The organism is Pseudomonas sp. Pseusp88, from assembly GCF_047303955.1.
Lineage (GTDB): Bacteria > Pseudomonadota > Gammaproteobacteria > Pseudomonadales > Pseudomonadaceae > Aquipseudomonas.
In genome coordinates this window covers 1-42,182 of record NZ_JBGLYM010000041.1, presented here as the reverse complement: position 1 = coordinate 42,182, position 42,182 = coordinate 1, and the positions used below count along the sequence as shown (strand labels likewise).

At 59.7% G+C, this 42,182-nt stretch carries 36 protein-coding genes and 2 tRNA genes; 16 read left to right on the top strand and 22 right to left on the bottom strand.

The window, feature by feature from the left end; translation table 11 throughout:
• Positions 1–65: 65 nt before the first annotated feature.
• Complete coding sequence (locus tag ACCD02_RS29355) at positions 66–3,536, bottom strand: NahK/ErcS family hybrid sensor histidine kinase/response regulator (protein ID WP_413309622.1); 3,471 nt, start codon at positions 3,534–3,536, stop codon at positions 66–68.
• A gap of 365 nt (positions 3,537–3,901) precedes the next feature.
• On the opposite strand from ACCD02_RS29355, the gene ACCD02_RS29350 reads away from it, so the two are divergent.
• Positions 3,902–5,047, top strand: a complete 1,146-nt coding sequence (locus tag ACCD02_RS29350; protein WP_413309620.1) for a TDT family transporter — start codon at positions 3,902–3,904, stop codon at positions 5,045–5,047.
• Between the two features lie 65 nt (positions 5,048–5,112).
• Complete coding sequence (locus ACCD02_RS29345; protein ID WP_413309618.1) at positions 5,113–6,987, top strand: MFS transporter; 1,875 nt, start codon at positions 5,113–5,115, stop codon at positions 6,985–6,987.
• 137 nt (positions 6,988–7,124) lie between these two features.
• On the opposite strand, the gene ACCD02_RS29340 is transcribed toward ACCD02_RS29345, so the two are convergent.
• On the bottom strand, positions 7,125–8,087 hold the full coding sequence (locus ACCD02_RS29340) for a bile acid:sodium symporter family protein (protein WP_413309616.1): 963 nt from the start codon (positions 8,085–8,087) through the stop codon (positions 7,125–7,127).
• Positions 8,088–8,279: 192 nt separating this feature from the next.
• Positions 8,280–9,200 carry a recombination-associated protein RdgC gene (gene rdgC, locus ACCD02_RS29335; RefSeq protein WP_413309614.1) on the bottom strand — a complete coding sequence of 307 codons (921 nt, stop codon included), beginning with the start codon at positions 9,198–9,200 and terminating at the stop codon, positions 8,280–8,282.
• A 160-nt stretch (positions 9,201–9,360) separates the two neighbouring features.
• Between rdgC and ACCD02_RS29330 the strand changes: the two genes are divergently transcribed.
• From ACCD02_RS29330 to ACCD02_RS29320, 3 genes are all read left to right on the top strand, one after another.
• A tRNA-Val gene (locus ACCD02_RS29330) sits at positions 9,361–9,436 on the top strand.
• A gap of 22 nt (positions 9,437–9,458) precedes the next feature.
• Positions 9,459–9,535 (top strand) — tRNA-Asp (locus tag ACCD02_RS29325).
• A 295-nt stretch (positions 9,536–9,830) separates the two neighbouring features.
• Entirely contained in the window at positions 9,831–10,025 is a 195-nt protein-coding gene (locus ACCD02_RS29320; protein ID WP_413309612.1) for a hypothetical protein, read from the top strand.
• 18 nt (positions 10,026–10,043) lie between these two features.
• Here ACCD02_RS29320 and ACCD02_RS29315 read toward each other — a convergent pair whose 3' ends face one another.
• Positions 10,044–10,427, bottom strand: coding sequence for a winged helix-turn-helix transcriptional regulator (locus tag ACCD02_RS29315; protein WP_413309610.1), 384 nt, complete (start codon positions 10,425–10,427; stop codon positions 10,044–10,046).
• A gap of 100 nt (positions 10,428–10,527) precedes the next feature.
• Between ACCD02_RS29315 and ACCD02_RS29310 the strand changes: the two genes are divergently transcribed.
• From ACCD02_RS29310 to ACCD02_RS29290, 5 genes are all read left to right on the top strand, one after another.
• Entirely contained in the window at positions 10,528–11,652 is a 1,125-nt protein-coding gene (locus ACCD02_RS29310) for an NADH:flavin oxidoreductase (RefSeq protein ID WP_413309608.1), read from the top strand.
• A 246-nt stretch (positions 11,653–11,898) separates the two neighbouring features.
• On the top strand, positions 11,899–12,663 hold the full coding sequence (locus ACCD02_RS29305) for an FKBP-type peptidyl-prolyl cis-trans isomerase (RefSeq protein WP_413309606.1): 765 nt from the start codon (positions 11,899–11,901) through the stop codon (positions 12,661–12,663).
• A 482-nt stretch (positions 12,664–13,145) separates the two neighbouring features.
• On the top strand, positions 13,146–13,616 hold the full coding sequence (locus ACCD02_RS29300) for a YkvA family protein (RefSeq protein WP_413309604.1): 471 nt from the start codon (positions 13,146–13,148) through the stop codon (positions 13,614–13,616).
• 97 nt (positions 13,617–13,713) lie between these two features.
• A complete protein-coding gene (locus ACCD02_RS29295) occupies positions 13,714–14,046 on the top strand; it encodes a helix-turn-helix domain-containing protein (RefSeq protein WP_413309602.1) in 333 nt (110 codons plus the stop codon).
• Positions 14,043–14,408: a hypothetical protein gene (locus ACCD02_RS29290; RefSeq protein WP_413309600.1), complete on the top strand. Its 366-nt coding sequence runs from the start codon at positions 14,043–14,045 to the stop codon at positions 14,406–14,408. Before ACCD02_RS29295 ends, ACCD02_RS29290 begins: the two co-directional genes overlap by 4 nt.
• Before the next feature lie 56 nt (positions 14,409–14,464).
• On the opposite strand, the gene ACCD02_RS29285 is transcribed toward ACCD02_RS29290, so the two are convergent.
• On the bottom strand, positions 14,465–16,243 hold the full coding sequence (locus ACCD02_RS29285; RefSeq protein WP_413309598.1) for a bifunctional diguanylate cyclase/phosphodiesterase: 1,779 nt from the start codon (positions 16,241–16,243) through the stop codon (positions 14,465–14,467).
• A gap of 114 nt (positions 16,244–16,357) precedes the next feature.
• A complete protein-coding gene (locus ACCD02_RS29280; protein WP_413309596.1) occupies positions 16,358–18,439 on the bottom strand; it encodes a carboxy terminal-processing peptidase in 2,082 nt (693 codons plus the stop codon).
• 141 nt (positions 18,440–18,580) lie between these two features.
• On the opposite strand from ACCD02_RS29280, the gene ACCD02_RS29275 reads away from it, so the two are divergent.
• Both ACCD02_RS29275 and ACCD02_RS29270 read left to right on the top strand, forming a co-directional pair.
• The gene (locus ACCD02_RS29275) at positions 18,581–19,543 is read left to right on the top strand and encodes an NAD(P)H-quinone oxidoreductase (RefSeq protein WP_413309594.1); all 963 of its coding nucleotides are present in this window, start codon (positions 18,581–18,583) and stop codon (positions 19,541–19,543) included.
• A gap of 168 nt (positions 19,544–19,711) precedes the next feature.
• Positions 19,712–20,884 (top strand): RHS repeat-associated core domain-containing protein, encoded by a 1,173-nt coding sequence (locus ACCD02_RS29270; protein ID WP_413309592.1) that lies wholly within the window; start codon positions 19,712–19,714, stop codon positions 20,882–20,884.
• A gap of 146 nt (positions 20,885–21,030) precedes the next feature.
• Here ACCD02_RS29270 and ACCD02_RS29265 read toward each other — a convergent pair whose 3' ends face one another.
• From ACCD02_RS29265 to ACCD02_RS29240, 6 genes are all read right to left on the bottom strand, one after another.
• Positions 21,031–21,684, bottom strand: a complete 654-nt coding sequence (locus ACCD02_RS29265; protein WP_413309590.1) for an HAD family hydrolase — start codon at positions 21,682–21,684, stop codon at positions 21,031–21,033.
• A 107-nt stretch (positions 21,685–21,791) separates the two neighbouring features.
• The gene (locus ACCD02_RS29260) at positions 21,792–22,781 is read right to left on the bottom strand and encodes an ABC transporter ATP-binding protein (protein WP_413309588.1); all 990 of its coding nucleotides are present in this window, start codon (positions 22,779–22,781) and stop codon (positions 21,792–21,794) included.
• A gap of 1 nt (position 22,782) precedes the next feature.
• The gene (locus ACCD02_RS29255; protein ID WP_413309586.1) at positions 22,783–23,580 is read right to left on the bottom strand and encodes an ABC transporter permease; all 798 of its coding nucleotides are present in this window, start codon (positions 23,578–23,580) and stop codon (positions 22,783–22,785) included.
• Positions 23,567–24,412, bottom strand: coding sequence for an ABC transporter permease (locus tag ACCD02_RS29250; RefSeq protein WP_413309584.1), 846 nt, complete (start codon positions 24,410–24,412; stop codon positions 23,567–23,569). The genes ACCD02_RS29255 and ACCD02_RS29250 overlap by 14 nt, the downstream gene beginning before the upstream one ends.
• Entirely contained in the window at positions 24,409–25,215 is an 807-nt protein-coding gene (locus ACCD02_RS29245; protein ID WP_413309582.1) for an alkaline phosphatase family protein, read from the bottom strand. The genes ACCD02_RS29250 and ACCD02_RS29245 overlap by 4 nt, the downstream gene beginning before the upstream one ends.
• A 292-nt stretch (positions 25,216–25,507) precedes the next feature.
• Positions 25,508–26,575: an ABC transporter substrate-binding protein gene (locus tag ACCD02_RS29240; RefSeq protein WP_413309580.1), complete on the bottom strand. Its 1,068-nt coding sequence runs from the start codon at positions 26,573–26,575 to the stop codon at positions 25,508–25,510.
• Between the two features lie 361 nt (positions 26,576–26,936).
• Between ACCD02_RS29240 and ACCD02_RS29235 the strand changes: the two genes are divergently transcribed.
• Positions 26,937–27,668, top strand: a complete 732-nt coding sequence (locus tag ACCD02_RS29235) for a UTRA domain-containing protein (protein ID WP_413309578.1) — start codon at positions 26,937–26,939, stop codon at positions 27,666–27,668.
• Here the strand turns inward: ACCD02_RS29235 and ACCD02_RS29230 are convergent.
• The 7 genes from ACCD02_RS29230 to minC form a co-directional block, all read right to left on the bottom strand.
• On the bottom strand, positions 27,665–29,836 hold the full coding sequence (locus ACCD02_RS29230) for a mechanosensitive ion channel family protein (protein WP_413309624.1): 2,172 nt from the start codon (positions 29,834–29,836) through the stop codon (positions 27,665–27,667). The two genes, ACCD02_RS29235 and ACCD02_RS29230, sit on opposite strands and share 4 nt — an antisense overlap.
• 65 nt (positions 29,837–29,901) lie before the next feature.
• Positions 29,902–30,066 (bottom strand): hypothetical protein, encoded by a 165-nt coding sequence (locus ACCD02_RS29225; protein WP_413309576.1) that lies wholly within the window; start codon positions 30,064–30,066, stop codon positions 29,902–29,904.
• 202 nt (positions 30,067–30,268) lie between these two features.
• On the bottom strand, positions 30,269–31,555 hold the full coding sequence (locus ACCD02_RS29220) for a M18 family aminopeptidase (protein WP_413309574.1): 1,287 nt from the start codon (positions 31,553–31,555) through the stop codon (positions 30,269–30,271).
• A gap of 148 nt (positions 31,556–31,703) precedes the next feature.
• Entirely contained in the window at positions 31,704–32,339 is a 636-nt protein-coding gene (locus tag ACCD02_RS29215; protein WP_413309572.1) for an RluA family pseudouridine synthase, read from the bottom strand.
• Positions 32,340–32,426: 87 nt separating this feature from the next.
• A complete protein-coding gene (gene minE, locus ACCD02_RS29210) occupies positions 32,427–32,681 on the bottom strand; it encodes a cell division topological specificity factor MinE (protein WP_413309570.1) in 255 nt (84 codons plus the stop codon).
• Entirely contained in the window at positions 32,681–33,493 is an 813-nt protein-coding gene (gene minD / locus ACCD02_RS29205) for a septum site-determining protein MinD (protein ID WP_259102575.1), read from the bottom strand. Before minD ends, minE begins: the two co-directional genes overlap by 1 nt.
• Positions 33,494–33,673: 180 nt before the next feature.
• Positions 33,674–34,414 carry a septum site-determining protein MinC gene (gene minC, locus ACCD02_RS29200; RefSeq protein WP_413309568.1) on the bottom strand — a complete coding sequence of 247 codons (741 nt, stop codon included), beginning with the start codon at positions 34,412–34,414 and terminating at the stop codon, positions 33,674–33,676.
• Positions 34,415–34,533: 119 nt separating this feature from the next.
• Between minC and ACCD02_RS29195 the strand changes: the two genes are divergently transcribed.
• Together ACCD02_RS29195 and ACCD02_RS29190 are read left to right on the top strand one after the other, a co-directional pair.
• Complete coding sequence (locus ACCD02_RS29195; protein ID WP_413309566.1) at positions 34,534–35,466, top strand: lipid A biosynthesis lauroyl acyltransferase; 933 nt, start codon at positions 34,534–34,536, stop codon at positions 35,464–35,466.
• 20 nt (positions 35,467–35,486) lie between these two features.
• Entirely contained in the window at positions 35,487–36,671 is a 1,185-nt protein-coding gene (locus tag ACCD02_RS29190; RefSeq protein WP_413309564.1) for a patatin-like phospholipase family protein, read from the top strand.
• 167 nt (positions 36,672–36,838) lie between these two features.
• On the opposite strand, the gene ACCD02_RS29185 is transcribed toward ACCD02_RS29190, so the two are convergent.
• From ACCD02_RS29185 to ACCD02_RS29175, 3 genes are all read right to left on the bottom strand, one after another.
• A complete protein-coding gene (locus tag ACCD02_RS29185; RefSeq protein ID WP_413309562.1) occupies positions 36,839–37,693 on the bottom strand; it encodes a pirin family protein in 855 nt (284 codons plus the stop codon).
• Between the two features lie 170 nt (positions 37,694–37,863).
• Positions 37,864–38,673 (bottom strand): VacJ family lipoprotein, encoded by an 810-nt coding sequence (locus tag ACCD02_RS29180; protein ID WP_413309560.1) that lies wholly within the window; start codon positions 38,671–38,673, stop codon positions 37,864–37,866.
• Positions 38,666–39,964: a serine/threonine protein kinase gene (locus tag ACCD02_RS29175; RefSeq protein WP_413309558.1), complete on the bottom strand. Its 1,299-nt coding sequence runs from the start codon at positions 39,962–39,964 to the stop codon at positions 38,666–38,668. Before ACCD02_RS29175 ends, ACCD02_RS29180 begins: the two co-directional genes overlap by 8 nt.
• A 1,241-nt stretch (positions 39,965–41,205) precedes the next feature.
• Between ACCD02_RS29175 and ACCD02_RS29170 the strand changes: the two genes are divergently transcribed.
• Positions 41,206–42,054 (top strand): glycine betaine ABC transporter substrate-binding protein, encoded by an 849-nt coding sequence (locus ACCD02_RS29170; protein ID WP_413309556.1) that lies wholly within the window; start codon positions 41,206–41,208, stop codon positions 42,052–42,054.
• Positions 42,055–42,182 lie beyond the last annotated feature (128 nt).

Genomic DNA, 42,182 nt, shown 5'->3' with positions numbered 1-42,182 from the left:
GGCTTTAGCCGGGAAGGCGCCTTCCCGGCTAAAGCCGGTCCCACGGGAAATCGAAAGCGTCGGCCCTACAACGCAATATGCCGACTCAATAACGCCCGCAGCGCCGCTGGCTTGACCGGCTTGGCCAGGTAACCCAACCCTGCGGCGTTGATCTGGCTGATCAGTTCCGGGCGGCCGTCGGCGCTGATGACTACGCCCGGCAAGGGTTCGCCAAGACGGGTGCGCAGCCAGGCCATGAGTTCGGTGCCGGTGTCGCCTTCGTCCAGGTGGTAGTCCACCAACGCCAGTTGCGGGCGTACGCCGTCGTCGAGCAGGGCCTGGCATTCTTCGCGGCTGCGGGCGGTCCAGACCTTGCAACCCCATCGCGTCAGCAGGCTGTTCATGCCGATCAGGATGCTGTCTTCGTTATCCACACAGAGCACCGACGTGCCGCTCAGGGCCGTACCGTTGGTTTCCCTGGGCGCGGCAGCCTGGGTCAGCTGGCGCTGGGCCAGTGGCACGCTGACGCTGAACACGCTGCCCTTGCCCGGCCAGGAGCGCACTTGCAGGCGGTGGCCGAGCACCTGGCACAGGCCGTCAGCGATCGCCAGGCCCAGACCCAGGCCTTTTTCGGCGCGGGTCTGGTGGCTGTCCAGGCGTTTGAATTCCTCGAAAATCACCTGACGCTTGTCTTCAGGAATACCGGGGCCACGGTCCCAGACTTCCAGGTTCAAGTGATTACCCTGCCGGCGCACACCCAGCAGCACCGGGCCCTTGCCGTAGCGAAAGGCATTGGTCAGGAAGTTTTGCAGGATGCGTCGCAGCAATTTGCTATCGCTGTCGACCCGTAATGCCGTGCCGCGCACGTGGAATTGCAGACCCTGTTCCTGAGCCAATGCCTTGAACTCGGCGCCTAATGTGTCGAACAGGGTGTTGAGGGCAAAGGGTTGGCGATCCGGGGTGATCTTGCCGTTTTCCAGACGGGAAATATCCAGCAGATCGCTGATGAGGTCTTCGGCTGAACGCAGGGAGCTGTCCAGATGTTGAATCAGCTGTTGAGCCTCGTCCGGCAGGTTATCGCTGGTATGGGACAGGGCGGCAGAAAACAGCCGGGCGGCGTTCAGCGGCTGCATCAGGTCGTGGCTGACCGCCGCGAGGAAACGAGTCTTGGACTGGTTGGCACTTTCTGCCACGCCCTTGGCTTCAGTCAGCGCCACGTTGAGTTGTGACAGCTCGCGGGTACGCTCGGCCACACGTTGTTCCAGTCCTTCGTTGGCGCCTTTGAGCATGTGCTCGGCCTCGCGGAAGGCGGTGATGTCGGTGAAGCTCATGACGAAACCGCCGCCGGGCATGGGGTTGCCGATCAGTTCGATGACCCGGCCATTGGGGAACATGCGCTCGGAGGTGTGAGCGCGGCCCTGGCGCATCCAGTGCAGGCGCCTGGCCACATGCACCTCGGCCTCGCCCGGCCCGCAAAGGCCGCGCTCGGCGTTGTAGCGGATGATATCGGCGATGGGCCTGCCGACGCTGATCAACCCTTCGGGGTAGTTGAACAGCTCCAGATACCGGTGATTCCAGGCCACCAGACACAGGGACTGGTCGACCACGCTGATGCCTTGGGTGATGTTCTCGATGGCGCCTTGCAGCAGGGCGCGGTTGAATTGCAGCACCTCCGAGGCTTCGTCGGCGATGCGCACCACATCTTCAAGCTGCATGTCGCGGCCTTCGATGGCAGCCTTGACCACGGCACGGGTCGAAGAGGCGCCGAGAACCCCGGCCAGCAGGCGTTCGGTGTGGGCAATCCAGTCGCCATTGGCGTTCTGATTGGGGTTGAAGCCTTTGCCTTGGCGATAGGCGAAACGCATGAAGCTCTGCCGCGCCCGTTCCTCACCGACAAAACGCGCCGACAGGCTCAGCAGGTCTTCGATCTGCACCGCCAGCAGCGGGCGGTTATTGCTGCGAGCGTTGGTTTCCTGGCCGATAAAGCGCCCGGCCTGCCAGTGCTCCGACACTCTTGTACGCGACAGCAGCGAAATCCAGGCAAACAGAATGAAGTTGCCTGCCAGGGATAGCACCACGCCCTGGGTCAGCGGGGTGATCGGCAAGTGAAGCGGGTTGTTGTGCAGCCAGCTCAGCAACGGGAAGGTGCTCAGCGGCCAGCCCAGGCTATGGGCGCTGATCGGCAGAACCAGGGTGTAGAACCAGATGAAAATCCCCGCCGCCAGCCCGGCAAATACGCCACGGCGGTTGGCCTGTTTCCAGTACAGCGCGCCGAACATGGCCGGGGACAACTGGGTGATGGCAGCAAAGGCAATCTGGCCGATGGTCGCAAGGCTCGCGGTGGACCCGAGGAGGCGATAGCAGACGTAGGCCAACAGCAGAATGACCACGATACTGACCCGGCGCACCGAGAGCATCCAGTGGCGGAACACTTCGAACGGCCGCTCGGCGGTCTGCTTGCGCAACAGCCAGGGCAGCAGCATGTCGTTGGAAACCATGGTCGACAGCGCGACACTGGCGACGATGACCATACCGGTGGCCGCCGACGCACCGCCGATAAACGCCAGCAGGGCCAGGGAAGGATGGGCGTGGGCCAGGGGCAGGCTGATGACGAAGGAGTCCGGCAATACCGAGGCGGGCAGCAACAACTGCCCGGCCAGGGCGATGGGCACCACGAATAGCCCGGCCAATGCCAGATAGGCCGGGAACACCCATTTGGCCAGGCGCAGGTCCTGAGGGTTGATGTTTTCCACGACTGTGACGTGGAACTGCCGGGGCAGGCAGACCATGGCCATCATCGCTACGCCGGTCTGCACCACCATGGATGGCCAATTGATGGTTTCCTTCCAGTACTCTTCCAGGCGCGGGGCGAGCATGGCCTGATTGAACAGGTCATCGAAACCGTCGTACAGGCCGTAGGTGACGAAAATGCCTACGGCCATAAAGGCAAGCAGCTTGACCAGTGCTTCGAACGCTATGGCCAGGACCATGCCCCGATGGTGTTCGGTGACATCGAGATTGCGCGTACCGAAGACGATGGTGAACAGGGCGAGGATCAGCGACACGATCAGCGCCGTGTCCTGTGCACGGGTGCCGCTGGCGTCGGCTACGGCCCCGATGAGGATATTCACGCCCAGGACAATGCCCTTGAGTTGCAGGGCAATGTACGGCAGTACGCCGACCAGGCAGATCAGCGCGACGACAACGGCCAGGGACTGCGATTTGCCGTAACGGGCGGCGATAAAGTCAGCGATGGAGGTGATGTTCTCCTGCTTGCTGATCATCACCATCTTCTGCTGCACCCAGGGCGCCAGCAGCATCAGCAGCACCGGGCCGATATAGATTGGCAGGAACGACCAGAACTGTTCGGCCGCCTGGCCCACGGCGCCGAAGAAGGTCCAGCTGGTGCAGTACACCGCCAGGGACAGGCTATAGACCCACGCACGCAAAGTCGGCGGCAGCGAAGCACTGCGCCGGTCGCCCCAGAAGGCGATGGCAAACATGATAGCCATATAGGCCAGGGCGACGGCGGCGATCAGTCCGCTGGACAACGACATAGCAAATTCAAGCCTCAAGACGTAACGATTCAGCTGGAGTCGGACAGTCTCGCATGCTGGCTGCGCGGCGTCTGTCTCGACCAAGGTCTGAGCAGGATGGAGCAAATGGCTGGTGCGAACTGTGGGAGCGAATTCGTTCGCGAAGAAGCCGGTACATTCAAAACATATTTATTGTCAGGTGTACCGCTTTCGCGAATGAATTGGCTCCCACCAATCGGTGCCGCTTCCCGGCGTTCCCTCGCACATTTAGCGGGTCGAGCGCCATTTATCTGCTAAATAGATGACCTATAGAGAAATTACCCGCTTAGTCGATAAACAGTCCCGCCGTACCATGGCCCCACCTCACCAGAGGACAGGAGCCGATCATGACCCGTATTGCCGTTTACCCCGTCAGACCCTTGAGCCAGCTGGCCCAGCCACTGGATGTCATCCGCCATTTCACCCCCAACTGGTTCGCCGCGACCATGGGTACGGGGATCCTTTCGTTGTTGCTCGGCCAATTCGCAAGCCTGCGTGGCGTGGGTGAGGCGCTGTGGCTGTTTAATATCGCGCTGTTCGTGCTGTTCAGTCTTCTCTATGGCGCGCGCTGGGTACTGTTCTTTGATGAAGCGCGGCGGGTGTTCGGTCATTCCACGGTGTCGATGTTCTTCGGCACCATTCCCATGGGCCTGGCGACGCTGATCAATGGTGCCATGCTCTATGGCCTGCCACGCTGGGGTGAAGGCTTGCTGCCGGTGATCGAAGGGTTGTGGTGGCTGGATGTGGGCATGGCGCTGGTCTGTGGGGTGGTAATTCCGTTCATGATGTTCACCCGTCAGGAGCACAGCATCGATCAGATGACCGCCGTTTGGCTGCTGCCAGTGGTGGCGGCGGAAGTGGCGGCGGTCAGTGGCGGGCAACTGGCGCCGCATCTGGCCGATGCCGGGACGCAGTTTCATGTGCTGATCACCAGCTACGTGCTGTGGGCGTTCTCGGTGCCGGTGGCATTCAGCATTCTCGCCATTCTTTTATTGCGCATGGCGTTGCACAAGTTGCCCCACGAAAGCATGGCCGCTTCGAGCTGGCTGGCGCTGGGCCCGATTGGTACGGGGGCGTTGGGCATGTTGCTGCTGGGCAGCGAGGCCCCGGCGATCTTCGCCGCCAATGGCCTGGCGAGTGTCGGCACCATGGTCGAGGGTATTGGCCTGGTGGCGGGGATTGTTCTGTGGGGCTTTGGCCTGTGGTGGATGCTGCTGGCGGTGCTGATTACCCTGCGTTATCTGCGCAGTGGCATCCCGTTCAACCTCGGCTGGTGGGGATTCACCTTTCCGTTGGGGGTCTACGCCACGGCCACACTGAAACTGGCGGCGGTGCTGCATCTGCAGTTCTTTGCCGTGATGGGCGAGGGCCTGGTGGTCTGCCTGGCGCTGCTCTGGCTGCTGGTCATGAGCCGTACCCTGCGGGGCGCCTGGCACGGCGAGTTGTTTGTATCGCCATGTATCGCCGGCCTGTGTAAACGTGCCGAAGGTTAGAGAGCTATCGACATCCGGCGGCTTAACGTCTTCAATGGCGCACGAGCCATTCAGGACCACGGACGATGAGCCAGCCGTCACAATTCAAACTACTTGGAACCCGGCGTTTCCTGCCGTTTTTCATTACCCAGTCCCTCGGGGCGTTCAACGACAATATCTTCAAGCAGTCGCTGATCCTGGCGATTCTCTATAAATTGAGCATCGCCGGGGATCGCTCCATCTGGGTCAACCTTTGTGCGCTGCTGTTTATCCTGCCGTTCTTTCTGTTTTCGGCCCTGGCCGGGCAGTTCGGTGAGAAGTACGCCAAGGATGCGCTGATCCGCCTGATCAAGTTGGGCGAGATCGCGATCATGATGGTGGCCGCCCTCGGTTTTCTGTTCGATCACCTGTGGCTGATGCTGGTGGCCTTGTTTGCCATGGGGACTCACTCGTCGCTGTTCGGCCCGGTGAAGTATTCGATCCTGCCCCAGCATCTGCGTGAAGAGGAACTGGTGGGCGGCAACGGTCTGGTGGAAATGGGCACCTTCCTGGCGATTCTGGCGGGAACCATTGGTGCCGGGATCATGATGTCGTCCGGTCATTACGCACCCATTGTCGCGACGGCGATGATTCTGACTGCCTGTCTGGGTTACGTCGCCAGTCGCAGCATTCCTCGCGCGGCTGCTGCGGCGCCGGAGATGATCCTCAACTGGAATATTTTCAGCCAGTCCTGGGCCACTCTGCGCATGGGCTTGGGGCAGACGCCCGCAGTGTCGCGTTCGATTGTCGGCAACTCGTGGTTCTGGTTCGTCGGCGCGATTTACCTGACGCAGATTCCCGCTTACGCCAAAGAGTGGCTGTATGGCGATGAGACTGTCGTCACCTTGATCCTCACGGTGTTCTCCATCGGCATCGCCGCCGGCTCAATGCTCTGCGAGCGTCTGTCGGGGCATAAGGTAGAAATCGGCCTGGTGCCCTTTGGCTCGTTCGGGCTGACTATTTTCGGCCTGCTGCTGTGGTGGCATTCCGGTGCCCTTGCTCAGGGCGCGTTGGCCTACGACTGGCTGACCCTGCTCGGTCACGGCCAGGCCTGGTGGGTACTGTTTGACATCATGGGGTTGGGTCTGTTTGGCGGCTTCTATATCGTGCCGCTGTATGCCCTGATCCAGTCGCGCACCCCGGAGAACCAGCGGTCCCGGGTGATTGCCGCGAACAACATCCTCAATGCCTTGTTCATGGTGATCTCGGCGCTGTTCTCCATCGTCTTCCTGAGTCTGCTCAAGCTGCCGATCCCGGAGCTGTTTCTGGTGGTGTCGCTGATGAACATCGCGGTCAACACCTACATCTTCAAGATCGTCCCCGAGTTCACCATGCGTTTCATGATCTGGCTGCTCAGCCATTCCATGTACCGCGTCGAACACCGTGAGCTGGAGCGGATTCCCGATGAGGGCGCGGCGCTGTTGGTCTGCAATCATGTGTCTTTCGTCGATGCTTTATTGATTACCGGCGCAGTGCGTCGGCCGATTCGCTTTGTCATGTACTACAAGATCTACAACCTGCCGGTGCTCAACTTTATTTTCCGCACCGCCGGGGCCATTCCGATTGCCGGGCGCAGTGAGGACATCAAGGTCTTCGAGCGCGCGTTCGAGCGTATTGCCCAGTACCTGCGCAATGGCGAGCTGGTGTGTATCTTTCCGGAAGGCAAGTTGACCGGCGATGGCGAGATAGACGAGTTCAAGGGCGGTATGACGCGGATTCTGAAAGAGACCCCGGTGCCGGTCATTCCCCTGGCATTGCAGGGGCTATGGGGCAGCTTCTTCAGCCGTGATCCGCAGAAGGGCTTTTTCCGACGGTTCTGGTCGCGTGTGACCGTGGTGGCGGGTGCGCCGCTGGAAGGGGAGGATGCAGTTCCGGCCAGTGCGCGGGAGCGGGTGGCGGCGTTGCGTGGGGATGTGCGCTAGCAACAACATCATGATTTTAAACAGGGCTTGTGGGACCGGCTTTAGCCGGGAAGGCGTCCTTCCTGACCAAGCGAATGCAGCGTGTAGCGGCCCTTTCCCGGCTAAAGCCGGTCCCACAAAAACAGTCCCGTAGAGACTTAATTCAAGACTGGCTTGTCTTCAGTTACCACTGCGTCAGGCTCCATCTTTCTGAAGTACGTCGACAGCAACGCCCCGGAGATGTTGTGCCAGACGCTGAACAGCGCGCTTGGCACCGCCGCCAGTGGCGAGAAGTGGGCGCTGGCCAGGGCGGCGCCGAGGCCGGAGTTCTGCATGCCGACTTCCAGGGACAGTGACTTGCGCTGGGCCAGGGGCAGTTTGAACAGCTTGCCGGTGAAGTAACCCAGCAGGAAACCGAAGCTGTTGTGCAGGATCACCACGGCCATGATCAGCAGGCCGGATTCGGCGATTTTGGCCTGGCTGGCGGCGACCACAGCACAGACGATCATGACGATGCTGACCACCGAGATCAGCGGCAGTACGTCCACCGCATAGCTGACCTTATGGCCCAATACGCGCTGGGCGATGACGCCAAGGACGATCGGCAGCATGACCAGTTGCAGGATCGACCAGAACATTTCCATGAAGGACACCGGCAGCCAGGCCGAGGCCAGCAGCCAGATCAGTGCCGGGGTCAGCAGCGGGGCGAGCAGGGTGGTGACGGCGGCGATGGCCACCGACAGCGCCAGGTCGCCCTTGGCCAGCCAGGTCATTACATTGGACGAGGTGCCGCTCGGGCAGCAGCCGACCAGGATCACACCCACGGCGATTTCCGGTGGCAGATGAAACAGCTGGCACAGCAGCCAGGCCACGCCTGGCATGATCACGAAGTGGGCAACGACACCCAGGGCCACGCGCCACGGGTGGCGCACGACCTCGGAGAAATCTTCGAGCTTGAGGGTCAGGCCCATGCCGAACATGACCAGGCCCAGCAGGGGCACGATCAGGGTCTTGAGGACGATGAACCCGCTCGGGAACAGGAACGCCAGGACAGCGAACAGCAGCACCCAGTATGCAAAGGTATTACCGACAAAACGACTCAATGCAGCCAGGGCACGCATGGCTCGCTCCTTTTATTTATTGTTGATGTCAGGTGTAGTGGCCGGTAGGCCGATTCCCATCATTTGAATTGAAATACAACCCCGTAGGAGCCGGCTTGCTGGCGATAGCATCAGGTCAGTCAAGGAAGATGTTGACTGTCACACCGCCATCGCCAGCAAGCCGGCTCCTACAGGTTCTTGGTTTGCCGCGAATCAGATCCCCTGAGGCATTTCCTCGCCACCCAGGGCTTCAAACAGCTCCGGGAGGAACTCGCCGAAGGTCAGCATCATCAGGGTGAAGCTGGCGTCCAGTTGGCCCAGGGCCTCTTCGCCGCCATCCTGTTCGGCCTGATCCTGCAGCAGGTCCTCGAACTTCAGGCGTTTGACCACCAGTTTGTCGTCGAGCACGAAGGACAGTTTGTCCATCCACGCCAGGGACAGCTGGGTCACCACTTTGCCGGTGCTCAGATGCAGCTGGATTTCGTCGCTGGTCAGGTCCTGACGCTTGCAACGGACGATGCCGCCGTCTTCGTGGGTGTCGCGCAGCTCGCATTCGTCGAGGACGAAGAAGTTGTCGGCGGCTTTCTGGGTCTTGACCCAGTCGGTCATGATCGCAGTCGGCGCGGTCTTGACGGTCAGTGGCCGCACCGGCAGCGAGCCGATCACTTCACGCAGGGTCGAGAGCAGGTCTTCGGCACGCTTGGGGCTGGCGCTGTTGACCAGAATCAAGCCCTGTTTCGGCGCGATGGCGGCGAAGGTGGACGAACGACGGATAAAGGCACGGGGCAGGAAGGCCTGGATGATTTCATCCTTGAGCTGGTCGCGCTCCTTCTTGTAGACCTTGCGCATCTGCTCGGCTTCGATCTCTTCGACCTTCTCTTTAAGAGCATCGCGCACGACGCTGCCGGGCAGGATGCGTTCTTCTTTACGGGCCGCGATCAGCAGGAAATCGCCACTGACGTGGACCAGGGGAGCGTCAGCACCTTTACCGAAAGGGGCGACGAAACCGTAAGTGGTCAACTCCTGGCTGGCACAGGGGCGCGCCAGTTTGGTCGCCAGTGCAGTCTCCAGCGCCTCGGCGTCGAACGGCAGATCCTGGGTCAGGCGATAGACAAGCAGGTTTTTGAACCACATGGGGTAAGTCTCTCCTTCTATACAAAGGGGGCATTATTAGCTGCCCGGACCCTGCGGCCAACCCTGCGCTAAGCCTTTGGAAGGATTATAAAATTTATTTCAAAAAGTGCTTGCCAGAGGTGAGGTCGCTCCGTAGAATGCGCGCCACACCGAGAGACATGGGTGATTAGCTCAGCCGGGAGAGCAGCTGCCTTACAAGCAGCGGGTCGGCGGTTCGATCCCGTCATCACCCACCACTCGATGTAAAAGGTGTTACGCGCAGCGGTAGTTCAGTCGGTTAGAATACCGGCCTGTCACGCCGGGGGTCGCGGGTTCGAGTCCCGTCCGCTGCGCCATATTGAGATTCGAGGCCCTTGAACTCCTCGAATCGACCAGAAAAGCGACCTTAGGGTCGCTTTTTTGTTGCCTGGGATTTGTGCCGCGAGGGGCTGTTTGCCGCACTATTGATCCAGATCCGGCAGCGCGGCGACTTTTCAAGTCAAATCAAGCGATTAACAAGTCTTGCGCGGTTGCGAACAGTCAATTGATGAAATTATTGATCTACTGTTTCGCGCTATCTGCAATAAAGTCGTGGTATGTAGTGCCGCAAGACCCAGTAAACTTCGCTGCGGATTTCTTCTGGACCCTGCCATGAATCTTTCGGACGCCACCCTGGTATTGCTGCTGGCCGCGCGTATCCATGGAACAGACGACGCGGTGCGTGCCTCGGCGCAGCGTTGCCTGGAGCAACTTCCGGCCGACCTGCGCGACGTCATGCGCCAGGTCATCGCCAGCCCCCAGCCCCTGCAATCGGTAAAAGATCTGGCGCGCACGCTGGAAGGCTGAAGCCATTGTCTTGAACGGTCACACAGGCTCTGCTTGAGTCGTGCGCTGATCGAATGCTTGCTGTGCCTGCTCGACTTGCTCTTTATGTTCCTCGGTCCAGGCGTAGAGCATCTGGAAGGGCGCTTTCAGGCTCTGCCCCAATGGCGTGATGCTGTACTCGACGGCAATCGGTGAGTCGGTAATGACGCGTCGTGCGACCATGCCATTGCGCTCCAGGCGCCGCAGGGTCTGGGTCAGGGACTTCTGCGTGATCCCCTCCAGTCGACGGCGAATGACGTTGAAGCGCGTGGGCGCGGCACACAGCGCGGCAATCACCAGAATGGACCATTTATCGGCAATCTGGTCCAGCAGCAGGCGGCTGGAGCAATTGGCGTGGAAGACCGGTGGGTGCTGGGTGTCCATGGTGGTTTCCTCAGGGATACCTGGTTTCATTAAAGTGCCTGATTGATATTAAGTATCCGGAAGATACCATAACGCCTTCACGAAATTGGAGCGTCCTGGTATGACCGCACAAAATGTTGCTGCACTGTTCCAGCCTTTCCAGGTGAAATCCCTGGCGTTGAAAAACCGTATTGTCATGGCGCCGATGACCCGTTCCTTCGCCCCCGAAGGTGTGCCGGACAGCAATATCGCCGCTTACTATCGTCGTCGCGCCGAGGCTGATGTCGGCCTGATCCTCTCCGAAGGTACGGTGATCAATCGTCCGGCTGCACGCAATCAGCCGGGTATTCCCTTTTTCCATGGCGAAGCAGCCCTGGCCGGTTGGCAGCAGGTCATCAATGCCGTGCACGCCGCTGGCGGCAAGATGGGCCCACAGATCTGGCATACCGGCTCCGTGCCCAGCACCCAGACTGACTGGGTGCCGGACAGCCCGGTAGAAAGCCCGTCGGGCCTGGTGGCTCCCGGCACACCGCGTGGTGAAGTCATGAGCGATAACGCCATTGCCGATACCATCGCCGCATTCGCCCAAGCCGCCCTGGATGCCAGGACCCTGGGTTTCGATACCGTGGAAATTCACGGCGCCCACGGTTACCTGATTGATCAGTTCTTCTGGGAAGGCACCAACCTGCGTACCGATGCCTTCGGCGGCGCGACCCTTAAACAGCGTTCGCGCTTTGCCGCTGAAGTAGTCAAGGCTATTCGCCAGGCCGTCGGTCCTGAGTTTCCGGTGATCCTGCGGGTCAGCCAGTGGAAGCAGCAGGACTTCACCTCGCGCCTGGCCACTACGCCGGATGCCATGACCGACTGGCTGCTGCCGTTGGTGGAAGCCGGGGTCGATGTACTACACTGCTCGCAGCGACGTTTCTGGGAGGCCGAATTCCCGGAACTCGACGGCGAGCAAGGGCTGAACTTTGCCGGCTGGGCGAAGAAACTCACCGGTGCCGCGACCATCAGCGTTGGTTCGGTGGGCCTGTCAGGTGACTTCGTCGATACCTTCACCACCGGGCAGTCTTCATCGCCCGCCAGCCTGGACAATCTGGTTCAGCGTCTGGAGCGCAACGAGTTCGACCTGATCGCCGTCGGCCGCGCCCTGCTCAGCGACCCGCGCTGGGTCAGCAAAGTACAGGGCGGTGACCGCGCCAGCCTTGAGGACTTTACCGTAGCGGCACTGGGTCAGCTGGTGTGATCCTCGGGCGACAGGGTCATCGGCCCTGTCGCCCACAAGGTCAGACGATGCGACAGCAGGTCGCAGACGAGCAGGGCGGATGACTGAACCCCGACTGAACGGCGGGGCAACTGTCCGGGAAAACCTTTGGATACCTGAACTTATCTGCCTTTTTCCCCTCTGATGCCGGTAGCCATTGGTCGCGGCGGACTGATAAGCTCGCGGCTTTACTCGTTTGCCCTATTGGCGCATGAACAAGGAAACAGCATGAAACAGCATCGGTTGGCAGCGGCGATTGCCCTGGTCGGTCTGGTACTCGCGGGTTGTGACAAGCAGGCCAGCACCGTCGAGCTGAAAACCCCGGCACAAAAAGCGTCTTATGGCATCGGCCTGAATATGGGCAAGAGCCTGGCTCAGGAAGGCATGGATGATCTCGACTCCAAGGCCGTAGCCCTGGGTATCGAAGATGCCATCGGCAAGAAAGAACAGAAACTCAAAGACGAAGACCTGGTCCAGGCTTTCGCCGCTTTGCAAAAGCGTGCTGAAGAGCGCCTGGCCAAAATGAGCGAAGAGTCGGCAGCCGCCGGCAAGAAATTCCTCGCCGACAACGCCAAGAAAGCCGGTGTGACCACCACGGCTTCGGGCCTGCAATACGAAATCATCAAGAAAGCCGACGGCCCTCAGCCCAAGCCTACTGACGTCGTCACCGTCCACTACGAAGGCAAGCTGATCGATGGCAAGGTCTTCGACAGCTCGGTTGAACGTGGCAGCCCTATCGATCTGCCCGTCAGCGGCGTGATCCCGGGTTGGGTCGAAGGCCTGCAACTGATGCATGTAGGCGAGAAGATCAAGCTCTACATCCCGAGTGAACTGGCTTACGGCGCACAAAGCCCAAGCCCGATGATCCCGGCCAACTCGGTTCTGGTCTTCGACCTGGAACTGCTGGGCATCAAGGACCCTGCAGCCGCTCCGGCTCCAGGCGCCGATGCTGATGAAGAAGCCCCTGCGGCCGACGCTCCAGCCAAGAAGTAACAGCTTTACCTTGCTATAAGCCAGCGCCCCGTTTCGACGGGGCGTTGTCGTTTTTGCCGAACGCAGTCGAACGGATGAAGGTACCGGCAGTCCCAATTAGCGGATAGCGACCGTCGAACGACGATGATTGTAGGACGATCCAGTCGAACGCTGTGGGTAACTTCTGAACATGCCTAAGTCAACGAATTTATGGGTTTTTTTTATGTGAGTAAAAAATGCCCGATTTAAGTCGAGGCCCTGTGGAACGGGGGTTCTGGCGGTTTATTGCGCTGCTGTTCACAAGGTTATCCACAGGATGTGTGGATAACCTTGTAGTGGAAAAAGCACGTAGACGTGTATTGCTTGTAGGAGAGTCTTGTGGGGTGGGCTTTAGCCGGGAATGGGGCGGTGAGGCCGATAGATTTTCAGCGCCCGTAGTATTGCCTTCCCGGCTAAAGCCGGTCCCACAGGCTCCGCCATTCAGATGTTTCAGGGGAAAAAGCATGAAAGCACCATGGAATATCCTGCGCTATCTACCCATGGCCCGTCGTCTGATGGCGGCCGGGCGTTTACCGGGCCTGTTGTTTGCTGTGGCGCGCAAAGGCGCCAGCGAAGGCAATCGGCTGGGCAAGCTCAAGGAGGATTTGCGCCTGTTGCAGGCTCTCTGCCTGGCCTATTGGCGGGGCGAGTACCGTGCCATCAGTCCGAAGGCCATTCTCTCGGTGGTGGCAGGCCTGATGTATTTTCTCAGCCCTCTGGATGCCATTCCTGACTGGATTCCCGGCATCGGCATGCTGGACGATATCGCCGTATTGGCCTGGGTCATGAAAAGTCTGGAGGCCGAGCTTAATGCCTTCCGCACCTGGCGGGCCCGGCAGGTTCCGGAGAAGCTCGCGGTAGTGGAGCGCCTGCCGGCGAATCAGGTTTTGCTGGAACAGGAAAAACCCAAGGATGTGCCCCTGGTCGATGACTAGAGCGTTTCATGGCAAGTAAGTACAGGCGTACCGCCCCCGAGCGCTGTTAAGATGCCGGTACATGGAATATGCCTAATTGCACAGTTGTGGGGGTTGTATGGATCTTCAGGTCATTTCTCGTGATGGAGAGCCAGAATACGCGGTCTTGCCATGGGCCCGGTATCAGGCCTTGCTCAAGGCCGCCGGTCTCGCTTCTGCGCCGCCACCACAGGCTGCGGTCGCCGCTACCGAGGGCGAATTGCCCGGCTTCGAGCAACTGGGCGCGCTGCGGGTTGCCAAGGGCCTGGAGCTGGCACAGCTGGCCCGCACCGTCGGTATCAGTCCTTCCTATCTGCAAATGATCGAAAGTGGCGAGCGTCAGCCGGATGCCGCCATTCGCCGCAGCCTGGCCTGGGAGCTGGGCGTGGCGGGCTGGAGGGACGCGTCATGAGCGTGCGCATCAGTCGCCAGCATTGGGACGCGCTGTTGACTGAACTGGACCAGGCGCGCCGTCAGCGTCATCTGCTCACCTACCGGGCCCTGCTGGAACGCCTGCAGTTGCCCAGTCCGGCCATGCAGACACTGACTGCTGCCCTGGAACATCTGGCAGCGCTGGACGCCCGCGCCGAACAGCCACTGCGCAGCTCTCTGGTGATCAGCCAGGGTGCCAGCCGTTTGCCGCGTACCGGTTTTTTCGAGTGTGCCGAGCGGTTGGGGCGTTTCTCCGGGCCGTCCGACGGCGTCGCTGCCGCGTCGTGGCATGCTTCGGAAGTGGTACGGGTATTCGAGTTCAGTTATCCGGTGGTGGAGTAACGATCCAGATCTGATTTGTGGTCTTCCCGGCTGAAGCCGGTCCCACAGGATCCGGTTCAAGCCAGGGACTTTGTAAGATCCAAATCCCGCAGATCAATCACATGCACACTCGCCCCCGGCACGTCCTTGGCGTAGTGCTTGGCCTGCGAGGCGAGTTCAGCCAGCTGGCTGGCATCGACCAGGGTGCAGGCTTCCGGGCGCAGGTGAACCACGCCGATGGACAGTGACAGCAGGGGAAACTCCTGGCGCTGGCCCTGGCGGTTCAGGGCGACGAAGCAGCCGGCTTCCAGGTGTTCGGCGCGATAGAAGCGACGGCACTGGTTCTGGAAGTCCTCCAGCAGATAATTCAGGCGTTTGCTCCAGTCGTCCGAGCCCAATACCATGAGAAAGTCATCCCCGCCGATATGGCCGACGAAATCGCGACTGGGGTCGATGCGCTCGTTCAGGCACTGGGCCAGGCATAACAGCACTTCATCGCCGCGACCATAGCCGTAGATATCGTTGAACGGCTTGAAGCTGTCGATATCCACATAGCAGATCATTGACTCGCGCCCTTGTTGCAGCAGGCGCGTCAGGCACTGCTGGATCGGCACGTTGCCCGGCAGCAGGGTCAGCGGGTTGGCGTAACGGGCCTGCTGGATCTTCAGCTCGGTGATCAGCTTGAGTACATCTATCACCCGTCCCAGACCCAGGTAGGCGCCGTTGAGGGTGATGATGAAATCTTCTTCGATCCGTTGGCGGGCACGGCTGGTGATCAGGCGGCTGACCTGTTGCAGCGACTGATTCAGTTCCACGGCGAGGAAATCGTCGCTCATCAGGCGGCTGATGGGCTTGCGCGCGAACAATTCAGTGGCAAAGGGCTGCAGCAGCACATCGGACAGTGAATGCCGATGCACGATACCTACCGGTTGAGAGTGGGCGTCCAGCACTGCCAGGGAGTTGAGATTGGCCTGCTTGCGAAAGGCCTCGAGGACGTTGGCAGTCGGCATGGTCTGGTTGACGGCGGGCTGTTCGATCAGCAGGGCGCTGAGATCGGCGCTGTCGTCGGCCATGATCGGCGAGCCGAGGGGCTCAAGCCTGGACAGCATCACCCGTGCATCCCGCGGCGGCAGTTCCTGGGGGCGGCAGAGCAGGTAGCCCTGGACCAGATCGACGCCCATGTCGATCAGCACCGCCAGTTCTTCAGACAGTTCGATGCCCTCGGCAATGACCAGTGCCCGGGAGGCCTTGGCCATTTGCAGCATGGAGCCGACGAACTCGCGTTTGACCGCGTCCTGATGGATGCCATCGATGAAGTGGCGATCGATCTTCACATAGTCCGGGCGCAGCTCCGACCACAGACGCAGGCTTGAATAGCCCGCACCAAGATCGTCCAGGGCGATGGAGAAACCCATGTCGCGATAATGGTGCAGCGCGTTGTAAAGCAGCTCGAAGTCATCGGTGGGGGTCTGCTCGGTCAACTCGATCACCACGTTTTTCGGGGCGATGCCGTAGCGTTGCAGCAGTTGCAAGGTGCGGCCCGGTGGGTGGGAGGCTTCGAGCAGGGATTCGGGGGAGATATTGAGGAACAGCTTGCCGTCCAGATTCTGCTCGGCAAAACGGCGGCAGGCGCTTTCCCGGCAGGCCAGTTCCAGTTCGCTCAGGCGCCCGGCCTGACGCGCTACCGCGAACAGGCTGACAGGCGAGTGCAGGGAGCTGTTGGACGGGCCGCGGGTCAGCGCTTCGTAGCCGAGGATGCGGCGTTGCGACAATGACACGATAGGCTGGAACAGGCTGGATAGATCACGTTGAGCCAGAATTGAACTCAAGGCGCTCAGCTGCTCGGTCACGGTCATGGCAATCTCGGGTCAAAAAAAGGGGCTGGGCGATAACACCGCCCAGCCCCGTTATTTCACGACAGATTCATGACTGTTTGATGACGGAAAACTCTCCATCAACGGTTTCGGCCTTTATTTATTGGCCACAGACGAATTCAAGCCGAGATAATCGATCAGGATACGCCCGGTTTCCGACAGGTAAGCGTCGTCTTCCGGTTTGGTCTTGGAATCGTCCGGCGGCAAGGCGTCTTCATCTTCCTTCTTCAGTTCCTTGAGCGGTGCTTCACCCTTGGCCTTGCGGCGGGTGTTTTCCATGACCAGTTGCTCGTTTTCAATACGGGCGTGTTCGGCGCGACGGTCGGCTTCGTTGAGGCTGACGGTTTTCTCGCTCATCAGCTTCTTGGCCAGGGCCAGTTTCTCTTCGACGAAGACAAACTCGGCGTCCTTGGCAGAACGGGCATCGTGACGGGCCTGCAACTGCGCCAGGAACGGCTTGAACGGATCAACGACTGGCTTGATGGCTGGTTTGATCGTGTCGTAGGCCATGGCTTCCGGCAGGGCGCTCTCGCCGATTTCCTTGGTGTCGATGATCGACGGGTAGGAAATGTCCGGCAGCACGCCCTGATGCTGGGTGCTCTGCCCGGATACCCGGTAGAACTTGGCCAGGGTCAGTTTCAGTTCGCCGTGGTTCAGCGGCTGAATGGTCTGCACGGTGCCTTTGCCGAAGGTCTGGCCGCCGATGATCAACGCGCGATGATAGTCCTGCATGGCACCGGCGAAAATCTCCGAGGCCGAGGCCGAGAGACGGTTGACCAGCAGAGCCATCGGGCCTTTGTAGAAGGCGCCGCTGTCTTCGTCTTCGAGGACATCGACCTTGCCGTCGGCGTTACGCACCAGCACGGTCGGGCCCTTGTCGATGAACAGACTGGTCAGCTCGGTGGCTTCCTGCAACGAGCCGCCGCCGTTGTTGCGCAGATCCAGGACCACGCCATCGACCTTCTCGGCCTGCAGCTCGGTCAGCAGTTTCTTCACGTCACGGGTGGTGCTCTTGTACTCAGGATCGCCGGCACGGTAGGCCTTGAAGTCCAGGTAGAAGGCCGGGATGTCGATGACGCCGAGCTTGTAGTCACGGCCGTCCTGATTCAGGTGCAGGATGGATTTCTTCGCCGCCTGTTCTTCAAGCTTCACCGCTTCACGGGTGATCGGCACGATTTTGCTGGTCTGGTCATTCGGCGCATTGCTGGCCGGGATCACTTCCAGGCGTACCACCGAACCTTTCGGTCCGCGGATCAGCTTGACCACTTCATCCAGGCGCCAGCCGATCACGTCGACCATTTCCTTGTCACCCTGGGCGACACCGATGATCTTGTCGGCGGGTGCAACCTGCTTGGTCTTGTCGGCGGGGCCGGCCGGGACCAGACGCACGATCTTGACGTTGTCGTTGTCGCTCTGCAGCACGGCGCCGATACCTTCGAGCGACAGGCTCATGTTGATATCGAAGTTTTCCGCGCTTTCCGGCGACAGGTAGTTGGTATGCGGGTCGTAGGACATCGCAAAGGTATTGATGTACGCCTGGAAGATATCCTCGGCACGGGTCTGGGACAGACGCGCCAGTTGATTCTTGTAGCGCTTGGTCAGGGTTTCCTGGATTTTTGCCGGGTCTTTGCCGGCGATCTTCAGGCGCAACACCTCATCCTTGACGCGCTTGCGCCACAGGTCGTCCAGCTCTGCCTCGTTCTTCGGCCAGGCCGCGTCCTTGCGTTCGATCAGCAGGGTTTCGTGGGTGTTGAGGTCGATCTTGTCGACACCTTTGCTCAGCTCGGCCAGGGCGAAGTCCAGACGCGACTTGATGCGGTCCAGATAACGCTTGTAGATGGTAAAGCCGGGGTTCAGATCGCCGCTCTTGAGGAAGTCGTCGAACTGAGTCTGCCACTTGTCGAACTCGGCGATATCGCTGGCCAGGAAGTAGCTGCGTGCCGGGTCGAGCAGTTTCAGATAGCTCTGGTAGATGATGACCGAGCGCTTGTCGTCCAGCGGCGGCTTGCTGTAATGGTGCCGTTTGAGCAGCTCGACGATATTCAGGCTGGCAATGGTTTCATCGCGATCAGGCTGAAGATTATCCCAGCTGTTGGCGGCAAAAGTACTGGCGGACATTGGCAGGACGCTGAGGCCAATGACCAGGGCGAGGGCGCTGCTTGGAAGAAAATGCTTCATGCCGATTCGACGCGGGGACAATTGATAACGCATATTAGGCCGTCTTTGAAGTCGCCGGCTCCGTCGGATCCGGTCGCATAATGCAAAAAGCCCGGTCGTTTACTAGCTCCGGGCTCAGTCCAGACTCACTATGGAGGCACTGTGAAGGCATTGCAAGGCGTTGACGGTCAAGTGGAATGGGTCGAGGAGCCAAGTCCGGCCCTTGATGTGGGTCAAGTGCGGATCAAGGTGGCCGCTGCCGGTTTGAACCGGGCCGATTTATTGCAGCGTGCGGGGCTTTATCCACCGCCGCCAGGGGTGACGCAAATCCTCGGCATGGAATGCTCCGGGGTGATTGCCGAAGTCGGTTCCGGCACGGCCTGGCAGGTCGGCGACCGCGTCTGTGCGCTGGTTGCGGGCGGGGCCATGGCTGAAGAAGTGGTGGTCGATGCGCGTCACGTGCTGGCGGTGCCCGAGGGTATCAGCCTGGCCGAGGCGGCCGGGATCCCGGAAGTCTATGCCACGGCCTGGCTCAATCTGTTCCAGCTGGCGGGCCTCAAGCCCGGTGAAAAAGTTTTGCTGCACGCCGGGGCAAGTGGTGTTGGTTCAGCCGGTATTCAGCTGTGCAAGGCCTTTGGTAACCCGGTCTGGGTCAGTGTCGGCTCGGCCGAGCGTCTGGCCTATTGTGAAGCGCTCGGTGCCCAGGGCGGGGCGATCCGCGACGAGAGTCTGGACAGCCTCAACGACTTCGCGCCCTTTGACGTCGTCCTCGACCCGGTCGGTGCCAACTATGCCGCGCTGAATCTGAAGGTGTTGGGTGTCGACGGACGTCTGGTGCTGATCGGCCTGATGGGTGGGCGCAAGGCCGAGCTGGATTTTGCTCAGGTCCTGGGCAAGCGCATTCAGATTCTCGGCTCGACCCTGCGCAGCCGCAGCGATCAGTTCAAGGCCGATCTGCTCAGCGACCTGGGCCAGCACGTCTGGCCGCTGTTCAGCGAGGGTCGTCTGAGCCCGCAACTGGCCAGAACCTTCCCCATCACCGATGCCGAAGCGGCTTTTGCCGAGCTTGCGACCAACCAGGTGTCGGGCAAGGTGGTGTTGGTTATTGATGAGGCGCTGGTGTGAGTTGAGACGCCCAGGCGTTCGGTAAATTGCGACAGTTGCCATCGTCTGATGGTGCTGTCGCTGCTTACTTGGCTGCTGCGCAAACCTATTATTTCTGCTAGGGGACAGGATCAGAAAAGGATGCGACCCTGATAGTCCAAGCGTGTAACTGCGTTAGGGAGTATCACGATGTCTTTATTCAACAACACAGCCATTTTATCGTCGTACCGCTATGACCCTTTGGACCGTATCGCCAGATGCGCGGTTGCGGGGGAGGCAGCGCAGCAGCGATTTTACCTGAAAAATCGACTGGCTACGGAAATTCAGGGGCAAGTTCGGCGCACCCTGATGCAGCAGGGCGATTTATTGTTGGCCCAACATCAGCCGGATTCGAATGGCTCGAATGCCATGCTTCTGGCGACTGATCAGCAGCGTTCAGTATTGGAAAGCATCGAAAACCAGGGCCGGGACTCAAACTTTTATATGCCATATGGGTATCAACCCGCAGACATGGGCCTTACCCGATTACCGGGTTTCAATGGAGAAGTTCGTGATCTCATTACCGGACATTATCTGCTGGGTAATGGTTATCGAGCGTTTAATCCGATATTGATGCGTTTCAACAGCCCCGACAGTTTGAGCCCTTTCGGCCTGGGGGGGGTGAATGCTTATGGGTATTGTTCGGGGGATCCTGTTAATTTCGGTGACCCTTCTGGCCACTTTGGTCATAGCAACTTGTTTATTAGCGCGCTTCAACGGCTTCAGGCGAGGTGGGCACCGGCACGTCCGGCAGTGGCGACACCGATGAGTGCACCTCACATGGCCTCTGGGAAGGGGGCCTTCAAGAGGGTCGTGACCACCGTCACTACCTCTGAAAGTACAGATCTCAAGGCCGCTCCGGTTGCCAGGGCTTTCGAGTATGGTGAAAGTGTCACGGTGACGCGCAAAAAAAGGGCAGGCATAGCAGCGAGCGATGACAGGGTAAATGCAGTTTTGCCGTCGACTTCCCGGGCAGGTGGCAGTCGCACGAAGCAACCTGTAGAGCGTGATGCGAAGCGATGGACTATCTCGACAGAAGGCGCGAACTTCAAGCTCAACGAGAAAGATCCTTTGGAGAGAAACGCTCTGAACAAATTCAGATCGTTTGAAAGCCATATCACCCAAACAGGAATATATCCACAGAATGATTCCAGGTTTGCAATTAAAAAACTCGGTGGGGGGAAACGAAATTTTGATGAAAGTGATTTGTATGAACTTGACTTGGGGCTAAAGCTGCGGGCTGTTTTTACTATAAAAGATCGCGTGATTGACGTAAGGCAGGTCGGTGTTCATTACAGAAAAGGAACCAAAAATAATAGGTGATGTGGTTGATTAATGAGGCGTTGGGCCAAGTCGCAGCATTCGGGTAGGAGAACTTTCGCGAAGCGGTGTGCCTGACACACCGCGTCATCCCTGCTCGCCAACAAGTTGGCTCCTGCCAGGTTTGTGTTTGCCGCTTGGCCGGGGGGTTATTTCCAGCTATGCACCGGCCACCCATGCTTTTCTGCGTGTTCGCGCAGCACAGGATCCGGATTGACCACCTGCGGGTGATCGACCTTGAGCAACAGCGGCAGGTCGTTGCGCGAGTCTGAGTAGAAGAAAGCGCCTTCCAGGTTTTCCCCTTCCTTGTCCAGCCATTCCAGCAGGCGGGTGACTTTGCCGTCGCGATAGGTCAGCACGCCTTCGGTGGCGCCACTGTAGACGCCGTTGATCACCTGCAGGTCGATGGCCAGCACTTCATCGACGCCGATGCGCGCGGCGATGGCCTGGACCAGGTGCACGCCTGACGCCGAGATCACCAGAATGCGGTCACCATTGGCGCGGTGCCGGGCGATGCAGGTGCAGGCTTCGCTGTAGATGATTGGCTCGATGAAGTCTTCTACCCAGGGTTCGACCAGATGGTCGATCTCTTCCGGCGTGCGCCCGGCCATGGGCTCCAGGGCGAAGGTCATGTAGTCCTCCATCGCCAGTTCGCCCTTGCTGTAGGCGTCCATCAGCTCGTTGTTGCGCTGCATGAATGACGCGGGATCGACCCAGCCCAGGCGTCCCATCTGTTCGGCCCACAGCGTGGCGCAGTCGCCGCCGATGAGGGTTTCGTCCAGGTCAAAAATGGCTAGAGGCATGGCGTGTTTCCTTGAAATCTTTTCTGTTGCGGCAGGAACCAACTCGGTGAGAGTGAGGTGTGGGAGCGAATTCGCTCCCACCGGGTTCGCTCCTGCCGTCGTAGGTTCTAAGCGACCGGGCAGAGTGCCGAAGACTCAATATTGAGTGTCACCCGCCGCCCATCCGGGTGCAGATCATCCGCGCTGCGATTGAGTACGTCGACCACTACTTCCACGCCATGGGCTTCGACGCGGTAGCGAATGACGTTGCCCAACAGGCTGTGGCTGCGTACTTCGCCTTCCAGGCTACCGGTCAGGCTCAGCTGGATGGCTTCCGGGCGGATGGCCACGCGGCTGTTGATCGGCCGTTGCAGCAGGCGGCTGGCCGCGTCGGCTTCGAGCAGGTTGTAGTTGCCGATGAACCCGGCGGCGAAGGCGTCCACCGGTGCGGTGTAGAGGGTTTCGGCGTCGCCGCTCTGGACGATGCGGCCCTGGTTCATCAGGAAGATACGGTCTGACATGGTCAGGGCTTCTTCCTGATCGTGGGTCACGAAAATGGTAGTCAGGCCCAGTTCGCGCTGGATGGCGCGGATCTGCTCGCGCAGATGTTTGCGAATCCGCGCATCGAGTGCCGACAGCGGCTCATCGAGGAGCAACAGGCGCGGGCGGGTGACCAGCGAGCGGGCCAGGGCCACGCGCTGGCACTGGCCGCCGGACATCTGGTGCGGATAGCGAGCGGAGAAGTCGGTCAGTTCGACCATCTTCAGCGCTTCGGCCACGCGCTTGTGAGTGTCATCGCCATTGATCTTCTGCATGCGCAGGCCGAAGGCGACGTTCTGTTCCACGGTCATGTTGGGGAACAGCGCATAGCTCTGGAACACCATGCCGATATTACGCTTCTGCGGGCTCAGGGGAACGATGTCCTGGCCGTCGAGAATGATCTTGCCGCTGTTGACCGACGTCAGCCCGGCGATGCAGCGCAGCAGGGTGGATTTGCCGCAGCCGGAGGGCCCGAGCAGGGTGACGAATTCGCCACGGCCGATGGTGCAGTTGATATCGCTGAACACAGCTGTGCTGGCGTAGCTCTTTTGCAGGTTTTCAACGCTGACGTAACTCATATCAGTCTTTGTCCTTGTTCAGTCGATTGGCAGCCCAGGTCAGCACCAGCACGAAGAGGAAGTAGGAAATCACCAGCGCACTGTTGAAGTGACCGCTGCTGTTACGCATGTTGTTCAGATAGACCTGCAGGGTTTCGTAGCGCGTACCGACCAGCAGGTTGGCGAACACGAACTCGCCGAACAGGAAGGAGAACGACAGCAGCAATGCCACCATCAGGCCCTTGCGCAGGTTGGGCAGTACCACCAGTACGGCGGCCTGCCAGGTGCTCGCGCCGAGCAGCTGCGAGGCGTCCATCAGGTCGCGCAGGTTGATGGCCTGCAAGTTGTTGGTAATGGCGCGGTACATGAATGGCAGGGCCACGGTGAAGTAGCAGCCGATCAGGATCCACGGTGTGCCGACCATGGCCAGCGGCCCTGAGCCATAGAGCTGCAACAGCCCCACCGAGGACACCACCGGCGGCACCGCAAAGGGCAACAGAATGAGGATGTTCATCAGCGCATCCAGGCGCGGGAAGTGGTAATGCACCACAAACAGCAGCGGCAGGATCAGTACCACGGAGAGGATCAGCGCACTGACGCACACCAGCAGCGATTGGCCGAACGCCATAAGAAAGCGCGGGTCGCTCCACAGGGCGATGTACCACTTGAAGGTCAGGCCGCTGGGCAGAATGGTTGCACCCCAGCTGCTGGCCAGGGAATACAGCAGCGTACCGGCCAGGGGCAGCAGCAGGATCAGGAACAGGGCATAGACCACGAAACGGTGGTAGAGCCCGACGGGACCGCGTTCAGCGCGAGACATGGTAGCTCCTCTTGAGCAGCCACTGATGGACGATGGTAACCAGCGTCATCAACCCCACCAGAATCATGGCCAGCGCACTGGCCATGTTCGGGTCCAGGGTGATATCGCCGGCAACCATCGCAGCGATTCGGATCGGCAACACGTTGAAGTTGCCGGTGGTCAGGGCGTACACCGTGGCGTAGGCGCCCAAGGCGTTGGCCAGCAGGATGACGAAGGTGCCGAGCAGCGCCGGAGTCAGTACCGGCAGGCCGATATGCCGCCAGAAATCAAAACTGCTGGCACCTAGCAGAGACGCCGACTCGCGCCAGTCTTCACGCAGGGCGTCAAAGGCCGGGTAGAGCAGCAGCACGCCCAGGGGAATCTGGAAGTAGGTGTAGAGGATGATCAGGCCGGTCTTGGAATACAGGTTGAAGTCTTCGATGATCCCGCTCTGCTTGAGGATCAGCGTGATGCAACCGTTGAAACCGAGCAGGATGATGAAGGCGAAAGCCAGGGGCACCCCGGAGAAGTTGCTGGTCATGTTGGCGAAGGCGTTGACGAAGTCGCGCAGCCGCGAATCCACCTTGCGCAACGAATAGGCACCGAGGATGGCAATGAGGATGCCGAACAGGCTCGACCAGAAACTGATCTCCAGGCTGTATTGCATGGCCTGGCGATAGAAGCGTGAATCAAAGGCGCGGATGAAGTTACTGATGCCCCAGCCGCCGTCTTCCGAATACAGGCTGTTGATCGCCACCCAGGCCAGCGGGGCGATCTGGAACACGATAAAGAACAGGGCAAAGGGCACCAGGCACAGGATGGCCAGCCATTTGCCGCGGGTGAATGTTTTCACTTGAGCATCTCCCGGCAGACCGGTTTGTCGTGGACAACACCCAGCAGCTCGCAGACCGTACCGCACAGCTGGGTCTGGAGTGGTTGGGCGTCGGGGTTGAGGCTGAAGGCATCGCCAAGCACGAACAGCGGCACTTCGCGCTCTTCGGGCAGCAGGCCGTTATGGGAGCGGTCGTTGTTCATGCCGTGGTCCGCAGTCACCAGTACCTGATAACCGGCGTCGAGCCAGCCTTGCAGGTAGTCGGCCAGGATAATGTCGGCACTGCGGGCGCTATTGCGGTATTGCGGGGTGTCGAGGCCGTGCTTGTGTCCGGCGTCGTCGATATTCATGGGGTGGATCAGCAGGAAGTTCGGCGCGTGGGCCAGGCGCAGGCTCTCGGCGTCGGCGAACAGGTGCGAATCCGGGTAGTGATCGACCCAGTAGAACAGGCCGTGCTGGATCGGCAGTTCGGCATCGTTGGTATGACGGTCCCGGGCAGCCAGGAACGGCGTGCGGTTATACAGCTCGCTGACCCAGTGATAGGCCGCTGCGGCGGTACTCAGCCCGGCGTCACGGGCATAATGAAAAATGCTGCGCTGGTTGGACAAACGCGAAACGTTGTTATGGACGATGCCGCTGTCGATGGGCGCAACGCCGGTCATGATGCATTCGTACAGCGGCCGCGACAGGGCGGGCAACTCGCATTCCAGCTTGTACAGCGCGGCGCGACCGGCGTTGGCGTAGGCCTGCAGATGCCCCATCGCATGCTGTGCCACCTGATAATTCAGGCCGTCGAGCACGATCAGGATGACGTTGTGTTTCATATTCGCTCCGGCAAGGTGGGACGAGCTTTTGCAGTTCTTTATGATTTCGAATGAGATTTTTGTGGGAGCGAATTCATTCGCGAAGAGGCCGGTGCATCCAGTACATCCGCATCGTTTGGAATACCGCCTTCGCGAATGAATTCGCTCCCACAACTAGCACTCACCCTGCCCGGTGTTTGCTGCGCAACAGCGCGGCGTCGAAGACGGGCGGGATCTTTTACCCAAAAGGGGCGAGGCAGCTAATGCTGGCTCGCCCTTTTTTGTCTTCATCCCTGAAGACCTGGAACCGGGATCAATTCATCTCGATGATGACTTGCTCGTTCCATTTCTGCGGCAGGGCTTTCGAGGTTTTTTCCCACGCGGCTGCGTCTTTGATCGGGGTAACGCCTTTGTACTGCTCGTTAGGCAGCAGCTTGGCCTGCACATCGGCTGGCAGGGTCAGGTGATCGGCACGGATCGGACGCGCATTGCCTTTTGCCAGGTTGATCTGGCCGGCGTCGCTGAAGATGTACTCACGTGCCCATTTGGCGGCATTCGGGTGCTTGGCGTATTTGTTGATGATGGTGGTGTAGCCCGAGATCACCGAACCGTCGGACGGGATCAGGACCACGTAGTCATCCGGGTTGGTCATCTTGGCCTTGTAGCTCAGGCCGTTGAAGTCCCAGACCACGCCCACTTCCACTTCACCCTTTTCCATGGTCTGGATGGTCGGGTTAGCCAGGGAAATACGCTTCTGTTTGGCCAGCTCGGTGAACAGTTGCAGGCCCGGTTCGATATTGCTTTCGCTGCCTTTGTTGGCGATGGCGGCAGCCAGTACACCGTTGGCGGCCTGTGCTGCGGTGCTCACGTCACCGATGGCGACCTTGTATTTGCCGGTTTTCAGGTCAGACCACTTGGTCGGGATTGCCGAACCGTGCAGCAGCTTCTTGTTGACGATGAAAGCGATGGTGCCGGTGTAGGCCAGGGCCCAATGACCGTCTTTGTCTTTAGCCCAAGGAGGGATCTGATCCCAGGTGCTTGGTTTGTAGGGTTGGGTAACACCCTTGGTCGCCGCGATGGGGCCAAAGGCCGCACCCACGTCGCCGATGTCGGCGCTGGCGTTGTCTTTTTCGGCATCGAACTTGGCCACTTCCTGGGCCGAGCTCATGTCGGTGTCCATGTGGGTCAGGCCGTATTTGGTTTTCAGATCGGACCAGGTGTCTTTCCAGTTTGCCCAGTCATCGGGCATACCCACGCTATTGACCGCGCCTTCAGTCTTGGCGGCTGCTTCCAGTGCCTTGAGGTCGGTGTCTGCGGCCATGGCGGCGGTGCTCATGGCAATGGCGGAACCCAGGAGTGATGCCAACAAAACATGTTTCATTCGATGCTCCTTATGCACTTCAGCGGTGTTGTTCTAGAAGTGGTCGTTGCGGGGTGGTTGGTCTAGATCAGCAATACCTGAGCCAAGTTAGGCCCTTTCGATGACACTTTCATGTCGAGGGCTGCTTTTCCTGGCCTGTCGGTAGTCTTTTGTTCAGACTGCCGCATAAGCGTAGACCACCCGCAAACACTCGGTTTTATGAGGCTTCGGTGCTGCTCTGGCGATGATTGGCATGCTTTATGAAGCGCTTTGTCACAGAACAGTCATCTGCACTGCCTAGGCTGGGACGCACCAGAAATCGGTGCACCAGGTGCGGGCACTGCCCTGTAATGGCGCTGGTCTAGTCCAGATAGGTAACCTGATGCGCGAAGATGTGCCACGAGCGGTGACGATCATCTGCAACGCTCTGCAAGAACAGATCGAGCACGGTCTGCTGCCGCCGGGCAGTAAATTGCCCGCTGAACGCAAGCTCAGTGAAGTATTCGACACCACGCGCATTACCTTGCGCGAAGCATTGGTGCAATTGGAGGCCCAAGGGCTGATTTATCGCGAGGAACGCCGTGGCTGGTTCATTTCGCCGCCGCGTCTGGCCTATGACCTGATCCGTCGCAGCCACTTTCACGCCATGGTTACGGCCCAGGGGCGGGTGGCTCAAACCCAGGTTATCAGCGCCCGTCTGCAACCGGCCTCGGCCAGTATCTGCGAGCTGTTGCAGTTGCCAGCGCTGTCCAGCGTGATCCAGATCTGCCGGGCGCGGCGCATCGATCAGCGCCTGGTGCTGTACGTGGAGCACTACCTCAAGCCGGAGTTTTTCCCCGGCATCCTGGAGTTCGATCTCAACCAGTCATTGACCGAGCTCTATGCCAGCCAGTATCAGCTGCGCTATGGCAAGGTGCGTTTCGAAATGGTGCCGACGGCGCTGCATGCCGAGGCCTCGGCGGCCCTGAAGGTTTCACTGGGCAGCCCGGGCCTGCGCATTGCCCGGGTCAACTACGACCAGCAGGGCCGTCTGCTCGACTGTGACCTTGAGTATTGGCGCCACGACGCCATACATGTCAGCGCCGTGGTCGAAGACATCCAGGCAGGACCCTAGCCCTGCACCGGCTGCTCGGCCTTCGCCGCGCCGCCGCTGGTCATCACCTGCACGCTCAGGCGCGGTGTGGCCAGGTCGAGCCCGGCCTCGTCCAGATGGCGCTTGAGCGACAGGTTGAAGGCCCGGGACACTTCCCACTGCTTGATCGGCGCGGTCTTGAAGCGGGCGCGCAGGATTGCATTGCCGGATTCGAAACTCTCCACGCCCTGGATCTCCAGCGGCGACCAGATATCGCGGCGCTGCAACGGATCGGTGCGCATTTTCTGGCCGACATCGCGCACCACCTTCAGGGCATCATCGATGCTCATATTGAACGGGATGGCAATGCGGAAAATCGCGTAGCCGAATTCCCGGGAGTAGTTCTGGATGCTTTTGATCTCGCTGAACGGAATGGTGTGGACAATGCCGTCGATGTCGCGCAGGCGCACGGTGCGAATGGTCAGGCCCTCCACCGTGCCGAGGTGACCGCCGACGTCGACATAGTCGTCGATGGCCAGGGAGTCTTCGATAATGATGAACAGTCCGGTGATCAGGTCTGCCACCAGTGATTGAGCGCCGAAACCGATGGCCAGGCCGATGACCCCGGCACCGGCCAGCAGCGGCGTGACGTTCATGCCCATATTCGCCAGGGCGACGATGATGGCGATGACAAAGATCGTGAAGAACAGCACGTTGCGGATCAGCGGCATCATGGTCTGGGCGCGGGTATTGGCCAGGCCCTTGCGCGATCGGGTCAGGGCCAGTTGCACAGCGGTATCGGCAATGATCCACAGTAACCAGGCGAACAGCAGGGTCGCGCACAGGCTGACCAGTTTGACGCTGATATCGTGGCCGTCACCTTCGGCGAAGCGAATCAGCGAGAGCCCCCATACCCGCAGACCCAGTTCGATGAATACGAGCCAGATCGCCATATGCGCCAGGGTGTAGAAGAAGTTGCGCAGGCGTTCGGAGTACAGGGCATGGCGACGGTGGCCGTGGGGTTCCTTCAGGGCCCGGCGTCGCACCAGGCCGTTGACCACCATGCACACCACCAACAGCACCGTGCTGAACAGCGCCTGTCGCAGGGCGGTGCTGGTATCGCCGGCGGCGAAGAAGGTGGAGAACAGCGACACCGTGACCAACAGCAGGGCCGGGACGAACCAGAAGCTGCCGAGGATCTCCAGGGTTTCGGTCAGGGCACGGCGGGTCAGGCGCCTGGACAGCGGCTGGTTGCGGATCAGATGGGCGATGGGGCGGCGGAAGTGCAGGATAAACCAGCCGCTGCACAGCGCCGCCACCACATTGGTGCAGGTGGCGGCCATATGGGCCAGGTGCGGGCCAAGGCTGCTGATCAGGCGCGGATCGTTCAGCGCCTCACCAAACGCGGCGAAGCTGCCGATCAACCACAGCGGCCGAAAGGCACGGTGCCGGAGGATATCCAGGGCGCGGTGACGATGCGGACCGTCGAGGATGGAAAAGGCGATGACACAAATCGCGGAAAACAGCGTACCGACCATCAGCGCATAAGCCAGCACCATGGCCAGGTCCTTGCCCAGGGAATGGGGCAGGGAGTAGCTCAAATAAACGGTAATGATCAGGGCAAGCAGCCATGGCCCCAGCTTGCTCAAGGCAAAACGCAGCAGGTCCAGTGTCCTTGGGTGTTGCGGCAGTTTTTCCGACAGATTGAAGCGCAGGCGCACCCAGTGGGCCAGCCAGATCAGCGCCGCCGCCAGCAGGCTCCAGACCAGCAGTACCAGGGCAAAGGCAAATATGATCGGCAGCCATTGCCGGGCAGGCAGCATCAGGGCCATCAGCTCATCCTGGGCCAGGGCCAGTTCGTTGTCCCAGCGATTGATCGGGCTGTCGTCGCCCGTCAGTTGCTTCTCGAAGCTGCGCAGCGTCCCGCTGATCAGGCCCAGCACGCCGTCTTCAGCCGTGGCCTGGGCCTTTTTATTGGCATCGCGCAGGGTTTTGAGCTCGGTGAGCAACTGCGCCCGCTGCTGATCGTTTTCCAGGCGAGTGATGACTTCGTCCAGTGACTGGGCCAGTGGCTCTTGCGCCTGCGGCTGAGCTTTTGTCGGGCCGCCCAGTGCCGCGGGCAAGGTCACCGCCTGGGCGGCGCTTAGCGGCGCGAGAGTCAGCAGGCAAAGAAAAAACAGGCGGGGCAGGGCAAGCAGGCGGGCAATCACCAGTGGACCTCGGATCGGCATTTTACAGATATGGCAATTCGACGAGTGTACGAGTGGCGTGAGTGTCAGGCGAGCTTTTCGATGATCTTGAAGCCGATGGTGCCAATGATCAGGAACATGCCGACCCAGATCATGAACACTCCGCTGCTGCGTTCCTGATAGCTGAAGCCGATACAGAGCAGCAACATGCCGAATACGACAGGTATCAGCATGGCATGGAAGGCGTCCATGGGAGTGGCCTGGGTGGACTGGATAGGTTCAGTCTAGATCGGACAGAGCAGATATGTAGGAATGAACACTGGCCTGTAGGAGCTGCCGAAGGCAGCGATTGGGGGCTGTCAGATATACCGCTTTCGCAGCCTTCGGCAGCTCCTACAGAACCTCATTCCAATTCAAACCCTTGTGTTTGACTGGAGTGAGGGTCAATGGTCGTTAAGGCAACTCGTGACTGGCGTAGAACGCCGTCAGCACCTTGACCAGATGGTTCAGGTCATGGCTGCCCGCCAGTTCGCGGATCGAGTGCATGGCGAAGGTCGGCAGGCCGATATCCACGGTACGCACGCCCAGGTGGCTGGCGGTGATCGGACCGATGGTCGACCCACAGGCCATGTCGCTGCGCACCACGAAGCTCTGTACCGGGACTTCTTCGGCCATGCATAGATGGCGGAAGAAACCGGCGGTTTCGCTGTTGGTGGCGTAGCGCTGGTTGCTGTTGACCTTGATCACCGGGCCGGCATTGAGTTTCGGGCCGTGATTGGCATCGTGTTTGTCGGCGTAGTTGGGGTGTACGCCATGGGCGTTATCGGCGGAGATCAGCAGCGAGCGCTGAATGGCGCGCACATAGTCGTCCCCCGGCAGCAGGCGTTGCAGGGTCTGTTCCAGCATCGGGCCATCGGCGCCGCAGGTGGATGACGAGCCCACTTCCTCGTGGTCAGTGCAGACCAGCAGGCAGGTTTCCGTGGTGTCGCTATTGAGCAGCGCCTGCAGGCCGGCGTAGCACGACAGCAAGTTGTCCAGACGCGCACCGGCAATGAAGTCGCCATTGAGGCCGACCACGGCTGCGCGCTGGGTGTCGTAGAAACTCAGCTCGTAGTCCAGCACCACATCAGCGTTCAGGCCGTGCTCGCGAGCCAGTTGCTCGGTCAGCAGGGCGCGGAAGTCGGCGCGCTCGTCACCGGCGACCTGGGCGAGGATCGGTGGCAATTCGTTCTGCGCATTGATCGGCCAGCCTTCGTTGGCTGTGCGGTTCAAGTGGATCGCCAGGTTGGGGATCACGGCAATCGGCAGCTTGAAGTCGATCAGTTGGCTTTCCACCTTGCCGTCGCGACGGAAGGTGACACGCCCGGCCAGGGACAGGTCGCGGTCGAACCACGGAGCCAGCAGCGCACCACCGTAGACTTCGACGCCCAGTTGCCAGAAGCCCTGACGTTGCAGTTCCGGCTGTGGCTTGACCCGCAGGCAAGGGCTGTCGGTATGGGCACCGACCATGCGGATACCACCAACCAGCGGCGACTGGCGGCCCAGGCGCAGGGCGATCAGCGACGAGTCGTTACGAGTGATGTAGTAGCGGCCACCGGTTTCGGTGGTCCAGGTTTCACGCTCGTCCAGACGCTGAAAGCCTGCGGCCTCCAGGTGCTGGACCAGGGTTGCAGTCGCATGAAACGGGGTGGGAGAGGCCTTGAGGAAATCGATCAGGCCCTGGTTCAGCTCTTCGCGCATAGGTTACTCCAGACAGCAATGGCGCGAGTTTACCGTATTCCTGTGGGACCGGCTTTAGCCGGGAAGACGGTAATGCAGGCGATGACGCCATATCGAGCATGCCGACGCCTTCCCGGCTGAAGCCGGTCCCACCAATCGTGCAGAAGCTTTAGAACGGCGCCGGACATTCGAAGCGCAGGCGCTCGCCCGTCTGCGGATGGGTGAAGCTCAGCATGCTGGCGTGCAGGCACAGGCGCGGTGAGGCAGCCAGGGCTTCGGGATGGGCGTAGAGACCGTCACCCAGCAGCGGGTGACCGATAGACAGCATGTGCACGCGCAACTGGTGCGAGCGGCCGGTGATGGGGGTCAATTCGACCCGGCAGTGCTTCTCATGACGCTCCAGCACTTTCCAGAAGGTCAGGGCGTGTTTGCCGAACTCGTGATCAACCACATGCCGCGGCTTGGTCGGCGGGTCGTAGCGCAGTGGCAGGTCGATGCTGCCGCTGTCCAGTTGCGGTTGGCCCCAGCACAGAGCGGTGTAGGCTTTTTCCGTTTCGCGGTCGTGAAACTGCCGGGACAGCTCGCGGTGGGTATCCGGATCACGGGCCAGCAAAATGATTCCGGAGGTTTCCCAGTCCAGGCGGTGGACGATACGGGCCTCGGGGTAACCGTTTTCCTGCAGCCGGGTAATCAGGCAATCCTTGTTGTCATCGGCACGGCCGGGGACAGACAGCAGCAGGGTAGGTTTATCGACGACCAGAACGGCAGCGTCCTGGTGAATGATGCGGATGTTCGACAGCGGCATGTGGCCTCGAAGCGCTAAAACGCCGACGGCGACATGAACAGCGCTCCGTGTGGAACGCTGCTCATGCCGCCGCGGACAACCGCCGGATCAACGATCTGGCAGGGTGATATTGAGTTCCAGAATCGAGACCGTACCCTGGTTTTCCAGGGCGACCTGAACCTGGTCACTGTCGATATTGACGTACTTGCGGATCACTTCGACCAGTTCCTTCTGCAGGGCTGGCAGATAGTCCGGTGTGCTGCGCTGGCCGCGTTCGTGCGCCACGATGATCTGTAGACGCTCTTTCGCCACCGACGCGGTATTTACCTTTTTGTTGGCACGAAAGAAGTCAAAAATATTCATTAATTACCCCCGAACAGGCGTTCAAAGAATCCTTTCTTCTGGACATCGAGGAAGCGATGTTCTTTGTCTTTGCCCAACAGGCGGTCTACGGCGTCGCTGTAGGCCTGGCCAGCATCGCTCTGTTCGTCGAGGATGACCGGTACGCCCTGGTTGGACGCCTTCAGTACGGCCTGGGACTCCGGGATCACGCCCAGCAGGGTCACGGCCAGGATTTCCTTGACGTCTTCGACGCCGAGCATTTCGCCCTTGCTCACGCGCTCCGGGTTGTAGCGGGTCAGCAGCAGGTGTTCCTTGATCGGCTCTTCACCACGCTCTGCACGGCGCGATTTGCTCGCCAGCAGGCCGAGCATGCGGTCGGAGTCACGCACCGACGACACTTCCGGGTTGGTCACGACGATGGCTTCATCGGCAAAATACATTGCCAGATGGGCACCGGTCTCGATACCAGCAGGGGAGTCGCAGACGACGAATTCGAAGGTTTCCTTCAATTCCATCAGGACTTTTTCCACGCCTTCCTTGGTCAGCGCGTCCTTGTCACGGGTCTGGCTGGCGGCCAGCACGTAAAGACCTTCGATCTTCTTGTCCTTGATCAGGGCCTGCTGCAGGTTGGCTTCGCCGTTGACGACGTTGACGAAGTCATACACCACGCGGCGTTCGCAGCCCATGATCAGGTCGAGGTTACGCAAGCCGACGTCGAAGTCGACGATAACTGTCTTGTGGCCGCGCAGTGCGAGGCCGGTACCGATAGCGGCGCTGGTGGTGGTCTTACCCACACCACCCTTGCCGGATGTAACCACGAGAATCTTGGCCAAGGTGTTTCACCCCTAGAGGAATAGGACGATCAGTCCCAGAAGAGCATCCCTGATTGAAACAGCGTTATTCGAACAACGACATATGTCGGGTGTGAAACAGTACTTTTCCCGAACTGACTACAGTCTTTGCCACGTTTCGCGATGAGTCAGAGATGCTTTGAAAATGGCGGCAAGTATCCGTTAAAGCCGGGTGATGTTCAACACGTCACCGGTCAGGCTTATCTGGACTCCGCTGCCCCAGGCCGGATCACGGCGCAAGTCTTCGGAGACCTTGTATTGCCCGGCGATGGAGATCAATTCAGCGACCATCTGCTGGCAGAAAATCCGCGCCGTGGTATCACCTTTGATACCTGCCAGCGCTCGACCACGCATGGGACCGTAAACATGGATGTTGCCATCGGCCAGAAGTTCCGCACCGGGGCTGACTGCTGCAATAACGATAAGGTCCCCGCCCTGGGCATAAATCTGTTGTCCGCCGCGCACCGGCGCGGTTATCACGCGGGTTGGACGGACAACCGGCTCGGGTGGTTTTTCCGGAATTTTTTTCGCCGCTTCGGTTTCCACCGGGTCCACGGCACGTTCACGGGCGCCAGACGGTGGCAGTACTGGCAAATCAATTGCGATGGCGGCTGCTATGTCTTCGATGCGGTTGGCACGAATGGCCAGGGTGCGCAGGCCGTGTTGGCGGCAGACGCGCATCAGGCCGGGCAGATCCACCGCACCGTCATCGGCGGGGAGTTTGTCCAGCGCCAGCACCAGCGGGGTGTTGCTGAAAAAATTCGGGGCCTGCACGACTTTTGCCGCCAGTTGGCGATCGAGTGCGTCGAGGTTGTTGCGGGCCAGCTCCAGCACCGTAATGGCGAGCATGCTGCCCTTCAATTGAAAGACGGGATCCTGGTCTTGCGATTCGATTTGGCTCATGGTCGGCATACAGCAGCTTGTCGCTAAAAGTGCCGAGACTTATAACGATAACGCCCGCGACCCGCAAGCCGGGTCGAACCGTTGTAGAATGCGCGGCCTTTGTTCTGACGGAAGCCTTAATGGACCGCCCGCAATTTCAAGCCCGTTATCTTTCCCCGCGTTTCTGGCCGCTCTGGCTGGGGCTGGGGCTGTTGTGGCTGGTCGTGCAGCTGCCGTTTCGCGTACTGCTGGTGATCGGCCGCGTACTCGGCATGGTGATGTACCGTTTCGCCACTGATCGCAAATATATTGCTTCGCGCAATCTGGAACTGTGCTTCCCGCATATGTCCAAGGCCGAGCGCAAATATTTGCTCAAGGAAAACTTCGCTTCTACCGGCGTGGCGTTCTTTGAAATGGCCATGAGCTGGTGGTGGCCGCGCGAGCGTCTGGCGCGCCTGGCCCATGTCGAAGGCCTGGAGCACCTACAGCGTGCTCAGGAGCAGGGCCAGGGAGTAATCCTCATGGCGCTGCACTTCACCACCCTGGAAGTCGGGGCGGCCCTGCTGGGGCAGCAGCACACCATCGATGGCATGTACCGCGAGCACAAGAACCCGTTGTTCGATTACATCCAGCGTCGCGGTCGCGAGCGGCACAACCTTGACTCCATCGCCGTGGAGCGTGAAGACATCCGCGCCATGGTCAAGCAACTGCGCGCCGGCCGGGCGATCTGGTACGCGCCGGATCAGGACTACGGCGCCAAGCAGAGTATTTTCGTGCCGCTGTTCGGCATCCAGGCGGCTACCGTCCCCGCCACCAGCAAGTTCGCCAAGATGGGGCGCGCCGTGGTGGTGCCGTTTACTCAGCAACGCCTGGCCGACGGCAGCGGTTACAAGCTGGTAATCGAGCCACCGTTGACGGATTTCCCTGGTGAAAGCGACGAGGTTGACTGCATTCGCATCAACCAGTGGGTTGAACTTGCCATCACGCAATGCCCGTCCCAATATCTGTGGGCTCATCGGCGTTTCAAAAGCCGACCACCGGGAGAGCCCAAGCTGTATAAGAAACGCGGTTGATCATAGAGGCCGACCTATAAATGCCAGCTCCTGCCGTATCGTCAGATGTTGTGAATGCCGTTGAACCCGTTACAGGGTTGATTCTTTCTGGAGGCGGGGCTCGCGCCGCTTATCAAGTAGGGGTACTGGCGGGCATCGGTGATCTGCTGCCTCCCGGTTCGCCCAATCCATTTCCGGTGATCGTCGGCACATCCGCCGGTGCCATCAACGCGGTCAAGCTGGCCAGCGGGGCGGCTCATTTCAGCAATGCAATCCACGAGCTGACCGCCTTCTGGCAATCGTTCCGCAGCCATCAGGTGCTGCGCAGCGATTGGGCCGGGGTTTTGCGTCAGGCCACACGCTTTTTCGGTAACAGCCTATTGGGCTTCGGTTCCCAAGTGCCGGTGGCGCTGCTCGACAGCTCGCCCCTGCGCGACCTGCTCAACGAACGCTTGCGCATGCAGGGTATCCAGGAAGCCATCAATGCCCAGCATCTGCGTGCGGTAGCGGTTACGGCTTTTGGCTATGAGTCCGGCCGTGCAGTGACCTTCTATCAAGGCAAGGGCGCCATCGACCCCTGGCTGCGCCATCGGCGTATCGGCATGCCGACCGAACTGACCGTCGACCATCTGCTGGCCAGCTCGGCGATTCCCCTGCTGTTTGCGCCGGTGCGTCTGGATCAGGAATATTTCGGTGATGGCGCTGTGCGTCAGTCGGCGCCGATCAGCCCGGCCCTGCACCTGGGCGCCAATCGCGTGCTGGTGGTGGGGGTCAGCGGCAACCCGCGGGGCACTGCGGCCAACAGCGGCGTGCAACGTGTGTTGAATGGCGTGCAGCCGAGCCTGGCGCAGATAAGCGGGCACCTGATGAACAGCACCTTCATTGACAGCCTGGAAAGCGATATCGAATTGCTTGAGCGAATGAACCTGGTGGGCCAGTTGCTGCCTAGCGAAGGCCAGTTCCATCGCCCCGGCCTGGCGCCGGTGGAGGTGCTGGTGATCGCTCCCAGCCAGCCCATCGACGAAATCGCCGCCCGCCACCGTCACGAACTGCCCCGGGCGCTGCGCACCTTCCTGCGCGGGCCAGGCGCGACCAAGACCAGCGGCGCCGGCGTATTAAGTTATCTGCTGTTCGAGGCGGGGTATTGTCGGGAACTGGTCGAACTGGGCCGCCACGATGCGATGGCCCAGAGCGAGCAGTTGAAGAAGTTTTTGCGGTTGGAGTAATCAAGGCGCCGCGTATTGATGAATTGAAATGAGGCCCTGTAGGAGCCGGCTTGCTGGCGATAGCGGTGGCACGGCCTATGACGCTTTTGCGAGAGCTTCGCACTCGATCGCCACCAAGGCGGCTCCTACAAATATCATCCCAATTCAAGGTTGTGGATGGTGCTCGTTCAAGCCGTCAGCCGATCATCGCGAAAATCCCGCAGTGCCTGTTCGATCTCTTCGCGGCTGTTCATCACGAACGGACCGTACTGCACGATCGGCTCGCCCAACGGCTTGCCGGCCAGCAGTAATACCCGCGCACCGTCGGTGCTGCGCAGATGCAGTTCGCCCTCATCGGACAACCGCACCATGCGGCTGGCGCCGATGGTCTGGTCCTGGCCTTCGACCTTCAGGCTGCCTTCATACACATAAAGCAACGCACGGTGGCCTTTGGGAAGGCGCGGGCTGACGTGGCTGCCTGCGGGCAGGTGCAGGTCGAAATACAGTGGTTCGGTGTCCGGGCGCTGCACGGCGCCGCGCTGCTGAACCTGGCCGTCGTCAAAGGTCCCGGCGATGACCACGACGCCTATGCCGTCCGGCGTGGTAATGCGTGGCACATTTTCTGGCTGGATATCCTGGTAACTGGCCTTGCCCAGTTTGCTCTTGCCCGGCAGGTTCAGCCACAGTTGGAAACCGCGCATCACGCCTTCTTCCTGTTCTGGCATCTCGCTGTGGATAATCCCGCGCGCAGCGGTCATCCACTGCACGCCGCCGCCTTGCAACAGGCCGACATTGCCCAGGTGGTCTTCGTGGCGCATGCGCCCTTCAAGCATGTAGGTCACGGTCTCGAAGCCGCGGTGCGGGTGGGCGGGGAAGCCTGCGATATAGTCGTCGGGCTTGTCCGAACCGAACTCGTCGAGCATCAGGAAAGGGTCGAACTGCTCGACGCCTTGCCCGCCGAATACACGGGTCAGGCGCACACCGGCACCGTCCGAGGTTGGCTGGCCAGCCTGGATCGACAACACTTTGCGTAACAGAGTCATGTGAGTGCTCCTGATCGAATGGAATTGCCGACCATGGTATGCCTGTTGGTCCGATAGATGGTTGATGATTTTGTTAGGTAATCATCGAATAAATAGATTGTTACTGGATTGCCGGGCAAAAAAACGGCCAGTCCGGTTGCCCGACTGGCCGTTTTTGTTTTTTCGCCCTGTTACTCGGCGATCTGCAGCTTGCGCGACTCGGTGTAGACGTAACGCACTTTCTCGTACTCGAACGGCGAGTTCATCTGACCGTAACGGAAGCTGTTGGTGTAGCGCCGGTCGATGGCGCGCAGCAGATACAGTTCCGGGTGATCGCTGCTGACATCGGCGACATTGAGGAAGTTGATCTGCGCTTCGGCGGCGAAGTCAAAGACCAGACCACCGGTATCACGCAGGTTCGACGGCCCGAGAATCGGCAGGATCAGGTAAGGACCGGCTGGCACGCCATAAAAGCCCAGGGTCTGACCGAAGTCTTCGCTTTGCTTGGGCAGGCCGATTTTGGTTGCCGGGTCCCACAGGCCGACGATGCCGACGGTGGTATTGACCAGCAGCCGGCCGGTGGTCTCCAGCGAACGCTGGCCCTTGAACTGCAACAGGCTGTTGAGCAGGTTGGGTACATCGCCCAGGTTGCTGAAAAAGTTGCTCACGCCACTGCGCACGAAACCGGGGGTGACGTAACGGTAGCCGTCGACCACGGGCAGGAACACCCACTCATCGAAGCGATAGTTGAAGTGGTAGACCCGACGGTTCCACGACTCCAGCGGGTCATAGACCTCCAGGGCGTTGAGGGTCGCGCGTTCAAACTCGCGCTGGTCAAGGCCCGGATTGAATTTCAGCGACTTCAATGGCTCGGTGAAGCCATCGGCATCGTTCTGCCGTTCGACGGTGGCGGGGCGTGAAGCCAGGTTGCTACTGCCATCAGCGGCATGTACGGCGCCAGCGCAGAGCAGGGCGGCGAGTAATACAAGACGTTTAGCCACGGAAGAACTCCAGCATGGCGTCGCTGTTGACGCGGTAGTTGATATTGCCGCAATGGCCGCCATACGGATAAACGGTCAAGCGATCGCCAAAGGTCTTGCGCAGGAAGCCCAGGTCGCCAGGCCCGAGGATAACGTCGTCGGCGTTATGCATGACCGAGATTTTCGGGCTGTTGTGCAGGTAATCCTTGATGCCATACAGGCTCACCTGATCGACCAGTTGCAGCAGGCTGCCACCGTCGGTACGGGCGCGCCACATCGGGATCACCTGTTCGGTCAGGTAGCAGTCGAAGTCGCACTGCAGTGCGCGCTTGAGGTACGGTTCCAGACTGGTGCCTTCGGTGATCGCCAGCTTGGGCGGAGTGATCAGGCCACGGCGGTTGATCAGATCGGAAGTAAAGGCAATGTCCGCCGACGAGAAGCGGAACGAGGTGCCGATCAGCATGGCCATCTGTTCGTTGGTCAGGTGCTGCTTGGACTGTTGCAGGTCATACAGCAGGGCGTCGTTGAGGTCTATGTAACCCTTCTGCTGGAAGTAGCGGGTCAGCTTGGCCAGGACCAGTTCATAGAAGGTGGTGCTGTTGTTGATGCCCTTGACGCTGGTCTGCACCAGTTTGTCCAGGTTGCTGATGGACGTGTACAAGTTCACCGGCGGGTTGAGCAGCAGCACTTTCTTGAAGTTGAAGCTGCGGCGGGTTTCGTCCAGTTGGCTGACAAACGCCGCGTTCAATGCACCCAGACTGTAACCGGTCAGGTAATAGTCGGTGACTTGCAGCTTGGCTTGCTGGGCCCGCACGGCCTGCATCACGCGGTACAGGTCTTCAGCGTCTTCCTTGGAAACCCCCGGCGTGGCGAAGCGCGAAGCGGCGCTCATGAAGTCGTAGCTGGTTGGCGACGACAGCTGTACGACGTTATAGCCAGCCTTGTAGTACAGCTTTTTGAGAAACTCGTTGATGGTGCTGGTATAGGGCGCGCCGGTCCCGGCGATCAGGAAGATCAGCGGTGCCGGGTGATCCTGTTTGGCCAGGCGATAACGCAGTTTTTTTACCGCCCAGAAGTTGTCGGGCAGGATGAACTCACGCTCGGGATGCAGGTTGAGGCTGTAGTCGGCCTGATCGATGTCTTCATCGGCCGGCAGATCTGGACGCAGGTCCGGTGGTGTTGTCGCAATGGTGGCTTCGAACGGGTTGGTCAAAGGGTAGCCATAGCTGGCGGGGTCGACGTCGACCGCCAGTGCGGACGCACTCAAACAGAGGCCGCTGATAACAGCAGCGAAGCGCAGGAAACGGAGCATGACTAAATCCCTTGGGAAAGAAGTGCTGATGAGGTAACGCAGGCTATGACCACCGGTGTAGTGCCAAAGTGCCGTACCTGCAAACAAACCGTGTAAGGCCGCCGTGACAATACACGTTCTGGAGGCTGGAGAGAGAGTAGCCTTGTGCTTTTATCCATGCATCGGCGGGTGTTGCGCGCTATAGCAGTCCAGCGGGCAAGGCAAACTCCAGGCAAGACAAAGGGGAGCCTTAGCTCCCCTTTTAATGGTGTCTTGCCTGCTCTTTTTATTGTTCTAGGGCGGCCTGTTGTTGTTTTTGGCGACCAGCCCTTCACAGCGTCATGGTCGATCCCCATCCGGGATCAAGAGCAAACGTATTTTTTTGAGCGCTGAGCCATTTTCATCACTGACGTGATCCAACCGGTTCTGGAGCTACCTGAAGGTAGTTTTATTGTTCTCTGTCCGATTGCGAGGCCTGAGCCTCCGTAAAACGGTCTACTTCAAAAAAATCTGTTAGCTGCGTCTCTGTGCCTTTGTTCTTGTTATGTCAGAGCCGATACGTGTTGTTCTTATTGGGTTTGCTGCGTTTTATTCTTGTTGTGCGATAGAGATAGCAGGAGCTGTGCCAACTTTTTAAAAACGTTATAAATCAATGGCTTATTTATTTTTGGTTTTTGCCCAGGCTGAGTAATCGTGAGGGGGTGTTTCCGTGTTACCCGTTTGTGCAGGCCCAGGCGTAGAGGGGGTAACACTCTGGGTGGGGTGGGCCACATCTTTACACTGCACGAATTGGCACGGACCCATGGTGGGAGCCGGCTTGCTGGGGATGGCGGCGCAACAGTCACCCACCTGCTGCGAGCGCTTCGCACTCGATCGCCAGCAAGCCGGCTTCCACAAGGACTCGAAATGGCGCATATCTGTGCAGCCATCGCAAAGCTCTTCTACTGTCAAGGCACCTCCCGGATGAGAGACGTTGTGATTGACATGCAAGATTCGGACAGGCAAACCGACGTTTTTATCGCTGTTTGTCGTTAGTGGCTTAGTGATGTCGTTTCCCGATGCCTCGATGTCGCTGACAGAGAAAGCCCCATGTGCGCTGAGGTTGATTATCAGGGTGTCGACGCGGTGAGCAACACCGGCGGCTGGAGCGATTGAGGCGTTATTGGGACGTGGTGCCCCAAAGCTGGGCACCCGTTGCGACCTTATAAAAACGTTAACCGCATCCGACGACCGTCGGGTGCAGGACTTTCGGGGAAGTAACGATGAAGATACGAATGATCCTGGGCGCAGGTGCCGCACTGGCACTGGCTATCAGTTCCACGCTGGCCTCTGCCGCAGAAGTAAGCATCGGTTATGTCGAAGGCTGGTCTGACAGCGTCGCGACCACCAACGTTGCCGCAGAAGTGATCAAGCAAAAGCTCGGCTATGACGTCAAGCTGCAATCCGTCGCGGCCGGGATCATGTGGCAGGGTGTGGCCACCGGCAAACTGGACATGATGCTGTCTGCCTGGCTGCCTGGCACCCACGGCGAATACTGGGCCAAGAACAAGGATCTGGTTGTCGATTACGGTGCGAACTTCAAGGATGCCAAGATCGGCCTGATCGTGCCTGAGTACGCTACCGCCAAAACCGTTGAAGATCTCAAGGGCGATGCGTCCTACAAAGGCAAGATCACCGGCATCGACGCGGGCTCGGGCGTGATGCTCAAGACTGACCAGGCGATCAAGGACTACGGTCTGAGCGACTACAAACTGGTTGCCAGTTCGGGCGCCGGTATGATCGCCGAGCTGACCCGTGCCGAGAAGCGCAACGAATCCATCGTGGTCACCGGTTGGGTGCCGCACTGGATGTTCGCCAAGTGGAAGCTGAAATTCCTCGAAGATCCAAAAGGTGTCTATGGCGCTGCTGAAACCGTGGACAACATCGGTAGCAAGGACTTGGCGACCAAAGCGCCTGAAGTCGCTGAGTTCCTGAAAAAGTTCTCCTGGAAGTCCAAGGATGAGATTGGCGAAGTCATGCTGGCCATCCAGGACGGTGCCAAGCCTGAAGCTGCTGCCAAGGAGTGGGTTGCCAAGCACCCTGATCGCGTAAAAGAATGGACCGGTAAGTAATACCGACCGGTTTCTGAACTGCAAAAGGGCGGGGGGGGGGTTATCGGGCCGCGCGGTTTTTGTTTTTGGGGTTTTTGAGGGGGGGCCGGGGGGGTGTTGGGGGGGGGGGGGGGGGGGGGGGGGGGGGG

What these genes read in the sequence shown, in the direction of transcription:
- ACCD02_RS29355 (WP_413309622.1), bottom strand. Translation starts at nt 3,536, where the DNA reads ATGTCGTTGTCCAGCGGACTGATCGCCGCCGTCGCCCTGGCCTATATG.
- ACCD02_RS29350 (WP_413309620.1), top strand. Translation starts at nt 3,902, where the DNA reads ATGACCCGTATTGCCGTTTACCCCGTCAGACCCTTGAGCCAGCTGGCC.
- ACCD02_RS29345 (WP_413309618.1), top strand. Translation starts at nt 5,113, where the DNA reads ATGAGCCAGCCGTCACAATTCAAACTACTTGGAACCCGGCGTTTCCTG.
- ACCD02_RS29340 (WP_413309616.1), bottom strand. Translation starts at nt 8,087, where the DNA reads ATGCGTGCCCTGGCTGCATTGAGTCGTTTTGTCGGTAATACCTTTGCA.
- rdgC (WP_413309614.1), bottom strand. Translation starts at nt 9,200, where the DNA reads ATGTGGTTCAAAAACCTGCTTGTCTATCGCCTGACCCAGGATCTGCCG.
- ACCD02_RS29320 (WP_413309612.1), top strand. Translation starts at nt 9,831, where the DNA reads ATGAATCTTTCGGACGCCACCCTGGTATTGCTGCTGGCCGCGCGTATC.
- ACCD02_RS29315 (WP_413309610.1), bottom strand. Translation starts at nt 10,427, where the DNA reads ATGGACACCCAGCACCCACCGGTCTTCCACGCCAATTGCTCCAGCCGC.
- ACCD02_RS29310 (WP_413309608.1), top strand. Translation starts at nt 10,528, where the DNA reads ATGACCGCACAAAATGTTGCTGCACTGTTCCAGCCTTTCCAGGTGAAA.
- ACCD02_RS29305 (WP_413309606.1), top strand. Translation starts at nt 11,899, where the DNA reads ATGAAACAGCATCGGTTGGCAGCGGCGATTGCCCTGGTCGGTCTGGTA.
- ACCD02_RS29300 (WP_413309604.1), top strand. Translation starts at nt 13,146, where the DNA reads ATGAAAGCACCATGGAATATCCTGCGCTATCTACCCATGGCCCGTCGT.
- ACCD02_RS29295 (WP_413309602.1), top strand. Translation starts at nt 13,714, where the DNA reads ATGGATCTTCAGGTCATTTCTCGTGATGGAGAGCCAGAATACGCGGTC.
- ACCD02_RS29290 (WP_413309600.1), top strand. Translation starts at nt 14,043, where the DNA reads ATGAGCGTGCGCATCAGTCGCCAGCATTGGGACGCGCTGTTGACTGAA.
- ACCD02_RS29285 (WP_413309598.1), bottom strand. Translation starts at nt 16,243, where the DNA reads ATGACCGTGACCGAGCAGCTGAGCGCCTTGAGTTCAATTCTGGCTCAA.
- ACCD02_RS29280 (WP_413309596.1), bottom strand. Translation starts at nt 18,439, where the DNA reads ATGAAGCATTTTCTTCCAAGCAGCGCCCTCGCCCTGGTCATTGGCCTC.
- ACCD02_RS29270 (WP_413309592.1), top strand. Translation starts at nt 19,712, where the DNA reads ATGTCTTTATTCAACAACACAGCCATTTTATCGTCGTACCGCTATGAC.
- ACCD02_RS29265 (WP_413309590.1), bottom strand. Translation starts at nt 21,684, where the DNA reads ATGCCTCTAGCCATTTTTGACCTGGACGAAACCCTCATCGGCGGCGAC.
- ACCD02_RS29260 (WP_413309588.1), bottom strand. Translation starts at nt 22,781, where the DNA reads ATGAGTTACGTCAGCGTTGAAAACCTGCAAAAGAGCTACGCCAGCACA.
- ACCD02_RS29255 (WP_413309586.1), bottom strand. Translation starts at nt 23,580, where the DNA reads ATGTCTCGCGCTGAACGCGGTCCCGTCGGGCTCTACCACCGTTTCGTG.
- ACCD02_RS29245 (WP_413309582.1), bottom strand. Translation starts at nt 25,215, where the DNA reads ATGAAACACAACGTCATCCTGATCGTGCTCGACGGCCTGAATTATCAG.
- ACCD02_RS29240 (WP_413309580.1), bottom strand. Translation starts at nt 26,575, where the DNA reads ATGAAACATGTTTTGTTGGCATCACTCCTGGGTTCCGCCATTGCCATG.
- ACCD02_RS29235 (WP_413309578.1), top strand. Translation starts at nt 26,937, where the DNA reads ATGCGCGAAGATGTGCCACGAGCGGTGACGATCATCTGCAACGCTCTG.
- ACCD02_RS29225 (WP_413309576.1), bottom strand. Translation starts at nt 30,066, where the DNA reads ATGGACGCCTTCCATGCCATGCTGATACCTGTCGTATTCGGCATGTTG.
- ACCD02_RS29220 (WP_413309574.1), bottom strand. Translation starts at nt 31,555, where the DNA reads ATGCGCGAAGAGCTGAACCAGGGCCTGATCGATTTCCTCAAGGCCTCT.
- ACCD02_RS29215 (WP_413309572.1), bottom strand. Translation starts at nt 32,339, where the DNA reads ATGCCGCTGTCGAACATCCGCATCATTCACCAGGACGCTGCCGTTCTG.
- minE (WP_413309570.1), bottom strand. Translation starts at nt 32,681, where the DNA reads ATGAATATTTTTGACTTCTTTCGTGCCAACAAAAAGGTAAATACCGCG.
- minC (WP_413309568.1), bottom strand. Translation starts at nt 34,414, where the DNA reads ATGAGCCAAATCGAATCGCAAGACCAGGATCCCGTCTTTCAATTGAAG.
- ACCD02_RS29195 (WP_413309566.1), top strand. Translation starts at nt 34,534, where the DNA reads ATGGACCGCCCGCAATTTCAAGCCCGTTATCTTTCCCCGCGTTTCTGG.
- ACCD02_RS29190 (WP_413309564.1), top strand. Translation starts at nt 35,487, where the DNA reads ATGCCAGCTCCTGCCGTATCGTCAGATGTTGTGAATGCCGTTGAACCC.
- ACCD02_RS29185 (WP_413309562.1), bottom strand. Translation starts at nt 37,693, where the DNA reads ATGACTCTGTTACGCAAAGTGTTGTCGATCCAGGCTGGCCAGCCAACC.
- ACCD02_RS29175 (WP_413309558.1), bottom strand. Translation starts at nt 39,964, where the DNA reads ATGCTCCGTTTCCTGCGCTTCGCTGCTGTTATCAGCGGCCTCTGTTTG.
- ACCD02_RS29170 (WP_413309556.1), top strand. Translation starts at nt 41,206, where the DNA reads ATGAAGATACGAATGATCCTGGGCGCAGGTGCCGCACTGGCACTGGCT.